Origin of the sequence: Paenibacillus glacialis, assembly GCF_001637205.1 — a bacterium.
Taxonomy (GTDB): domain Bacteria; phylum Bacillota; class Bacilli; order Paenibacillales; family Paenibacillaceae; genus Paenibacillus_AQ; species Paenibacillus_AQ glacialis.
Genome location: NZ_LVJH01000016.1, coordinates 57,672 through 115,342, shown reverse-complemented (window position 1 = coordinate 115,342; position 57,671 = coordinate 57,672). Strand labels below are relative to the sequence as shown.

At 40.4% G+C, this 57,671-nt stretch carries 57 protein-coding genes, 1 tRNA gene and 2 pseudogenes (2 of these 60 cut by a window edge); 17 read left to right on the top strand and 43 right to left on the bottom strand.

All coding sequences use genetic code 11. The annotated features are described in order from the left end of the window. Nucleotides 1–435, bottom strand: partial view of a tyrosine-type recombinase/integrase gene (locus PGLA_RS09785; protein WP_068532073.1) — the 5' portion only. It extends 408 nt beyond the left edge of the window; only the first 435 of its 843 coding nucleotides appear in the window; its start codon is at nucleotides 433–435; its stop codon lies off the left edge, out of view. A gap of 100 nt (nucleotides 436–535) precedes the next feature. Further along, entirely contained in the window at nucleotides 536–982 is a 447-nt protein-coding gene (locus tag PGLA_RS09780; RefSeq protein WP_068532071.1) for an acetyltransferase, read from the bottom strand. A gap of 116 nt (nucleotides 983–1,098) precedes the next feature. Between PGLA_RS09780 and PGLA_RS28865 the strand changes: the two are divergent. Together PGLA_RS28865 and PGLA_RS09775 are read left to right on the top strand one after the other, a co-directional pair. Beyond that, nucleotides 1,099–1,278, top strand: a pseudogene (locus tag PGLA_RS28865) (transposase); the annotation flags it as partial. A 245-nt stretch (nucleotides 1,279–1,523) separates the two neighbouring features. Then, complete coding sequence (locus tag PGLA_RS09775) at nucleotides 1,524–2,714, top strand: tyrosine-type recombinase/integrase (protein WP_084410908.1); 1,191 nt, start codon at nucleotides 1,524–1,526, stop codon at nucleotides 2,712–2,714. A 126-nt stretch (nucleotides 2,715–2,840) separates the two neighbouring features. On the opposite strand, the gene PGLA_RS09770 is transcribed toward PGLA_RS09775, so the two are convergent. Together PGLA_RS09770 and nrdR are read right to left on the bottom strand one after the other, a co-directional pair. Next, nucleotides 2,841–2,916, bottom strand: a tRNA-Ala gene (locus PGLA_RS09770). 63 nt (nucleotides 2,917–2,979) lie between these two features. Continuing rightward, nucleotides 2,980–3,447 carry a transcriptional regulator NrdR gene (gene nrdR, locus PGLA_RS09765; RefSeq protein ID WP_068532067.1) on the bottom strand — a complete coding sequence of 156 codons (468 nt, stop codon included), beginning with the start codon at nucleotides 3,445–3,447 and terminating at the stop codon, nucleotides 2,980–2,982. A 136-nt stretch (nucleotides 3,448–3,583) separates the two neighbouring features. Here nrdR and PGLA_RS09760 point away from each other — a divergent pair, with 136 nt between their 5' ends. Next, nucleotides 3,584–3,799 carry an alpha/beta-type small acid-soluble spore protein gene (locus PGLA_RS09760; protein WP_068532065.1) on the top strand — a complete coding sequence of 72 codons (216 nt, stop codon included), beginning with the start codon at nucleotides 3,584–3,586 and terminating at the stop codon, nucleotides 3,797–3,799. A 64-nt stretch (nucleotides 3,800–3,863) separates the two neighbouring features. On the opposite strand, the gene PGLA_RS09755 is transcribed toward PGLA_RS09760, so the two are convergent. From PGLA_RS09755 to PGLA_RS09710, 10 genes are all read right to left on the bottom strand, one after another. After that, entirely contained in the window at nucleotides 3,864–4,427 is a 564-nt protein-coding gene (locus tag PGLA_RS09755; protein ID WP_068532063.1) for a lytic transglycosylase domain-containing protein, read from the bottom strand. After that, complete coding sequence (gene coaE, locus PGLA_RS09750; protein ID WP_068532062.1) at nucleotides 4,424–5,020, bottom strand: dephospho-CoA kinase; 597 nt, start codon at nucleotides 5,018–5,020, stop codon at nucleotides 4,424–4,426. Before coaE ends, PGLA_RS09755 begins: the two co-directional genes overlap by 4 nt. A gap of 9 nt (nucleotides 5,021–5,029) precedes the next feature. Beyond that, nucleotides 5,030–5,713, bottom strand: coding sequence for a sporulation membrane protein YtaF (gene ytaF, locus PGLA_RS09745; protein ID WP_068532060.1), 684 nt, complete (start codon nucleotides 5,711–5,713; stop codon nucleotides 5,030–5,032). Between the two features lie 134 nt (nucleotides 5,714–5,847). Next, the gene (gene mutM / locus PGLA_RS09740; protein WP_068532058.1) at nucleotides 5,848–6,675 is read right to left on the bottom strand and encodes a DNA-formamidopyrimidine glycosylase; all 828 of its coding nucleotides are present in this window, start codon (nucleotides 6,673–6,675) and stop codon (nucleotides 5,848–5,850) included. Nucleotides 6,676–6,726: 51 nt separating this feature from the next. Then, complete coding sequence (gene polA, locus PGLA_RS09735) at nucleotides 6,727–9,387, bottom strand: DNA polymerase I (RefSeq protein WP_068532056.1); 2,661 nt, start codon at nucleotides 9,385–9,387, stop codon at nucleotides 6,727–6,729. A gap of 168 nt (nucleotides 9,388–9,555) precedes the next feature. Continuing rightward, nucleotides 9,556–10,215, bottom strand: a complete 660-nt coding sequence (gene phoU / locus PGLA_RS09730; protein ID WP_068532054.1) for a phosphate signaling complex protein PhoU — start codon at nucleotides 10,213–10,215, stop codon at nucleotides 9,556–9,558. 38 nt (nucleotides 10,216–10,253) lie between these two features. After that, on the bottom strand, nucleotides 10,254–11,009 hold the full coding sequence (pstB, locus tag PGLA_RS09725) for a phosphate ABC transporter ATP-binding protein PstB (RefSeq protein ID WP_068532051.1): 756 nt from the start codon (nucleotides 11,007–11,009) through the stop codon (nucleotides 10,254–10,256). Between the two features lie 202 nt (nucleotides 11,010–11,211). Next, on the bottom strand, nucleotides 11,212–11,946 hold the full coding sequence (locus PGLA_RS09720) for a response regulator transcription factor (RefSeq protein ID WP_068532049.1): 735 nt from the start codon (nucleotides 11,944–11,946) through the stop codon (nucleotides 11,212–11,214). Nucleotides 11,947–12,072: 126 nt separating this feature from the next. After that, nucleotides 12,073–13,869 carry a two-component system histidine kinase PnpS gene (gene pnpS / locus PGLA_RS09715; protein WP_068532047.1) on the bottom strand — a complete coding sequence of 599 codons (1,797 nt, stop codon included), beginning with the start codon at nucleotides 13,867–13,869 and terminating at the stop codon, nucleotides 12,073–12,075. Between the two features lie 53 nt (nucleotides 13,870–13,922). After that, nucleotides 13,923–14,903, bottom strand: coding sequence for a bile acid:sodium symporter family protein (locus PGLA_RS09710; RefSeq protein WP_068532044.1), 981 nt, complete (start codon nucleotides 14,901–14,903; stop codon nucleotides 13,923–13,925). 108 nt (nucleotides 14,904–15,011) lie between these two features. Here PGLA_RS09710 and yfbR point away from each other — a divergent pair, with 108 nt between their 5' ends. Then, a complete protein-coding gene (yfbR, locus tag PGLA_RS09705; protein WP_068532042.1) occupies nucleotides 15,012–15,608 on the top strand; it encodes a 5'-deoxynucleotidase in 597 nt (198 codons plus the stop codon). 169 nt (nucleotides 15,609–15,777) lie between these two features. Here yfbR and PGLA_RS09700 read toward each other — a convergent pair whose 3' ends face one another. From PGLA_RS09700 to PGLA_RS09645, 12 genes are all read right to left on the bottom strand, one after another. Continuing rightward, nucleotides 15,778–16,644: an SDR family oxidoreductase gene (locus PGLA_RS09700; protein WP_068532040.1), complete on the bottom strand. Its 867-nt coding sequence runs from the start codon at nucleotides 16,642–16,644 to the stop codon at nucleotides 15,778–15,780. Between the two features lie 185 nt (nucleotides 16,645–16,829). After that, nucleotides 16,830–17,255, bottom strand: coding sequence for a hypothetical protein (locus tag PGLA_RS09695; RefSeq protein ID WP_068532038.1), 426 nt, complete (start codon nucleotides 17,253–17,255; stop codon nucleotides 16,830–16,832). A 168-nt stretch (nucleotides 17,256–17,423) separates the two neighbouring features. Then, a complete protein-coding gene (gene mdh / locus PGLA_RS09690; RefSeq protein ID WP_068532036.1) occupies nucleotides 17,424–18,365 on the bottom strand; it encodes a malate dehydrogenase in 942 nt (313 codons plus the stop codon). Between the two features lie 22 nt (nucleotides 18,366–18,387). Further along, nucleotides 18,388–19,683, bottom strand: coding sequence for an NADP-dependent isocitrate dehydrogenase (icd, locus tag PGLA_RS09685; RefSeq protein ID WP_068532034.1), 1,296 nt, complete (start codon nucleotides 19,681–19,683; stop codon nucleotides 18,388–18,390). A 191-nt stretch (nucleotides 19,684–19,874) separates the two neighbouring features. Further along, nucleotides 19,875–20,987, bottom strand: coding sequence for a citrate/2-methylcitrate synthase (locus tag PGLA_RS09680; protein ID WP_068532030.1), 1,113 nt, complete (start codon nucleotides 20,985–20,987; stop codon nucleotides 19,875–19,877). Between the two features lie 283 nt (nucleotides 20,988–21,270). Then, the gene (locus PGLA_RS09675; protein WP_068532028.1) at nucleotides 21,271–21,663 is read right to left on the bottom strand and encodes an FxsA family protein; all 393 of its coding nucleotides are present in this window, start codon (nucleotides 21,661–21,663) and stop codon (nucleotides 21,271–21,273) included. 175 nt (nucleotides 21,664–21,838) lie between these two features. After that, on the bottom strand, nucleotides 21,839–23,272 hold the full coding sequence (gene pyk / locus PGLA_RS09670) for a pyruvate kinase (protein ID WP_068532025.1): 1,434 nt from the start codon (nucleotides 23,270–23,272) through the stop codon (nucleotides 21,839–21,841). Between the two features lie 98 nt (nucleotides 23,273–23,370). Then, entirely contained in the window at nucleotides 23,371–24,375 is a 1,005-nt protein-coding gene (locus PGLA_RS09665) for an acetyl-CoA carboxylase carboxyltransferase subunit alpha (protein WP_068532023.1), read from the bottom strand. Continuing rightward, complete coding sequence (gene accD / locus PGLA_RS09660; protein ID WP_068532021.1) at nucleotides 24,376–25,266, bottom strand: acetyl-CoA carboxylase, carboxyltransferase subunit beta; 891 nt, start codon at nucleotides 25,264–25,266, stop codon at nucleotides 24,376–24,378. Between the two features lie 83 nt (nucleotides 25,267–25,349). Beyond that, nucleotides 25,350–25,538, bottom strand: a complete 189-nt coding sequence (locus PGLA_RS09655) for a glutamate decarboxylase (RefSeq protein WP_068532019.1) — start codon at nucleotides 25,536–25,538, stop codon at nucleotides 25,350–25,352. Nucleotides 25,539–25,657: 119 nt separating this feature from the next. After that, a complete protein-coding gene (locus tag PGLA_RS09650) occupies nucleotides 25,658–26,158 on the bottom strand; it encodes a phosphatidylglycerophosphatase A family protein (RefSeq protein ID WP_068532017.1) in 501 nt (166 codons plus the stop codon). Between the two features lie 169 nt (nucleotides 26,159–26,327). Continuing rightward, complete coding sequence (locus PGLA_RS09645) at nucleotides 26,328–30,005, bottom strand: DNA polymerase III subunit alpha (RefSeq protein ID WP_068532016.1); 3,678 nt, start codon at nucleotides 30,003–30,005, stop codon at nucleotides 26,328–26,330. A 178-nt stretch (nucleotides 30,006–30,183) separates the two neighbouring features. On the opposite strand from PGLA_RS09645, the gene PGLA_RS09640 reads away from it, so the two are divergent. The 3 genes from PGLA_RS09640 (at nucleotide 30,184) to PGLA_RS09630 (ending at nucleotide 31,380) form a co-directional block, all read left to right on the top strand. Further along, nucleotides 30,184–30,510, top strand: a complete 327-nt coding sequence (locus tag PGLA_RS09640; RefSeq protein WP_068532015.1) for a YtrH family sporulation protein — start codon at nucleotides 30,184–30,186, stop codon at nucleotides 30,508–30,510. 2 nt (nucleotides 30,511–30,512) lie between these two features. Then, on the top strand, nucleotides 30,513–31,001 hold the full coding sequence (locus PGLA_RS09635; protein WP_068532013.1) for a sporulation membrane protein YtrI: 489 nt from the start codon (nucleotides 30,513–30,515) through the stop codon (nucleotides 30,999–31,001). 61 nt (nucleotides 31,002–31,062) lie between these two features. Next, nucleotides 31,063–31,380, top strand: coding sequence for a YtpI family protein (locus PGLA_RS09630; protein WP_068532011.1), 318 nt, complete (start codon nucleotides 31,063–31,065; stop codon nucleotides 31,378–31,380). Between the two features lie 29 nt (nucleotides 31,381–31,409). On the opposite strand, the gene PGLA_RS09625 is transcribed toward PGLA_RS09630, so the two are convergent. The 3 genes from PGLA_RS09625 to PGLA_RS09615 form a co-directional block, all read right to left on the bottom strand. After that, on the bottom strand, nucleotides 31,410–32,744 hold the full coding sequence (locus PGLA_RS09625; RefSeq protein ID WP_068532010.1) for a DRTGG domain-containing protein: 1,335 nt from the start codon (nucleotides 32,742–32,744) through the stop codon (nucleotides 31,410–31,412). Nucleotides 32,745–32,950: 206 nt separating this feature from the next. After that, nucleotides 32,951–33,235 carry a hypothetical protein gene (locus tag PGLA_RS09620; protein ID WP_068532008.1) on the bottom strand — a complete coding sequence of 95 codons (285 nt, stop codon included), beginning with the start codon at nucleotides 33,233–33,235 and terminating at the stop codon, nucleotides 32,951–32,953. 288 nt (nucleotides 33,236–33,523) lie between these two features. Then, a complete protein-coding gene (locus PGLA_RS09615) occupies nucleotides 33,524–33,871 on the bottom strand; it encodes a YlbF/YmcA family competence regulator (protein WP_068532006.1) in 348 nt (115 codons plus the stop codon). A 147-nt stretch (nucleotides 33,872–34,018) separates the two neighbouring features. On the opposite strand from PGLA_RS09615, the gene PGLA_RS09610 reads away from it, so the two are divergent. Genes PGLA_RS09610 through PGLA_RS09585 form a run of 6 tightly spaced genes read left to right on the top strand, consistent with a single transcriptional unit; the run spans nucleotide 34,019 to nucleotide 40,676 of the window. Beyond that, the gene (locus PGLA_RS09610; RefSeq protein ID WP_068532004.1) at nucleotides 34,019–35,386 is read left to right on the top strand and encodes a YheC/YheD family endospore coat-associated protein; all 1,368 of its coding nucleotides are present in this window, start codon (nucleotides 34,019–34,021) and stop codon (nucleotides 35,384–35,386) included. A 13-nt stretch (nucleotides 35,387–35,399) separates the two neighbouring features. Then, nucleotides 35,400–36,524, top strand: coding sequence for a YheC/YheD family endospore coat-associated protein (locus PGLA_RS09605; protein ID WP_068532002.1), 1,125 nt, complete (start codon nucleotides 35,400–35,402; stop codon nucleotides 36,522–36,524). Next, the gene (locus PGLA_RS09600) at nucleotides 36,521–37,897 is read left to right on the top strand and encodes a YheC/YheD family endospore coat-associated protein (RefSeq protein WP_068532001.1); all 1,377 of its coding nucleotides are present in this window, start codon (nucleotides 36,521–36,523) and stop codon (nucleotides 37,895–37,897) included. The genes PGLA_RS09605 and PGLA_RS09600 overlap by 4 nt, the downstream gene beginning before the upstream one ends. Continuing rightward, nucleotides 37,894–39,009, top strand: coding sequence for a YheC/YheD family endospore coat-associated protein (locus PGLA_RS09595; protein WP_068531999.1), 1,116 nt, complete (start codon nucleotides 37,894–37,896; stop codon nucleotides 39,007–39,009). Before PGLA_RS09600 ends, PGLA_RS09595 begins: the two co-directional genes overlap by 4 nt. Before the next feature lie 15 nt (nucleotides 39,010–39,024). Further along, nucleotides 39,025–39,549 carry a GNAT family N-acetyltransferase gene (locus PGLA_RS09590; RefSeq protein WP_068531997.1) on the top strand — a complete coding sequence of 175 codons (525 nt, stop codon included), beginning with the start codon at nucleotides 39,025–39,027 and terminating at the stop codon, nucleotides 39,547–39,549. After that, a complete protein-coding gene (locus tag PGLA_RS09585) occupies nucleotides 39,531–40,676 on the top strand; it encodes a YheC/YheD family endospore coat-associated protein (RefSeq protein ID WP_068531996.1) in 1,146 nt (381 codons plus the stop codon). The genes PGLA_RS09590 and PGLA_RS09585 overlap by 19 nt, the downstream gene beginning before the upstream one ends. Nucleotides 40,677–40,733: 57 nt before the next feature. Here PGLA_RS09585 and PGLA_RS09580 read toward each other — a convergent pair whose 3' ends face one another. Beyond that, nucleotides 40,734–41,549 (bottom strand): PPK2 family polyphosphate kinase, encoded by an 816-nt coding sequence (locus tag PGLA_RS09580; RefSeq protein WP_068531994.1) that lies wholly within the window; start codon nucleotides 41,547–41,549, stop codon nucleotides 40,734–40,736. A gap of 177 nt (nucleotides 41,550–41,726) precedes the next feature. Beyond that, entirely contained in the window at nucleotides 41,727–42,359 is a 633-nt protein-coding gene (locus PGLA_RS09575) for a phosphatase PAP2 family protein (protein ID WP_245699786.1), read from the bottom strand. A gap of 156 nt (nucleotides 42,360–42,515) precedes the next feature. On the opposite strand from PGLA_RS09575, the gene PGLA_RS09570 reads away from it, so the two are divergent. Then, nucleotides 42,516–43,907, top strand: a complete 1,392-nt coding sequence (locus tag PGLA_RS09570) for an aldehyde dehydrogenase (RefSeq protein WP_068531990.1) — start codon at nucleotides 42,516–42,518, stop codon at nucleotides 43,905–43,907. A gap of 356 nt (nucleotides 43,908–44,263) precedes the next feature. Then, nucleotides 44,264–44,428 (top strand): annotated as a pseudogene (locus PGLA_RS28860) (site-specific integrase); the annotation flags it as partial. A gap of 5 nt (nucleotides 44,429–44,433) precedes the next feature. Here PGLA_RS28860 and PGLA_RS27385 read toward each other — a convergent pair. From PGLA_RS27385 to PGLA_RS09525, 10 genes are all read right to left on the bottom strand, one after another. After that, nucleotides 44,434–44,892: a hypothetical protein gene (locus PGLA_RS27385; protein WP_161487867.1), complete on the bottom strand. Its 459-nt coding sequence runs from the start codon at nucleotides 44,890–44,892 to the stop codon at nucleotides 44,434–44,436. A 199-nt stretch (nucleotides 44,893–45,091) separates the two neighbouring features. Continuing rightward, on the bottom strand, nucleotides 45,092–45,661 hold the full coding sequence (locus tag PGLA_RS09560; RefSeq protein ID WP_068531986.1) for a manganese catalase family protein: 570 nt from the start codon (nucleotides 45,659–45,661) through the stop codon (nucleotides 45,092–45,094). Between the two features lie 25 nt (nucleotides 45,662–45,686). Then, nucleotides 45,687–45,953 carry a spore coat protein CotJB gene (locus PGLA_RS09555; RefSeq protein WP_068531984.1) on the bottom strand — a complete coding sequence of 89 codons (267 nt, stop codon included), beginning with the start codon at nucleotides 45,951–45,953 and terminating at the stop codon, nucleotides 45,687–45,689. After that, nucleotides 45,953–46,174, bottom strand: coding sequence for a spore coat associated protein CotJA (locus PGLA_RS26700; protein ID WP_084410906.1), 222 nt, complete (start codon nucleotides 46,172–46,174; stop codon nucleotides 45,953–45,955). The genes PGLA_RS09555 and PGLA_RS26700 overlap by 1 nt, the downstream gene beginning before the upstream one ends. A gap of 210 nt (nucleotides 46,175–46,384) precedes the next feature. Further along, nucleotides 46,385–47,416, bottom strand: a complete 1,032-nt coding sequence (gene ytvI / locus PGLA_RS09550) for a sporulation integral membrane protein YtvI (RefSeq protein WP_068531982.1) — start codon at nucleotides 47,414–47,416, stop codon at nucleotides 46,385–46,387. Nucleotides 47,417–47,428: 12 nt separating this feature from the next. Next, nucleotides 47,429–48,784 (bottom strand): hemolysin family protein, encoded by a 1,356-nt coding sequence (locus PGLA_RS09545; RefSeq protein WP_068531978.1) that lies wholly within the window; start codon nucleotides 48,782–48,784, stop codon nucleotides 47,429–47,431. Between the two features lie 16 nt (nucleotides 48,785–48,800). Continuing rightward, nucleotides 48,801–49,940, bottom strand: coding sequence for a radical SAM/CxCxxxxC motif protein YfkAB (yfkAB, locus tag PGLA_RS09540; protein WP_068531975.1), 1,140 nt, complete (start codon nucleotides 49,938–49,940; stop codon nucleotides 48,801–48,803). Between the two features lie 365 nt (nucleotides 49,941–50,305). After that, nucleotides 50,306–51,424 carry an HD-GYP domain-containing protein gene (locus PGLA_RS09535; RefSeq protein WP_068531973.1) on the bottom strand — a complete coding sequence of 373 codons (1,119 nt, stop codon included), beginning with the start codon at nucleotides 51,422–51,424 and terminating at the stop codon, nucleotides 50,306–50,308. A gap of 90 nt (nucleotides 51,425–51,514) precedes the next feature. Next, on the bottom strand, nucleotides 51,515–52,342 hold the full coding sequence (locus PGLA_RS09530; protein WP_068531971.1) for an undecaprenyl-diphosphate phosphatase: 828 nt from the start codon (nucleotides 52,340–52,342) through the stop codon (nucleotides 51,515–51,517). A gap of 59 nt (nucleotides 52,343–52,401) precedes the next feature. Beyond that, the gene (locus PGLA_RS09525) at nucleotides 52,402–53,841 is read right to left on the bottom strand and encodes a bifunctional metallophosphatase/5'-nucleotidase (RefSeq protein ID WP_068531969.1); all 1,440 of its coding nucleotides are present in this window, start codon (nucleotides 53,839–53,841) and stop codon (nucleotides 52,402–52,404) included. A 152-nt stretch (nucleotides 53,842–53,993) separates the two neighbouring features. On the opposite strand from PGLA_RS09525, the gene PGLA_RS09520 reads away from it, so the two are divergent. Both PGLA_RS09520 and PGLA_RS09515 read left to right on the top strand, forming a co-directional pair. Continuing rightward, complete coding sequence (locus PGLA_RS09520) at nucleotides 53,994–54,716, top strand: molybdenum cofactor biosynthesis protein MoaE (protein WP_068531967.1); 723 nt, start codon at nucleotides 53,994–53,996, stop codon at nucleotides 54,714–54,716. Between the two features lie 71 nt (nucleotides 54,717–54,787). Continuing rightward, entirely contained in the window at nucleotides 54,788–55,834 is a 1,047-nt protein-coding gene (locus PGLA_RS09515) for an HD-GYP domain-containing protein (protein WP_068531965.1), read from the top strand. A gap of 100 nt (nucleotides 55,835–55,934) precedes the next feature. Here PGLA_RS09515 and PGLA_RS09510 read toward each other — a convergent pair whose 3' ends face one another. Together PGLA_RS09510 and sufB are read right to left on the bottom strand one after the other, a co-directional pair. Further along, nucleotides 55,935–56,540, bottom strand: coding sequence for a M23 family metallopeptidase (locus tag PGLA_RS09510; protein ID WP_068531964.1), 606 nt, complete (start codon nucleotides 56,538–56,540; stop codon nucleotides 55,935–55,937). A 268-nt stretch (nucleotides 56,541–56,808) separates the two neighbouring features. After that, on the bottom strand, nucleotides 56,809–57,671 hold the 3' portion of the coding sequence (sufB, locus tag PGLA_RS09505; RefSeq protein ID WP_068531962.1) for a Fe-S cluster assembly protein SufB. 535 nt of this gene lie beyond the right edge of the window; the window shows 863 of its 1,398 coding nt (coding positions 536–1,398); its start codon lies beyond the right edge, outside the window; the stop codon is at nucleotides 56,809–56,811.

Below are 57,671 nucleotides of genomic sequence, written 5' to 3'. Positions count from 1 at the left end.
TATTTTCTGTACCTCTCCAACACGGCAGCCAGAACTATATAGAAATTCCAACAAAGCTCGTTCTCGATGTGATAGACAGGAAATCTTAAGATGAATCACATCCTCTTCTATAAGAAACTTCGGAATGCGTTTATCCATCTTTGGTTCTCTCAATTTAAGAGAGGGATTTTTCGTAAGGTAACCTTCTTCATAGGCAAAGCGAAAAAGGGAGCGCACAAATCTGATACGATGTCCTAAGCTGCTTGGCTTTAATCGTCCGGATTGTCTAGCTAAATATTCCTTAAGCTCTAGCAAAGTAATTTCCTCAATCTTAAGATCACCTAATTCGCCAACCAGCATTTTTAATTGCAATGAGTAGGCTTTTAATGTGTACGGACTGAATCCCTGAATCCGTTTATCAACTTCATACAACTTCCATAATTCACTCAGGTACATAGAGAAACCCTCCCAATTATATAAACCTATTAGATCTAGGTTATCTTGAAATGGAAGGGTTTAATCACTATATTGCACTAACGTAAAGTGTCCCGTTAGCTTAACTTTTTAATACTAGATGAAGTAAGGGGAAAGGTCGTCCTGAACTGTCCAATTCCGATCGTCCTATCTGTACAAACCCAAACCGTTTATAGAATGTGTACGCTCCATCGTTTTGCTCATTAACATCAACTTGGAGATTGCTACCTTTTAATTTTTCGGCATGTTTTATCAATCGACTACCTATACCCCTTCCGTGATATTTGGGATCTACGAATAGCATCTCTATCTTTGTTCCGTCAAGCCCAATAAACCCTGTTGGTTCTTTATTTTCGTTCAATTCCAACCAAATCTCTACTTCCTTTAGTGCTCCGTTTTGAAGCATCTGATGATAAAATTCAATATCCTCATCAGTCAAAAATGTGTGTGTATGACACACAGCCTTGTACCAAATATCTATTAACTTATCATGATAGTTTTCTTCATATGGGACAATTTTGTTTAGCATTACTCAGCCTCCGTATTTCTAATTTATTAAAAGATTAATCCCCTTGATAAATCTTCTGTACTATCATACAGAGTCAAACGTGGAAAAGGGAAGCTTTTGTAAAGATAATTAATCCCACTAATGAAAACGGTAATGGCCTTCTGCGGGAGTTCTTTCCCAAAGGTTATGACTTCGCTAAGGTCACAGATAAGCAGCTTGCTGAAGCCATCCGCCTTATTAACGATCGCCCGCGCAAATGTCTAGGCTGGAAGTCTGCTCACGAAGCTTTCATGGAAGAAGTGTCGCACTTGGCTTGACAATCCATCATTTCTATTAATTATCACCCACCACAAATTCAAATTATACATTAAACTTTTAAGTTGTCTACGCACGTGATGAGAATTTCTTGTACATCACAATTTTCAGGTCATTGAAGGAGCCACACCAGATCCCAAGAACAAATTTACAACCATTCAGATCAATGCGATAAGCTCCTTTCATGTATAACTAAACAATATATGGAAACAACTTTCCTATACGTGATTTTAAAGGAGGGTTTATGTTGGCAAGTATAGAAAAACGCAGTAAAGATTCTTATAGATTGATAGTGGAAGTAGGATATGGTTCAGATGGTAAAAGGATAAAACGTACTAAAACAATAAAAGCTTCAGGAATTCGAGAAGCGGAAAAGGAGCTTGCGAAATTTCAAGTAGAAGTCGAAGCAGGTGAATATATTGCACCCGAGAAAATGACATTTAACAACTTCGTAATCGAATGGAGAGAGAAATACGGAAAAAAACATCTTGAAAAGAAGACTCTCGAAACTTATGCCCATTTATTAAAAAATCACATCTGTCCTATTTTTGGAAACAAACATTTAGATCAAATTAAGCCCATGCATATAGTTAGTTTTATGATGGATCTTGAACTTCTCGATGCTCGAAAGGATGGAAAGCTTGGTGGACTTTCATCAACATCAATACGTTTCATTCATCGAGTTATTAAAGACATCCTTGATCGTGCAGTTGAATGGAGGATTATTAAAAACAACCCAGTTACAGCAATAAAGCGGCCTAAGATTGATCCGCCCTCTGTAGAAGTATACAACGAAAATGAAGTCACTAAGTTGTTATATGCCCTTCAGGATGAACCAGACCATTGGAGAATGCTGATTACGCTAGCGCTTACAACTGGTTTACGTCGTGGAGAATTGTTAGCCCTAGAATGGAAGCACATCAATCTTGAGAAACATATGCTAGAAGTTGTGCAGTCACTAAGTTATGTTGACGGAAAGAATATAATCAAAGTACCAAAAACTAAGAATTCATTCCGCCAAGTCTCAATTCCCGATTCACTTATACCCGAATTGAAGAATTATCAAGATCAAGCCAAAATGTCAAAAGAAAATGCCGGAGATCTTTGGGAGGAAACAGAGCGCTTCTTCGTTTTTACCTCTTGGAACGGAAAACCGTATTATCATACTGTACCAGGTACATGGTTTCGAAGATTCCTAAAGCGAAATAATTTAAAAAAAATCCGGTTTCACGACTTGCGTCATACATCTGCAACTTTACTTATTAATCAAGGCGTTCATTCTAAAACGATTTCAAGCCGACTAGGGCATGCAGATATCCGTACTACAATGAATATTTACGGTCACGCTCTACAATCGATAGATCAGGCGGCTGCCAATACATTCAACACTATATTGTCCCCGAAAGCAGAAATTATCTCAAAAGAAAACGGTACGTAATGGCATACAGTTTTTTCGTCCCCAATTCGTCCCCAAGATATATATTTTGATGCTATTGCTTTAATGGTATATCTCTAAAAAATCAGAAAAACCCTTGATTTCTCAAGGGTTTCGGAATTTTTGTTTTGGTGGAGCCTAGGGGGATCGAACCCCTGACCTCATCACTGCCAGCGATGCGCTCTCCCAGCTGAGCTAAGGCCCCATTTGTATACAACAACATTCATTAATTTATCAAAAAATGAATGTCATGTCAATAGATTTATCCTTATTCCCCTGTTGTGCTTTTGGATAAAAGATTCTTCAGTTCCTTCATGAACATGTTAATGTCCTTGAATTGACGATATACAGAAGCAAATCGTACATATGCTACTTCGTCAACCCGATATAACTCCTCCATGACCAATTCACCGATCTGTTGACTATCCACTTCGGTTACAGCTGTGTCACGTAATGCTTTCTCTACTTCCGAGACAATCAGGTCAAATTGTTCTACCGATACAGGACGTTTCTCACAGGCTCTAATTAATCCACGCATGACTTTGTCGCGACTGAATTCTTCACGATTACCACTCTTCTTAATCACAATTAGAGGTGCTTCCTCAACCATTTCAAAAGTTGTAAACCTCCGGCTACATTGTTCACATTCACGCCTGCGTCGTATTGATTTATTCTCATTGGCTGGGCGTGAATCCAACACCTTGGTTCCCGCATAGCTACAATATGGGCATTTCATTCTGTTAGCACTTCCCTTTTCACATGAGTTTTCGTAAAGCAATATTTATTCCATAAAAATTTCCACCCGCAAAAAGTTATGAAGATTGCAAATATAACACATAATACTTTTACAAACAGCGAGGAGGTGAACGACAATGGCAAACAACAGTTCAAATAACTTAGTTGTTACTAAAGCTACAGGTGCCCTAGAACAAATGAAATATGAAATTGCTCAGGAACTTGGAATCAGCATTCCTCAAGATGGATACCAAGGAAACATGACTTCTTATGAAAACGGTTCAATCGGTGGATATATCACTAAACGTTTGGTAACCCTTGCAGAACAACAATTAGCTGGTCAATTCAGCTAATCTGATGAAGGTATGGAGTGTTGGACCGGCGAGAAGCTGGACCAGCACTCCTTTTGTTCATTATTTAGAACTCATCGTAGATATCTGTATATTTGTCATAATAATATAATACACGTTGTACATAATGCCTAGTCTCGTCAATAGGAATTTCTTTAACTGTTTCAAGTTGTCCATCCCAAAGACCTTTATCCATCCAACTTCGTACATTACCAGGCCCTGCATTATAGGCAGCAATCGCAAGCGTCCTATTGCCATCAAATTGCTTAGATAATGAAGCAAAATACCAAGCACCCAGCTGAATATTAGGACCTACTTCGTGTTTGATACGATCCAGAGAAACTTCAGGAATCCTCGCCATTTCCATAGCCCAAGTCGCTGTACGTGGCATAAGTTGCATAATTCCAAGGGCGCCTTTGCTTGATTCCTTACCTGGCTTAAAATTTGACTCTACACGGATAATAGCAGCAATTAGGAATGGATCAAGCTCATATTCCTCAGCTTGCAACTGAATTTCTTCTTTGTAATGAATGGGATAAAACCAAGACATCCAATTACTGTTGAAAAATAGTAACAGTACGAACGTCATAAACAAAAGCATGAGTACCCTTTTTTTGCGAAAAAGCTTCATGGCAACCTCATTTGAAGCCAACATTCGTTCAATTGTTGCTCCGTTACTTCTAAGCTATGACTGTTATCAATAACTCGATCTGCTAAGCTTTTCTTATCCTCAATATCCATCTGTGACTGAAGCCTCGCTTCTGCTTGTCCTGCTGATAAAAGATCTCTCATCATGAGACGTTCCTTCTGTACATTACGTGGCGCGTAGACCACCCATACTTCTTCAAACATGGATTGAAGCCCTGATTCATATAAAAGTGGGATGTCTACCACAACGAGTCGTTCAGGATACGCTGTCTCAAGATCCATCATTTGTTTTCTAATCTCTTTACGGATTGCAGGATGACTTATATTATTCAAAACCTTAAGGGCTTCTCTGTCGTCAAACACAATACTCCCAAGCTTCTTACGATCTAATGTACCATCCTCGTGCAGTATACCTTGTCCAAAAAATTCAGCTACCGCAGCAAGAACAGAGTGACCCGGGAGCATAACATCCCGGGCAATGGTATCCGCGTCAACTAGCATAGCTCCCTTCTTGACTAGAAGGGAGGCTATCGTACTCTTACCTGTTGCAATTCCCCCGGTTAATCCAATGTTCATGATTTCACCTCATAATAGCTTCATTATTCCCATTATTATTAACATTAACGCTGGTAGTGCCGTCATATGTCGTGTCCATGATTTTGTAGCGAAACGAAATCCTGCATTCATACCCATGACCAGAAAACTGCCGCTAAATAAAGCAATAACTAACGATGTGGGCAATGGAGAGAACCCTAGAAGAGCTGCTCCTAGACCTGCTCCAAATGCATCTAATGATAATGCAATACCCAACCACATAGCTTCATAACCCGAAATACTTCCCGATTTATCCACGTCTGCCGATGAGGGGGTACGTAATATTTGAATCACAAGACCCAATTTACGAATTTCAAGAGAGAATACTTGCCGTTCTGCTGGAGGATTCGGTAATTTCTCAATCTTCTCAACTTTAAGCGGTTCAACCACTTGATCTTTTTCTTTTTGTACAAGCATTTGAACCAATGACCATAGTCCCATGACGATGAGAATAATTGCCCCTACAACTGAAGCAATCTTAGGAGATACAAAGTATGCAAGCAGAACACCTACCTGCATAGAAATACCAATAACAACGCCTGACAGAACCGAAATAATCAGAATCGAGAGTAGAGGGATTTTAACCTGCCTTAATCCATATGTAATCCCTACTCCAAAACTATCCAAACTCACTGCAAAAGCCAGCAACGTTAGTGCAACAATGTGACTGAGCACCCTGTTCCCTCCCTATCTCACATGCGAAAAAGTTCGAATTACGAATTCGATACGCCTTTCGCTACAGTCGATACGTCCTCCCATATTATATGGAGGAAGAAACGAGGGGTGCACATTCTTATGAATATTACTTTTTAACGGATTTGGCATGTCGGGCAGAAATGAGTTCCTCTTCCACCTACGACTGTTTTCTCAATGATAGAACCACAATTTACACAAGGCTTATTCTCACGACCGTACACAAGAAGCTGTTGTTGAAACATCCCCATCTCTCCTTGACCGTTCACGTAGGATTTGATGGAGGAGCCACCCGCTTCAATGGATTCTAACAATATATTTATGATCGATGTATGCAATCGTTCAAGCTGGCTTTCATTCAACGAGCCCGCCGTTACCTCCGGGTGAATCCCTGCTTTAAATAGGGATTCATCTACATAAATATTCCCGATTCCAACGACATATGCCTGATTTAGTAAGACTGACTTAATCTTTGTTTTTTTACCTGTTAAGATTTTCTTGAATTGCTCCAGTGTAAAAGACTCATCTAAGGGTTCTAACCCTAGCTTAGACAAAGGTAACGACACCAAATCCTCACCTGTCGCAAAAAGATGCATCGTACCAAATTGTCGAACATCCTTGTAACGAAGTTCAGTCCCATCATTGAAATGAAAAACGACATGCGTATGTTTCTCTACAGGTTCTTCACTTGAATAAAGGCCATATCTCCCTTCCATCCGCAAATGAGATACGATGACAAGTCCATCCAGTAGAATCCGTATAAATTTACCCCTGCGTTCTACACCCAAAATGGTATGTCCTTGAAGCAAAAATGCAAATTCCTCTATATCATCAGGACGCTGAATAATCCGCGCCAAATGGACACTCACATGATCAATGGTTTTATCTTTTACCAATACATTTAAGGTTCTTATTATGGTTTCTACTTCCGGTAGTTCCGGCATGATGTACTCACCTCTATCCCATTATAACGGAATTCTGTAGCCTTTGGGCTACTATTTCGCTTCATACCAATTGCCACCATAACTTACCTCTGCTTTCAGGGGAACATCGAGCGGAAGTGCTTTGCCCATGATTTCTGGCACTAATGATTTCATGATCTCCAGCTCATCTTCTGGAACTTCAAATACCAATTCATCATGAACCTGAAGTAGCATTCTACTCTTTAATTTCTTATCTGAAAGTGCCTGTTCCATGTGTATCATGGCAAGCTTAATGATATCTGCTGCCGTCCCTTGAATAGGCGTATTCATAGCAGTCCGTTCAGCGAATGAACGAAGATTAAAGTTACTGGCATTGATTTCTGGAAGGTACCTTCTTCTTTCCAAAAGCGTCGTGACATATCCATTCTCTTTCGCTTCCTTCACGATATCGACCATATATTGTTGTACACCTTGGAATACTTCGAAATATTGTTCTATAAATTTCGCCGCTTCTTTGCGCGTAATATTAAGATTCTGGGACAACCCATAATCACTGATTCCGTACACGATACCAAAGTTCACGGCTTTGGCAGCTCGACGCATGTTAGAGTCAACGTCTTCAGCCTTCACTCCGAACACATCCATAGCCGTCTTCGTATGAATATCCATATCGTGTGTGAACGCCTCTATCAACCCTTTATCTTGTGATATGTGTGCGAGCACACGTAATTCCACTTGGGAATAATCCGCTGCCAGAATAGACCACCCAGGCTCAGAAGGTACAAATACTTTACGGATTTTCCGTCCCTCTTCTAATCGAATCGGAATATTCTGCAGATTCGGGAATTGACTACTCAAACGACCTGTCGCAGCGACAGTCTGCCGATAGTACGTATGCACTTTACCCGTCTTCGGAGATATTTCCTTCAATAACCCTTCCACATACGTAGATTGCAGCTTCGCAATCGTGCGATATTGCAAAATAAGCTGGACGATATCATGATACGGTGCTAGCTTCTCAAGCACTTCAGCATCGGTAGAGAAACCCGTCTTTGTTTTTTTTACGACAGGAAGACCTAACTTCACGAATAGGATTTCACCTAACTGTTTCGGGGAATTTAGATTGAATTTCGTATCTGCTATGCTATAGATTTCTTCTTCCAAGCGATGAATTTGGGCTTCAAATTCCTTACCTAGCTCTTGTAAATCACTCATATGAACTTCAATACCTTGCTTCTCCATATCCGCAAGGATACGAGAAAGAGGCATCTCAAGGTCATGGAACAGAGACTTCATCTTTGTCTCATCCAATTCTTTCTCTTGTTTCGGAATAATACTGAGAACCGTGGCCGATTTACGTGCTAAGTGATTACTGAGTATTTCAACATCTGGAATCTTATATTTCGCCCCCTTACCAAATACATCTTCTTCAATGGCTATCGAGTCTAAACCATATTTGGACGCCAAGGCGCTTACCGTTTGATTAGATTCTGTTGGATCGAGCAGATATGCTGCAAGTTGTACATCAAATATTACCCCAGCAAATGCAATACCATGCCAGTGTAACGCAAGATCCATCCGATGTAAGTCATATCCTCGCTTTGGAATCGAAGGATCTTGTAACCAGTTCAGAATCGGTGCAGCTTGATCTGTTAGTAGAAGGTCAAATGGCACGTAATCATGCCGATCCTCCGATGAGAATACAACACCAATGATTTCTGCCCGATGTGGGTTATCGCCATACGTCTCTACATGTAGAACTTTGATGTTAGGAAGTCGTTCAATAAGCTCGTCCATGTTCTCCTTATCCGTCACCGTCACTTCGACATTCAGTGCAGGCTGAGCTACTTCACCTTCCTCCAATCCCGCTTCACCAGAGAAAGACAGACGTTCAAGGAGTGATTTGAATTCCAATTTAGCAAGTGCTGGACCCGCAGTTTCTTGAACTAGACCATTAAATATCATTTCATCCAATGATTTATCTAATTGAACTTCACGATATATGGTCGCCAATTTCTTACTCATGATCGCATCATCTGCATGCGTCTCAATCTTTTCTTTCATCTTCCCTTTTAACTCATGTGTATTTGCTAATACCTCTTCTACCGATCCATATTGATGCAGAAGTTTAAGTGCTGTCTTCTCTCCGACCCCTGGAATACCAGGAATATTATCGGATGCATCACCCATCAATCCCTTCAGATCAATAATTTGGTGAGGCTCTAGACCATATCTTTCTTGAATCTGTTCAGGCGCATAGATTTCGATCTCGGTAACACCTTTACGTGTCAATCCGATCTGTACATGCTCAGATGCCAATTGGAACATATCCTTATCTCCAGATACCACCAACACTTGACGTCCAGCTTGATCCGCTTCCTTAGCAATGGTTCCAATAATGTCATCCGCTTCATATCCACTTAACTCATATTGGGCAATTCCTAATCCCTGTAACAACTCTTTTAACAAAGGAAATTGCTCGGATAGTTCACGAGGGGTCTTTTCTCGTCCACCTTTGTATTCTTGATAACCCTCATGTCGGAACGTGATTTTTCCCGCATCAAATGCAACCATCATATGCGTTGGTTTATAATCCTCAATCAATCGTAAAAGCATGTTCGTAAATCCATATACCGCATTTGTGTGCAGTCCTTTTGTATTTGTAAGCGGCGGCATTGCAAAAAATGCGCGATAAATAATACTATTACCATCAATAAGAATTAGCTTATCCATAAAACACCTTCCCTTTATACAACATTGTTATTTCATGATACCATATGACCCCCTAAAATGAGAAAAATGTACGCCATACTTCAACATTATGGCCTCTGTCGTTATACTTTAAGTCTAAAAACACAAAAAACACCGACCTTAGTCGGTGCTTAGATATAAATCACTTCATTATTGGTTCAGATCCGGTCGCTTCCCTGTAACCAGGTAAACAACACTTTCTCCAATATTCGTAGCATGGTCAGCAATTCGTTCAATATATCGTCCTACTAATGTAAGCAACATAACCTGAGATGTTGACTCTGGGTGTGCTGATAGATAAGCATATAGCTCAGTAATGATTTGTCCATATAAATGATCGACCTTATCATCGTCCAATGCCATCTTGTAAGCAAGATCTGTGTTCTCATCAAGGTATGATGTAATAGCCTCAGTAATCATGACTTTAACGATCGCTGCCATATTGGGGATATCCACGAGTGGTTTAATTAATTGTTGTCCCTGTAGGCGCATCGTAACCTTTGCCACATCTAGAGCTAGATCGCCCATTCTCTCCAAATCACTTGAGATTTTAAATGCAACAATAATGCGTCTTAAATCTTTAGCTACAGGCTGCTGTGTAACGATCAGACGAGATCCGATATCCATAATCTGGTCTTCCATAGCGTTGAGTAGTACATCATCTTTCACGATCTGTTGTGCTTTAACTATATCTAAAGTATGCAGTGCCGTTATGGCACCTTCCAATGCTTCAATAACATGCTGGCCCATACGAAGTAATAATGAACGTAACTCCTCCAAGTCTTGATCTAATCCAATTCTCCGAATCATCTGTTCTGTCATCCTCCTATCAATGCTTCTATTTTACTTTAACCAAACCTACCTGATATATAGTCTTCCGTCCGGGAATCTTGAGGATTCGTAAACAAAATGTTTGTATCATCAGATTCCACGACTTCCCCATTCAAGAAAAATACAGTCCGTCCCGATACACGTGCAGCCTGATGCATGTTATGAGTAACCATTACAATCGTGTAGGATTCTTTCAATTCCTGTACCAACTCTTCAATTTTGAGTGTTGAGATCGGATCTAGTGCTGAAGTTGCTTCATCCATTAACAGAATATCCGGTTGTACAGCAAGTGCACGCGCAATACACAAACGCTGCTGCTGTCCACCTGACAAACTTAGAGCAGAACGCTTTAAATAATCTTTAACTTCTTCCCATAGTGCAGCTTGACGTAAACTCTGTTCTACAATGTTATCCAATTCTGCTTTATTACGAACACCATGTAGGCGAGGACCATAAGCAATATTATCATATATTGATTTAGGAAAAGGGTTCGGTTGCTGAAATACCATTCCAACCTGTTTACGAAGAGCCTCAACATGCACATCTTCACCATATATTTCTTTACCGTTAATTTTGACAGACCCAACAATTTGAGTTCCAGAGATCATATCATTCATACGGTTCAAGGTACGTAACAATGTAGATTTACCACAGCCGGATGGCCCAATGAAGGCCGTAATTGCTTTTTCAGGGATATTGAGATCTACATCCTTTAGCGCATGGAAAGCTTCGTAGAATAGATTCAATTGCTTAATATGGATAATATCTTCCATTTAATTATCATATCTCCTTATCTTTACGTGATATTCTCATTAATATTACAGCTATTATGTAAATGCTGTGTCCCATGATTGTAAACTCTGTGTAAAATATATCATTAACTTATATCTCCAATAATATAAATCGAATGATCACACAGCCCTGTCGCACTTTAATCGACCATCTTTCATATAAAAAAAGGAAATGCTCATCCAATCATACTGACTGATGAGCATTTCTCTTCTTACTGACAACTAACTTGTATCCAACACCTCGAATGGAATCGATATGTACGGATTCAGGATCAAGTTCGAGCTTTTTACGGAGTGAGCTGACGTGTACATCCACGGTTCTCTGGCCCCCGATATAATCAAAGCCCCATACCTCATTCATTAAGTCATCTCTTGTAAGAACGACCCCTGGCTTACGGGCTAGATACAATAATACTTCGAATTCTTTGGGACGTAAGTTAATGCTTTGTCCTCCCAATGTCACTTCATATTTCTCAGGGAATATCTCCAACTGACCTAATGAGATCATAGATGTCGAAGTCTGTGTCGTATTCCTTACTTCCTCCGGTTTCCCCGACACCCGTCTCATCACAGCACTAACTCTAGCAAGAAGTTCTGAGACACCAAAAGGCTTCGTAATATAATCATCCGCACCTGATTTAAGCCCTTGAACAACTTCCTCTTCCCCGTTCTTCGCTGTCAGAATGATAACGGGTGTTACTACACCTTGTGTGCGCAGTTTATTAAGAATATCAATCCCATTCATACCTGGTAACATTAGATCTAGTAAAATTAAGTCAAAAGATTCTTTAGATGCTCGCTCATAACCAGCCGTACCATGGTCTTCCATGGTTACATCATAACCTTCTTGCGACAAATTATAAGATAATAGTCTGGCCAATGTCGGCTCATCCTCAATGACCAACAATCGTTGTGACATATGGGACCTCCATTCATGTATCATCTATAATAGATAGATGCTAGTTCAACTTTATCATCATAACACCCTAATGTTAAGGGAGTGTAAACTAAGAAATATTCATTTATACAATGTTACTTAAATATTCTATCCCTCATGTTCCTGTAACAGAGGTAATTCTACAGTAAACGTACTGCCGATATTAAGTTCGCTGTCTACCGATAATTGACCTTTATGCAAATCAACTAAATGTTTCACTATGGATAGTCCTAGACCCGTTCCACCTGAACCACGTGAACGAGCTTTATCCACACGATAGAAACGTTCAAATATCCGCGGTAGATCTTTTTTAGGAATACCCAACCCAGTATCACTCACAGTAAATTGTATACGATCCTCACCATGATCATGTTCTAAGTGACGAACAATAACCTTGACTTGCCCCCCCTCCTGCGTGTAATTAATTGCATTCGATAAGAGATTTAAGAATATCTGCTTCAGCTTATCCTCATCCGCTTCGATAAATAATTCGTCAGGAATATCCGTTTGCAAGCTAATTCCCTTTTTGTCTGCCATCGTTGTTATCGTTTCCATCACCGACGTAAAGAATGATGTTAAATGAACCGGTGAATTATCCATAGGAATACGTTTAGATTCAATCTTAGAAAGATCTAGAATATCGCTAATAAGTCTGTTCAAACGTTCACTCTCGTCATATATAATTTGCAGAAATGATCGTGCAGTCTTTTCATCAGTCACTCCACCACCAAGCAATGTTTCAGCGAACCCTTTAACTGCGGCAATCGGTGTCTTCAACTCATGAGATACATTAGCAACAAATTCACTGCGCATGTTCTCCAATCTGCGAATGGCGGATATATCCTGTAGTAAGAACAATATTCCTTTGTAGGAACCTTCTTCATCTAACATGGGCACGCCATCTATTCGTATCATTTTCTCATCGGGATAATATAAGGTACGTTCTTCATGGATAGCAATACGTAATGATATTCCCTCTTTCAAAACTTTAGATAATTCATATTGTTGTTTCATATCCATATATGATTTACCTAAGACCTGCTCACTTTTAACTTTGAGCATGCCTTCCGCTGCCGGATTAATAACGGCAATATTTCCTTTTACGTCAATCATCAATATTCCACTGGTCATATTGTCCAATACGCTCTGAATTAAATCCTCATTATCACGTATTCTTTTAAGTTGGTTCTGCAAGCTATCTGCCATCGCATTAATAGCTTTTCCCAATTGCCCCACTTCGTCATGGCGCTCTAATTGTACACGCGCGTCATAATCGAGTTGCGTGATTCTCCTCGCAACTTTAATAATTTTCTCGAGCGGCAAGGTTAAGCTCGTAGCCATACGATAACTGACCAGTGCAGCAATCACAAATAAAATAAGTAGCCACACAGCCATAAGTGTCCAACCACGCTCTAGACCTTCATCTATTGATGCTAGACTAACGGATAGTCGAATATATCCATCAAATACATTGTCCACTTTGACTGGAGCAGCAACATATAACATATTTTGTCCAAGGGAACTACTGTATCTTATGATGTGTCCAACACCATCCTTCGCAGCTGCCACAATTTCTTCACGATTGAGATGGTTATCCATCATCAGTGGATCTTTCTCAGAATCGCCAATGACATCTCCGTTGTGATTAATAAAAGTGACCCTCGAGTCAATTAAGTTCCCGATTTCGTGAGCTTCTTTGGTATAGTATTGAATCACTTCTTCATTTTCAGTTGAGCGAAAATCAAGGGTATTACCTAGCAGTTTTATTTCCCGGGCCATATTTTCCTCAAGCACTATGATATGTGAGTTTTTAAATACTTTGGCCATGGCCATTCCAGCACCAATCATCGTTAGACCAATCATGATCATTAATATAAGGGTCAATCTGGTTCGAAAAGACTTCATATCTCACTCATGCTCCTTGGTTCAAATTTGTTATACACTTCACTCGTATGACGTTAGCCTATCATTTTGAACTCTTCTTCCTTATGTAATGGAGCCCACCTCTTCACACAAGTATGAAAAAGTGTTGCTAGCGGTTGCTGAATCATAATTCCAAGGACAACTGGAACTGAGACCTTAGGTGAGAAATAACTCATCGCTAGTACCATGCCTAGCGAAATATTCCGCATACCTGCCGCATACGATAATGTCACCTTTATCTCTCTAGACGTTTTCCACAAAAGATTAGAACCGAAATACCCCATAATGTAACTTATAGCCACTACGATAATAACAGATGGTATAACAACTAACATATCATTTTTTAATTGGACAATGTGTGGAGCAATAGCTGCCGCATTCAAGATAACGACAGAAGTGAATCCGACCTTAGATAACGGTATAGCTATTGGTGCAGTCATCTTCTTAAGCTTACCACCTGACAACTCATATAAAGTAACACCGATCAAGGTCGGAAGAACAACGATTACAAACAAATCTTTCATTAGTTTCATGCTATCAAAACTAATTTGAGCGCTAAAGAAAACTTCGATGAGAAAAGGAACGACAATTGGACTGAGCGCTGAGTCCAACACGACCAAGGCTAGCATTAATGCTACGTTCCCGTGCGATATTCCAACCCACAGCACAGAAGAAACACCAAGGGGAATACTCGTAAATAGGACTAACCCGAGGGTATAATCTGAATGAGATCCAAACAATAACGATCCAAGAACGTATGCAACGAGTGGGGCAACGATGTGACTCAAGAATAAGATTAGCACGATAGGAGCTGGACGTTTCAGTACCTTCTTCAAATGCTCCAACCCACACCCCAGTGCCATCACAAGTGTGACATAACCGAACAAGTAAGGTGTCCAAGAGACGAAGGGTAATAATACCTGACTACATATAAATCCTAAGATCAGCGATCCCGGTATAATGATAAACATATATTTTTCATACCATAACGTAAAGATATTCGCCCATCTCCTCATCAGTAACTCCTCACTCATGCTGTTATTTTATATATTCTATCTCTTGTTAACCATTCATTGGTATTATAATAGCATAACAATATGAATCCAAGAGGAGTAATTGATTCTATGAACTATCATTTCTCAGCTTATATGTATCGTCTACAATATATTCAACGCTGGAGTCTTATGCGAAGTAATATGTCTGAGAACGTTGCAGAACACTCTTACCATGTCGCATTACTCACACATATGCTCTGCATGATCGGTAATCATTATTTCGACCGTGAATTAAATGCTGAACGCGCTGTAACATTAGCTCTATTTCATGATGCTAGTGAAGTATTTATAGGGGATATTGCTACCCCTGTTAAACATGATAATCCTCTTCTCCTTGCAAATTTCCGTGAGATGGAAAGAATTGCAGCAATGCGTCTACTCAGCATGACTCCACCTGAGCTACAACCTACCTATAAGGGATTACTAAACCCCGATCCAATAGATATTCAAGAACAAGAGTTATGTAAGTATGTGAAAGCAGCAGATCGTTTAGACGCTTATCTCAAATGTACTTTAGAAGTCGCTACTGGGAATCGGGAATTTGAGGTTGCAAAGAAGCAGACCTATCAAAAGTTGCAACTATTGGAGATGCCTGAAATGGATTATTTCCTGCAACACATTGCACCAAGTTTTGAAATGTCATTGGATGAGTTGTATCATTCCTAGTCCTAAGCGAATACAATCAAGCATAAGCGGCTATGCCGTCCTTTGGCGCGCATAGCAACGATTAGCGTTGAAATATAAGCGTTAGTATAAGAGTGAAACATATACTTTCTTATATTTAAATAAAGCCCTTCCCTTGATAACATATCGGGTAAGGGCCTTACGTCTAGCTTTAACCGTTCACAACTTCCCCACCATTGACATGGATCACTTGTCCACTCACATATGAGGAATCATTTGAAGCTAGATATACATAAGCTGGTGCTACTTCTTCAGGCTGACCCGGACGTTTCATTGGCTGACTACCACCGAACTCGCTCACTTTCTCAGCATCAAAGGTAGATGGAATCAGTGGTGTCCAGATCGGACCTGGAGCAACGGCATTGACACGAATACCCTTGTCTATAACGTTCATTGAAAGGGAACGAGTAAAACTAACAATCGCACCTTTTGTCGCCGAATAATCAAGGAGTGTAGCATTCCCTTTAAACGCTGTAATGGATGCCGTATTTATAATGCTACTTCCACTCTTCAGATGTGGCATAACCACCTTGGTCATGTAGAACATACTAAATATATTCGTTTGGAACGTCCGCTCCAATTGTTCTTTCGTAATATCCTCGATTCTTTGCTGTGGATGTTGTTCAGCTGCATTATTGACTAGAATATCGATTTGTCCGAACTGATCCATTGTTTGTTTAACGGAAGCTTTACAGACCTCTTCATCTCCAATATCTCCAGCAATTAAAATGCACTTTCGGCCTTCTTGTTCCACTTGTCGTTGTGTTTCCAACGCATCATCATGTTCATTCAAATACAGAACAGACAGATCTGCTCCTTCCTTAGCAAAAGCAACAGCAGTGGCTCGCCCAATCCCACTATCTCCTCCCGTTATTATCGCTACTTTCCCTTGTAATTTCCCGGCCGCCTTGTAGTTTAGCGATTCGAAGATAGGAAGAGGATTCATCTTACTCTCCACTCCTGGCTGTTGATTCTGGTGCTGTGCTGGTAAGGTTTTTTTAGGTTGTTGTCCCGACATGATCATTCTCCCTTCTAAAACTATCTTTATTAGGATGACAACAATCCGTCTCAACTATTCTTCAACCAACAATTGTTCCAAATATTAAATTATCGAACGATCAGGATCTCGAAATTATTATTTTTACACAAAAAAAAGAATACCCCGAAATAAATGACAGGACATTCTCTCTTTTAAAAAATGTATTAAATGACCGTGTTAAATACCATGAAGTATACCATCACAAGTAGACAAACTGCGAGGATCGCACTCATCATCCGCAATTTCCCTGCTTCAGCTGAAATATCTTTCTTTTCCTTGATTTTCGCAACTGCTGACTTCAATGGTCTGCTCATCATTCCACTAATTGCGAATAGGGCAATGATAAGTACACAAGTAACAATCATCCAAGCTACAGAATAATCACCTTGCGACATAAGATAGCCACCCGTAATAAACTGAATTAGCAACCCTACTTGAGCGAAAATATTAAAACTACGAATCGCTACAGCCGTGCCTTCTTGAGCTGGCAACGACAACGTTGACATCTTACTCACGATAAACGGCAATAACAGGTAGAACCCAACTGATAATGCTCCTAAGATATGTACAAAACTCATGATCGTCCACATAGAAAATACCCTCCCAAAATCTGTATTCTGTGATAATTATCACACTAAGTATAACGTACCTATGAATGAAAAGAAAGAAGTCTCACGTCTTTAAAAGACATAGAGACTTCTTCTTTCATAACTTTGACACTTCTACAGTGTCTTGTACCTTATACTATTACATTTCTATTAGACCGTAACCACCGAAATAACATTTCGAACAGAATCGGCCGATTTTTCCAATGCTAATTTCTCATCAGCAGTCAACTCTAGTTCAAATATCTTCTCAATTCCATCCCCACCAAGAATCGTAGGTACGCCCATAAATAGGCCGTCGTAGCCATACTCTCCTTCAAGCAAAGCAATAACTGGAATAATACGTTTCTTATCCTTCAAAATAGCTTCCGTCATTTGTACCAAGGACGCTGCAGGCGCATAATAAGCACTACCGTTACCCAGTAAGTTTACGATTTCGCCGCCACCTACACGTGTACGTTGAACGATCGCTTCAATACGCTCAGAACTGATTAGTGTATCAATCGGAATTCCACCAACGCTTGAATAGCGAACTAGAGGTACCATGTCATCTCCATGTCCACCTAATACAAATCCACGAACGTCTTCAACAGATACATTCAACTCTTGTGCAATGAACGTACAATAGCGCGCTGTATCAAGAACGCCCGATTGACCAATGACACGATTCTTAGGGAATCCAAGAGCGTTATATGCCACATAAGTCATAGCGTCCACAGGATTACTTAAAATGATAACGATAGAGTTCGGAGCATATTTCTTAATATTCTCACAAACTGACTTCACGATCCCTGCATTTGTATTCACAAGGTCATCACGACTCATCCCAGGTTTGCGAGCAATACCTGCCGTAATAATAACAACATCGGAATCAGCTGCATCTTCATAGTTAGACGTACCGATAATTTGGCTATCGAATCCTTGAACAGGACTCGCTTCCATCATATCAAGCGCCTTACCTTTAGTTGGGTTCTCAAGCTGAGGAATATCAATTAATACAACATCCCCAAGTTCCTTTTGCGCTAACATTAGTGCAGTTGTAGCACCGGTAAATCCAGCACCAACCACGGATATTTTATTTCTCTTTAATCCCATAATCAAATGCTCCCCTATATGACTACATATTTTTAATAACTTGATCTGCGAACTCTGAACATTTAACTTCTGTAGCGCCATCCATTTGACGAGCGAAATCATAAGTAACAATCTTATCGTTAATGGAAGTCTCCATACCTTTATAAATAAGATCTGCTGCTTCCTTCCAACCCAAATGCTCAAGCAACATAACGCCCGATAGAACAACTGAACCTGGATTAACAAGATCCTTATCTGCATATTTCGGAGCTGTACCATGCGTAGCTTCAAAAATAGCGTGTCCAGTAAGATAGTTGATATTAGCTCCTGGAGCAATACCAATTCCACCAATCTGCGCTGCAAGAGCATCAGATAGATAATCACCGTTCAGGTTTAGTGTAGCAATCACATCAAAGTCAGTCGGACGTGTTAGAACTTGTTGCAAAGCGATGTCAGCAATAGCATCCTTAATAAGGATCTTACCAGCCGCTAAAGCTTCATTCTGAGCTGCGTTTGCTGCCTCTTCGCCATCTTTTTCCTTAATAATATCGTATTGAGCCCATGTGAATACTTTATCCCCGAACTCCTGTTCAGCTACTTCATATCCCCAGTTCTTAAAGGCACCCTCAGTATATTTCATGATGTTACCTTTATGTACCAGCGTTACACTCTTACGTCCATGCTCGATCGCATATTCAACTGCAGCGCGCACTAGACGTTTGGAGCCATCCTCAGATACTGGCTTGATACCGATCCCTGATGTTTCTGGGAAACGGATATTCTTCACTCCCATTTCATCCTGAAGAAATGTGATCAATTTCTTCACTTCATCGGAACCTTCTTTGTATTCAATACCCGCATAGATATCTTCTGTATTCTCACGGAAGATGACCATATCTACTAGATCAGGACGTTTAACTGGGGAAGGTACACCTTTGAAATAACGAACTGGACGCAAACATACGTACAAGTCTAATTCTTGGCGCAACGCCACGTTCAAGGAGCGAATTCCTCCACCAATTGGTGTTGTCAAAGGTCCTTTGATCGCTACGATATATTCACGGATAGCTTCTAACGTATCGTTCGGAAGCCATTCTCCGTACTCATTGAAAGCTTTCTCACCTGCAAACACTTCATACCAAGCAATTTTCTTAGAACCGCCATAAGCTTTATCTACTGCAGCATCAAGTACACGTTTGGAAGCTTTCCAGATATCGCGTCCTGTTCCATCCCCTTCAATAAACGGAATGATTGGAAAATTCGGAACCTTTAGTACCCCATCTTGAATCTCAATCTTGTCACCCTCGGTTGGAAGTGCGTACTTTTCTAGTTTAAACATGTATTTGTATCCTCCTAAAAAGTTTTTTTGTGTATTACTTCATGATTATTCTTCGAAAAAAACTTACTTCGGAAGCATAATCTTTTTTATTAGCATAACATCCAAGTCAATTCTACGAAAAAATTACTTCGAAAGCATAAGCTTAGTTTTTTGTAGTGTTACTACCATGTCAGTTCATCTATTTTGTAAGCTTAACGCAATTCAATAGAAATATACTTCTGATCATGTAACCCTATATATTCAGCACGTGGACGGATGATTCGGTTCGATTCCCATTGTTCAAGAATGTGTGCTGTCCATCCAGATACACGACTAATCGCAAAGATCGGTGTAAACAATTCACTTTCTATTCCAAGCTGTGTATATACCGAAGCAGAATAGAAATCAACATTTGGTTTTAAACCTTTTTGTCCAGTTACCATCTCTTCAATCTTTACAGACATTTCATACAAATCAGAATTGCCTTTCATTTCACTAAGTTCACGTGACATCGTTTGAAGATATTTGGCTCGCGGATCTCCATTCTTATATACCCGATGTCCGAATCCCATAATGATTTCACGTTTGTTTAACTTGTCTTGAATATAGCTTTCAACTTGATCGATCCCACCAATTTTCTCCAACATTCTCATCACTGCTTCATTAGCTCCGCCATGAAGAGGTCCCTTTAGGGCTCCGATAGCAGAAGTAACTCCGGAATATATATCAGAGAGTGTTGCTACCGTTACACGACCTGCAAACGTAGAAGCATTAAATTCGTGATCAGCATGAAGCACAAGCGCTTGATCCAAAGCCTTAATGGAAGTCTCATCTGGTTGCTCGCCTCTTAACATAAACAGAAAATTTTCTGCAATAGACAGTCCCTTTTGAGGTTGAACTGGTTCTTTTCCTTGGCGAATACGGGAGAGAGCAGCTACAATCGTCGGCAATTGCGCCTGAAGCTTTATTGCCTTCTTCTCATTAATCGTACGATTCATATCATCTGCTTCTTCGTCATATAAAGCAAGGGCGGAAATAGCAGTACGAAGTGCAGCCATCGTATTTGTATCTTTAGGATACAACTTCATCTGTTCTATCAATGTCTGAGGGATTGGTGCAAAAGTATCCAAATCTTGCTTCAGGTCATATAATTCTTGAACATTAGGTAACTTACCGAACCATAATAAATAAGCGACTTCTTCAAAACTAGCATGTAACGCTAAGTCATTAATATCATATCCGCGATATGTCAGCACACCATCCACGATCGAACTAATGGATGAAGTTGCAGCTACGATACCTTCCAATCCTTTGGTTGCCGTCATCGTACATCTCTCCTTTTGTGAAAACGTATTTTTAAGAAGGCTATCCGCATCAATGAAAACATTTACATTCTTAAACACTAAAAATCTAACATCCAGAGTAAACCTTCTAACATCATACTGGATTTTGTCTGATATGTGAACATTTTCAAAGCTACTTATCGCATTAAATTGTTTTATCAGCATCATAAAGAATTTATTTTGGAAGCCTTTTCATTCTTATGAATATAGGAGACAAGCTGCTTAGTATTGGTCTCCCCTTTACTTCTATCTTCAATCTTCTACTTTATCTTCTGTACACCGTCATATTCCCATTCTTCATCTTTTTCTTTAGCCATCTAAGAATGAAAAGACGATAGATTGGGCGTGTCAGCGGAAATATCATTGTAAATCCAACGACATCCGTGAAAAAACCAGGCAATACTAAAAAAAGTCCCCCAATAAAAATACTTAACCCATCAACTAAAGTTCTCCCAGGAATTTGTCTATTCTGCATTTGTGAACGAGCATCTTCCAATACCTTTCGTCCTTCAAATCGCATCATCACGAGACCTACGGCAGAAGTAAATAATGTAAGAAGAAATGTATTCATTCCACCAAATCTACCTATAACAAAATCAAATACGTAAAACTCTATCATTGCAACAATTATAATTAAACCTAAAATCCACTTCCACATACCCGTAACCCTCCCTTAGACCATATCTATACTTATAAAGCATAGTATACTCACATGCAATTTTCCAGTTTAGTCGATTCAGGCCATTCCAATAAGGGTTTTAATTAAAAAAAAATAACGACCTATTTATTTCTTAGGCCGTTACTCTCTATATCATACATTCTGTACAACTAATTTAGAGCAATTTACCTTTATTAATAACGCTCACTTTAATAAGGTTAGTTGAACCTGAACGTCCCAAAGGAACACCTGCTGTGATCACAACAAGATCACCTTCGTTAACAAGCCCAGAATTAATTCCACCTTGTATCGCATAATCAAACATCTCATCCGTTGTAGACGCTAGTTTACCCTTAACAGGCGTTACTCCCCATGTAAGAGTCAGACGACGCATCGTACGATCTTCTGTTGTTACAGCGATAATAGGAGCTTCTGGACGGTATTTAGAAACGACACGTGCCGTGTGACCAGTCTCAGTTGAAGAAATAATTGCTTTTGCATTCAAATCCAATGCAGAAATAGTAACCGCTTGGCTAATCGCTTCTGTGATTGTTGTTTCTTGAATTGTGCTTTGTTTCAAGAATAATTCACGATAATTCAAAGCCGATTCAGCTTTTTCAGCAATACGTGACATGGTAAGAACGGATTCAACTGGATATTTCCCTGCTGCTGTTTCACCAGACAACATAATTGCATCTGTTCCGTCAAAAATAGCATTAGCTACGTCACTTGCTTCAGCGCGAGTTGGACGTGGATTACGTTGCATAGAATCCAACATCTGCGTAGCTGTAATGACAGGTTTACCTGCCCAGTTTGCTTTTTCAATCATCATTTTTTGTACCAATGGTACGTCTTCTGCAGGAATTTCTGTACCCAGATCTCCACGTGCAACCATCAATCCATCAGATACTGCAAGAATTTCATCAAGATTATCAACGCCTTCTTGGTTTTCAATCTTGGAGATGATGTTGATATGGCCAGCATTATGACGCTCTAACAATTCACGAATCTCAAGCACGTCACTCGCTTTACGAACGAATGAAGCGGCAATAAAATCGATGTCTTGTCCGATTCCAAAAATGATATCGTTAGCGTCTTTCTCTGTGATACCTGGAAGAGAAATACGAACACCTGGCACGTTAACGCCTTTTTTACTCTTAATCGTACCTCCATTAACAATAAGGCACTTGATTTCTGTTCCTTGAACTTCCACAACCGTCAAACCAATCAAACCATCATCGATCAAGATGGTAGAACCCGGTTCAACATCACTTGGAAGGTCGGCATATGTGATGGAGATACGATTCTTGTCTCCCAAAATTTCTTCCGTAGTCAATGTAATGTATTCATCTTGTACAAGTTCAATTGGCTCAACTGCGAGCTTACCTGTACGGATTTCTGGACCTTTAGTATCTAATAGGATGGCAACAGTCTTGCCCAATTCCTGTGAGGCTTGGCGAATGACATTAATTCGATTGCCATGTTCATCAAAGTCACCATGTGAAAAGTTTAATCGTGCAACGTTCATTCCCGCCATAATTAACTTTTTAATATTCTCTAATGATTCACTTGCTGGACCAATCGTACAAACAATTTTAGTTTTGCGCATTATGATTTCCTCCGTTTTTAAAAGATCTCTCTTTAACATATCTTTTCAACAACTAAATCTACTACATGAGGAAGGTTTTGTATAGGACCTTTATCATATTAATTATCACCCATAAATTGGGTGTCCACTAAATCAGTATCTAAAGACCGTTCAAAAGTAACCTTCCCTATCTTCCTAAACTTCGAATAACGATCTTCTTTTAATGCATTCATATCCATTGCAGACAACTCTTTCAAGTGACGGCACAGACTATCTTTAATATTACTTGCTGTTAACTCGTAATCTCGTTGGGCTCCACCTTGAGGCTCAGGGATGATCTCTTCAATCACTTCAAATTGAAGTAGATCTTGCGCCGTAATCTTCATAGCTTCAGCCGCTTGATCAGCACGTGATGCATCTTTCCACAGAATGGATGCAGCACCATTCGGAGAAATAACTGAATAAATGGCATGTTCTAACATAAGGACACGGTTACCCACAGCCAAACCCAGCGCTCCGCCACTTCCACCCTCACCGATAACTACACAAACAACAGGTACGCCAAGAATGGACATTTCCCGTAGATTTCGAGCAATCGCTTCAGATTGACCTCTCTCTTCTGCAGTATTCCCAGGATAAGCTCCCTTAGTATCAATAAAAGTTATGATCGGACGTTTAAACTTGTCCGCTTGTTTCATGAGCCTGAGAGATTTTCTAAACCCTTCAGGGTGTGAGCTCCCAAAAAAACGTGCAATATTATCTTTGGTATCCTTGCCACGTTGCTGTCCTATAACAGTCACGGGCACACCATTTAAGGTCGCGATCCCACCAACAACGGCGAGGTCATCACCAAACAATCGATCACCATGAAGTTCAACAAAATCAGTGAAAATAAGCTGAATTAAATCCAGTGATGTTGGGCGCTGTTGATGTCTTGCAAGATGCATTTTCTGAGGCGCTGAAATATTGGAATAAATTTCTTCTTCCAATTTACTATAACGTTCTTCCAGTCTAGAAATTTCATCCGTAAAATCAATACCTTTTTCCTGACCAAACACCTTTAATTCGTCGATCTTTTTGCGCATCTCTATAAGAGGTAATTCAAAAGGCAATTCAGCTGCCATTTAAAATTCCCCCTTTATTGTATGAAATTCTATGAGCTTAGCAAGCATTCCACGCATCTCTTTGCGGTGTGTCACTAAGTCCAATTGTCCATGTGCCATATTATATTCTGCCGTTTGGAAATCATCCGGTAATTTCTGACGAATCGTCTGTTCAATAACAATTCGACCGGCAAATCCAAATACAGCACCAGGTTCAGCAATATTTATATCACCAAGTGTCGCAAAACTTGCGGATACACCGCCCATTGTTGGATCAGTAATGACAGAAATATATAACCCTCCCTGTTCGTTAAACCGTGCAAGAGCCGCACTTGTCTTAGCCATCTGCATTAGGCTAAGAATACTTTCCTGCATTCTTGCACCACCTGAGGTAGAGAAGATGATGAGAGGCAATTGCCTTTCCATAGCGGTCTCAATCGCTCGGGTTATTTTCTCCCCAACGACAGATCCCATACTTCCACTGAAGAAATTAAAACTCATAACCGCTACGACAACCGGATTCCCACAAAGAGTACCTTGTCCGGTAATAACCGCTTCTTTTAAACCTGATTTCATTGCTTGCTCTTCTAGCTTGGTAGCATAACCAGGAAATTGAAGCGGATCTATCGATATCATGTCCCTATCGAACTCTTCAAATCCCTCTTCATCCAAAGTTATTTGGATTCGTTCATTTGCATTCAGACGTATATGATAACCACAAGATGTACAAACCTTCAGGTTCTTCTCCAGTTCCTTGCTGTACTGAATAGTGCCACACTTGGCACATTTGCTCATAAGGCCTTCTGGAACTTCCCGTCTCGGGCGATCGCCCTCTGGATTGTTGTCCCGTCCCATACGATCTGAAGGAATGGTCGCGTATTTTCTCTTCTTTTGAAATAAGTCTTTAAACACAACTACACCTCTTCAGCCGTTAATTTGTTGGACGATCTATCCACAAACTTTTATTATACACCATCTAGCAATTATATTGAATATTACGGATGTAAAATACTATTAAGTACTTCTTGAACTTCTTCTAGTTCCCCAGAAGGAACCTGTATTTCATACTGTTGCTTGGACAAATTGACAGGACGGCTTCGAACCAAAAAACCTTCTTCTGTTAATTTGGTCTGAATCATTTCTGCTACCTTAGCGGTAGGTGCGATATAAATAACCGTCCACACTTTCCAAAAAGCCCCCTACTCTCAAGTTCTGAGCTCATATAATGAACCCATGATACCATAATTATCTTTTTAATCGCAACAAATAGTATTGGATTTAAATGGATATGATCGTTCTATACTCATTCTATATCCAGTGGAATTGAATAGTTCTTTGCTCCCTTGTAACGATGGGCTATTCTTGCTGAAGCAGCTGCGGCTAGGCCTGCAACCAAGTCATCTAGAAACACATGGATAGCGCTTGTATTATTATTCAATGACGCGATAATTCCCATCTTTTCCTTATCTAGATATCCGAAACTTGTTAACCCAATCATCCCATATACACTCGTTATTCCAAGTGCCATCGTCTCATCTACGCCATAGAGAGGTTCATCAGCTTCCATGATGGATTGCAAAGGCTGTGGTAGTAACTTCTGTTCCGCTAATTCATCAAGAGCAATACCTGTATACAACGCATACTGAACTTCTCTCTTATTCAAGACAGCTTTCACACTATCCACGCATTCTTCCATCATTAATTGAGGATGGTAGGGCAATTGTAATTCATAGACGATTTCCGCAATATCTTCAATACGAACGCCACGGCGTTCAAGTATAGAATTCACAATTTCAAATGACATCATTAGTCCCCCCGCATACCTATTACCTAAGTGCTAGCAAGGGCATATGGCCTTGTTCGCTAAGGTTGAATTCTTAGGTGTTCCTAAGTGTATGCAGGAGCCATTCGAAAAGTTCGTGATTTACAATTAAACACAATAGAATTTCATAGATTCGGGATTCTTAGGCTGTTTATTTAATTCGTACGCTACCCAGACCTAACATTTGTTCCATCTCTTCAAACAGCTCTGGAGAAGGTTTAATTCGGTAAAGATCACTTAGAGCAAGCAATTTCTGACTTTGCTCATAGAAAAGTACCGTCGCTACCGATCCTGGATGCTTCTGAAACAATTCTTTTAACCCGATTAGCAACTGAGCATTCTCGGCCTGCGTGCTAATCTTTACGAACACACGCTGCTCGACTACGCTCTTCGAGCGCTCTCTCTCAACGGAAGTATCCTTAGGAACTTCTGATGAGATCTCTGATGGTGAAGCATTCGGTTTATTCATGAGATTATCCGGTTTCGCTACGCTTGCCGTTGTTCCAAGAGTACTAGCCTGCGATAAAGTTCGTACTCTTGGTTTCTCACTCCCTATTCGAGCATTATTCTTACGCTTAACCAACTGTTCCAACCCTATAGAATCTAACGGCACAATTTCCTCCGCCAGTAGCTTAAACCCTTCATCCTGTTGCTGTACTTTAGCTCTCAAGGCAAGTAATGCACCTTTCTCAATGTATTTAGAGCTACGTTTCCATACCTCAGGAAATAAGACCACTTCACAGCGCTCTATTTGGTCCTCACACTCCATGAAGGCCATAGCCTTCCCCTGCTTAGTCATAATTGTTTTGATTGAAACAACCATACCTACAACAACTGAGAGGGTGTCATCAGGTAGTTCACTGAGATCCATTAGACGATCAACGCCTGTCGTCTGATTAAGTAGATTCTCATAATCATCAAGTGGATGCCCAGACAGATACAATCCGAGTAATTCTCGCTCCAATTCTAATTGCTGACCTACGGTATACGGCGATATATCTGGATAAGCAATGTCCCAATTCGCACTCTCTACGAAATCAAACATTTGAATTTGTAAATCATCACGATCCTTACGCCACTTCAATGCAGCTTCAACCGTTTCATCTAACATCGCTAGCAATTGAGCTCGATGTCCAGGTAACGAATCGAAGGCACCCGCTTGAATAAGTGATTCAATCACTCTTTTGTTACACACCCTAAGATCGATACGTCTGCAGAAATCAAGAAGACTCTCAAATGGCTTGTCTTTCCTAATAAACATAATATTCTCTACAGCTTGGGTTCCTACATTCTTCACCGCACCTAATCCGAATCGGATATGGCCAGAATCTGCCTGCCCTTCACCAATCTTATCCTGTGCCAATGTCGGTACGGGTACTGGAGTAAAGAGCACACCACTTTCATTAACATCCGGAGATAATACGCCTATAATCATCCGACGGCACTCTAACACGTACTCAGCTACTTTCCGATGATTCCCCATGACAGCTGTCAACATAGAAGCCATAAATTGTACAGGATAATGTGCCTTTAAATACGCTGTTTGGAAAGCAAGTACGCCATAAGCTGTGGCATGTGCTCGTGGGAACCCATAATCTGCGAATCTCACGATCATATCGTAGACTTTATTAGCTTCTTCTTCTGTATATTCTTGATTCAAACTTCCTTCCACGAAATGACTTCTTTCGCGGTCCAACACTTCCCGCTTTTTCTTAGAAACTGCACGCCGTAACAGATCCGACTCTCCTAATGAAAATCCAGCCATTGTAGATGCAATCTTCATTATTTGTTCTTGATATACAATAATACCATACGTATCTTTCAGGATCGGTTCCAGATCTTCATGGGGATATTCCACCTGCAATAATCCGTGCTTCGCTTGAATGAATTTAGGGATAAACTCCATCGGACCTGGACGATAAAGTGCAAGAACAGAAATAACATCCTCGAACGCTGAAGGCTTCAAATCCTTCAATACACGTCTCACACCTGCTGACTCCATTTGGAACACACCGGTTGTATCTCCATGCCCAAGCATTTCGTATGTCTTTGCATCATTATCCGCAATGAGATCGAAATCAGGTATATTCCCTGTCATTTCCCCAATCCAATTCATTGTCCGCTCTATGATGGAGAGCGTTCTAAGTCCAAGAAAGTCCATCTTTAACAGACCGATACTCTCCAAATGCTCCATTGAATACTGTGTGAGTGCCGTCTTATCACTACCCTCTTGCAAAGGAACAACATCCGTCAAAGGATCGCGGGAGATGACGACACCGGCGGCATGCGTGGATGAATGCCGCGGCATTCCTTCAACCTTCATTGCCATGTCCAACATCTCACGTATTTTACCGCCAGCATCATACAATTTCTTGAGATCTTCGCTTACTTCCATAGCTCGATCAATGTGAATACCTAGTTGGTTGGGAATAAGTTTAGCCGTCTTATCCACATCCCCGAAGGGTATATTTAACGCTCTTCCTACATCCCTAACTGCAGCTCGAGCAGCCATCGTTCCAAATGTTATGATCTGTGCAACATGTTCACGACCATACTTATCTACCACATATTCAATGACTTCATCTCGCCGTTCATCACTGAAGTCGATATCTATATCTGGCATGGTTATCCGTTCAGGATTTAAGAATCGCTCAAAGAGCAAATGATACTTCATAGGGTCCACATTCGTAATCTGTAATACGTACGCCACAATACTTCCTGCAGATGATCCACGTCCAGGTCCTACTGCAATGCCTTGTCTGTGAGAGTAAGCAATAAAGTCCCACACGATAAGAAAGTAGTCAGCAAATCCCATACTCCCAATAACCCCAAGTTCGTAGGAAAGCCGTTCTTCTAACTCGCGCCTTGCTTCCGCATCATGCCACCTATCTGTCTTCTCATACCTGGCAACCAAGCCTTCCGAACATAATGCATGTAAATATTGCTCAGAAGTCACCCCAACAGGAAGAGGGCTGTACTCGGGCAGTATTGAACGATCGAATTCAAGCTCTAGCTGACACTTATCTGCGATAACAACTGTATTGAGAATTGCCTCTTGAACATGAGGAAATAAGCGAGCCATTTCCTCCCCACTTTTGAAGTATAACTGGTCTGTTGGGATACGCAGCCGTTGCTCATCATCCACCGTTTTTCCTGTTCCGATACAGATAAGCACATCTTGTACCTCAGCATCCTCACGCTGAAGATAATGAACATCGTTTGTCACTACTAAAGGAATACCCGTCTCTTCACTAAGTTGCATAAGCTGAGGATTAACCCGTTTCTGTTCAGATATTCCGTGATCCTGTAGTTCCAAATAGAAATCATCACCAAATATATCCTTAAACCGTAGCGCGGCCTTTCGTGCCTCTTCATACCTGCCATGTATTATATGTTGCGGGACCTCTCCACCTAAACATGCACTCAGGCAAATAATTCCTTCGTTATGTGTTCGAAGTGATTCTAAATCTATTCTTGGTTTATAGTGAAATCCTTCTAAATGTCCAATGGAGCATAGCTTCATCAGATTTCGGTAGCCTACCTCGTTCTTCGCTAGCAGAATTAAATGATAGATCGGCTGATCCTTACGGCTACCTCTCTCTTTACGTGACCCTGAAGTGAAATAAGCTTCACAGCCAATAATCGGTTTAATACCTTTATTTTTACAAGCCTTATAGAACGGAACTGCACCGTACATAACCCCATGGTCAGTTAAAGCCAACGACTTCATTCCTAAATCCGCAGCCTGTTGCACGAGATCCGTTATACGTGCGGCTCCGTCCAGGAGGCTAAATTCACTATGAACATGTAGATGCACAAATGAAGTCATGTCCGCCCACCCTTTCACCGCAAGTTCTTTTTTTAAAAGTTCTTTCTCTTATTTTATCATATTACCTTAGGCAACGCCCATAGAATGGATTATAGCAAGGATGATCCGCTCTAATATATGAATAAAAGGACAGGACAAGCGTTATTCCAAACCATTGTTCAAGAAAGGGGATAAATTCATGAGTACTTTCTTATCAAAAGCCATTTTGGATTTCTGTATTGCCTTCGGTATTGTTCTCGGAGGTGCGATGGTTGGAGGTATAGGAGCAGTTATTTCCTTGCAGCCACCCACACAAACTATGCTTGAAATAGCAGACAGAATTAAGATTTGGGCGCTCGCAGCAGCTGTAGGTGGAACCATCGACCCTATGCGCGTCATCGAAAGCAACTTCTTTGGTGGCCATTTATCGCCTGCGATCAAACAAATTCTATTTCTCTTGTTTGCCTTTCTAGGCGCTCATACGGGTAGTGAATTAGTCAAATGGATATGTACTGGTAGGAAATAATCATGCGAATCCCTTCCATCAGTCGTATTCTCGCATTCTCAAAAACAACTTCCATCCTTGTACTAGGTATGGTTCTAGGAAGCATATTATATAATGCTATATTTCATGCTAGCTACAACCAACTCTGGCAGGAGAACCAAGATTTACAAATTCAGAAGAAACAATTCGAAGATGATATTAAAACGCTGAAGAAATATAGTAATCAGCAAACCGTCATCAAGGAGATTAAAATACGTGCAGAACAACAAGACCCTCCACTAGATTCCATCATTGTAAAGGAAATTCTCGTTCAGGTGGGTGATGATATCGAAGTACTTCGAGGCCGAAGTGTGTATGAAATTGATACAGATAGTAAAATTGCTAGAACACTCCTAGACCGTAAGATGTATACGGTACGAGAGAAAAATTATGCCATTCATATCAAAACGATGCTTGTTGCCGAAAGTGTATTGCAAATTTGGATATCTATTACGAATCCTTCTGTGCGTTAACAACCCATTCATGATACAATACAAGCAAATTTGTCATTTGTTTAAGGAGTGAAAAGTGGTCATGATTACTGTTATTAAATACATTTTGTTTATACTATTGGTAGTAACTTGTATTACATCTGCCTACTACAGCATACGTTCACACCGTTCTTCCGATCCAACGGATAGAGGACTTTATGGTGCTAATACAAATATATTAATGGGCATCATGCTCATGATGATGTCCATTGTCTTCATGTTCATCTTCCGTGGATCTACACTATCTATCGTTGTGGAAGCGTTATTCTTAGTCTTAGGTGCATTCAATATATTTGCCGGACTACGAAACCGCAAATATTACGCCTATCAAAGAAGTCAGATCTTAATTCATAAAGATTAGTAACTTAACTTATGAATAACCCCTGTTACCTACCCATGTTCAATAGACTGTAACGTCATAACGGCTTTAGATACTAAGGTGTCTTCATGGATCATTTCAATTTCTATTTTACAAGTTCTACGACTCATTTCTAACAGCTTCGGCATAATCACAATCTGGTCTTCAATCTGGACAGGTCGTAAGAAATAAGTAGACATATTGTCCAACACATAATCATTCCCCGAAATATCTTTCGTAGATTTAAACGCAGCTTGGGTCATCACTGTAGTTAATACCCCTTCAGAAATTGTACCTAAATCGGTCGCCATTTGAGGGGTAATAAAACCATGAAAAAACAACCGACCTTCATGATCCCGCTCCTCAGCAATTCCATTCCATATTAAATGATCGAACGTTTCCCCTAGCTGGGGTTGATGCTGTGCATCTCTCATGGCTTGCAGTACTTCTTTGCGATTCACTGTTGCGATCAGTTTACGATTGCGATCCACGATAGGTAGGAAATCAATCCCCTCCCACATCATGTGTTGAGCTGCGGATGCAAGAGATGTCTGTAAGCTCGTCGTAATCGGATTACGAATAAGCACTTTCTCTATACTCTGATCGTCAGGTAGACCCACCATATCTTTTATATTAACGATACCTATCACCCGATTCCATTCATCCGTGACAGCATATCTTGGTTCTCCAGATTGCTCTGCAAGTTCTCTACATTCCTGTGCAGTACTCGTTATTTTGAGAGAGTTAAACTTCGGTTTCGTTGCTACAATATCCTCAACAATCATAATCTTCTTCTTAATTAATCGATCAAAAATCGCCCGATTGATCATCGAAGCAACTGTAAATGTATCATGACGTGAAGAAAAGATAGGTAGGTTACGTTGATCTGCTAAATTCTTAACATCAAGGCTAATACCAAACCCACCGGTAATAAGTACACCTGCACCATGTTCTAAAGCCAAAGAATGAGCATCATCCCGATTACCCACGATGAGCAAACTACCTGCATCAATATATCTCGCCATGGCATCAATTTTCATCGCACCAATCACATACTTGTGGAGATTCTTGTGAAGCCCCTCAGCTCCTCCTAAGACGTGACCCTCCACGATATCTACGACGTCAGAGAACGTTAGCTGGTCAGAAATGTTCCGTGGTTTCTTCTCTATTCGAATTGTTCCAATTCGTTCCTTGGTGATGACAATCCTTAAATTCTCAGCTTCCTTCACTGCACGATAGGCCGTTCCCTCACTAACCCCCATTTCCTTAGCTAGCTTACGCACAGATATCTTCGTTCCCACTTTTAATCCCTCTATATATTGGAGCAAATGCTCGTGTTTCGTGACTGTGTCATCTCTATTCTCCAACTGTTACACCTCCGCACTCAAATCTGTACTACACTGTACCTATTATATCACGGATTTTTCTTAATATACTACTTTTTAACTACTCTGTTACCACGCTCTGAGAGGGTTAAATAGACGTTTCTTTCATCAAAAAAAAGCTCTTAGATTCATTTGAAGAATCTCAAAGCTTTTTAGATAAATACTATTGTAATCCTAACAAGACAATCCTACATACCATTGCTTCTTTCCGACTCTTCCGACAATGTCAATTGCCACTGTTGAAGCTTAAGCAGTCTCACACGCTCAAGTGCCTTCTTCTTCTCTTCATCTACACCCAGAATAACATGCCAATGGGCGGCAATGACTAGCAAAGAGAATGCAACCCATACAACACTGAACAACGACACCCAGCCATTCCCATTATTAAAAGAAATACTAGGTATCGCATAAATTAACATCCCTAATGCAATTAACATAAACATAAAATGCTTGAATTTTGTTCTCTTTCTCATCTCATAAGCAACTCCTTCAATTCGAATCTATATTTCTATTCTATGAAGATTGCAGATGAAATATGAGAACAAAATACGAGAGTTGCAAAAAGAAACGGATACACCATCCCTTAAGGAAGGATATCCGTCTCTTCGGAAATATAAGAAGTAGAGTATCAATATAGATTGAACTAAAGACGAACCCTCATATTCATGATTCTCCTTAGAAAGGATTGAACTTGGCAGAGCAAACTTTAGTTCATTCTATCCAGTGAAACTTATACTTTCTTATATTTTTAAAAATACTAATTAGATATTTGAACCACCATATAAATGCTGAAGGCTCTCTGAGATTATTTTATTTACATCTTCAATGATGATACTTAGTCTACGCTCTGCATCGAACAAACGACGGATATTTAGATTTAGGCTGAGAACTTCAAACAGCTTCTCCATTTTCTCCATTTCTTCAGGTGAAGGCATATCTCCTGTCATCATTTGTTGCTGAAGATCCATTTGACGCTGACGGAAGTCTTCCAACATTTTCTTTCCCTCAGGGTCCTTGTCAATTAAACTCATAGCCGCGTTGATCTCTAGTACCTCTTCACTTTCTTTGAGAGCTTTCGCTAATTCGTGTGTTTTGTCATAAATGTTCATTGTTGTTTCCTCCTTTAAAATTACTCTCCAATTCTGAAAAATGGTCAATCACCAAGGGATATATGTCCTCATATGATGAATTACATGCAATATGCACAGTCCAAATATGACTCAAGACATCAAGTTGTTGTTGGAAGGAGATCCACGATGTCCAAAAAAAAGATATCGGTCCAACTATTCAAACCGGGCATTGTGCAGGCGAATGCAATTATGTTGGGTGAGAAACTCGTTAAACGGTGGAAAATACCCACGGATCGCCCTCTACAATTGACGTTTGGTTCCTTCAAACAGGATATCAACGTAATACCGGTACCCAAGTATAGCGGTCTGCGAATCAGTGCAGCGTTATCAAAGCAAATGGGGCTGCCCTCTCGCCCGGAATTAAAAATCCATTATCACGCTGGAAGCAAGACGCTGCGATTAGGTCCTCTAATTGGCATCATGATCAGCCGTGATCATCCTAACGTGCCTGACAATCCGTTTGGTTCCATCTCAATGTTCTGTCGTGAACTTGTCAATGCCTGCCAAAAGCAAGGGGCGCATGTTTACTTTTTCACCCCAAAACATATCACATCAAGTACCAGTACGATTCAAGGCTGGATCTATGATGGAGGCTGGCGCCTGACTCAAATGCCGATCGCAGATGTCATAAATAATCGTTTGACATCGCGAAAAATGGAGAATAATCCAAGCGTACAGCATTTTATGAAGGAAGTAAAATCCTTGCATGGGACTCACATTTTCAATGAAAAGTTTCTCGACAAAACTGAAGTGTTCGATGCATTAAAAAAAGAGGCACATCTCCAGCGTTACATGCCGGAGTCTCACTTATTGAATGGTTATGCGATTCTAAAGAAGATGTGTACCACGCATTCTGTTGTATTCCTAAAACCCATTCGAGGCAGCCTTGGTAAAGGGATTATCCGTATCTCTAAGCAATCAGATGGTACCTTCCATACATTATCCACCACGATGGGCGGAACACAAAAGAAAATATATGCCACTCTTCCCAAGTTATTCACTAATATTTCAGGAAAAATGAAAAGTACACGTTATCAAATCCAACAAGGATTAACGCTTATCGATCATGGGAAACACCCTGTAGATTTTCGTGCATTAGTACAAAAAAATGCCTCCGGACACTGGAGTGTAACATCCATTGTGGCTCGTATAGCCGGGGGGAATCACTTCGTATCCAATCTGGCTCGTGGTGGTAGCCTTAGTAATGTGAAGGATGCTGTCTTCAAGAGTAACATGCCATTATCCTCTAAAAATAATGCTCACGCCAATCTCAAATTGGCCTCTATGCAAATCGCTAAAGGTCTTGATAATGCTATCCCATCCCATTTCGGTGAGCTTGGGATCGACCTCGCTATGGATAATGCAGGACGGATTTGGATGCTCGAAGTAAACTCAAAACCATCCAAGAATGACAACACACCACTCAATGAGCAAAAAATAAGACCATCCGTCAGTCAAATTGTTCATTATTGTTGCTTTTTGTCTGGCTTTTAAGGGGCGGTTCAGCATGACTCCTCATCCAATCGGCTCACTCGGTATTCTATGTAGTACCAGACCAGGAACTCCTCCGTTCTCGGAGCATCATTATTGCCGAACATTGAGTCAAGCGGGTTCCAAATACGGGATTTCTGTCGTGGTTCTATGTCCTCAGGGAACTCAACATGCTCCTCATGTTGTTAATGGTTACGTCTTCGAAACGGATGGCTGGAAGGAAAGACTCGTTCCAATGCCTGATATTATCTACGATCGCTGTTTCTACCTGAAAGGAAGAGAACGTAAAGCCGCATCTAAGCTACTTACTTCTTCTAAGGAACAGAAACCCTGGATGATATGGGCAAGGGGATTACCAGGGAAATGGAAAGTATACAACAAGTTAAAACATGAGCTTTCCCTGAAAACCTATCTTCCACCAACTGCTCCCTATTTAGGTATTGAATCTCTAATCAAGAGCTTACTCACTTATCAAAAGCAGGTATTTCTTAAACCCCAAGCAGGTTCGCAAGGGAAATCAACTCTTCACGTACAGATGCCAGCCGCCTCTGAGCGATTAACAATTAAAGGTCGGGATTACCACAACAACCCATTCAGCCAAATTTTCGACACACGTTCTGAAGGTTTAGCCTGGATTCATCAATTTATTCACCATCGTCCATTTATCATCCAGCCCTATTTACATTTATATGACAAGAAAGAACATCCCTTTGATATACGTGTACTCATGCAAAAAAACGGTGAGGGACGCTGGATGCTCACAGGAATGGCAGTACGAAAAGGTTATATAGGAGGAACTACCTCCAATTTGCACGGCGGAGGAACAGCAACTTCGGTTCTACCATTCTTGATTCGGGAATTCGGAGCTACTCAAGCTGAACATATTATGGCTGTTCTTCATAACCTGTCGAAGGATATTCCACCGATACTGGAGAGCCACTTCGGTCGGCTGGGTGAGCTAGGAATCGATTATGGTATCGATACGCAAGGGGATATTTGGCTACTCGAGGTGAATTCCAAACCGGGTCGCAGCTCCTTCAATCATATCGAGGACCCGACAAGCGCAGTTCTTGCAGCAGAGAATCCACTCCGCTACGCTCGTTATTTATTGCTTCGACAACCTAGGAGGGTAAATTCATGAGTTTGACTTTTTGCAATGTTCATTTTTCGCAACAACCCGAGAAAGTCGCCTATATTTCAAATACACTAATGAAAAACCTCAAACTGTCAGGAAAAAAAAATATACACCTACGCTTTGGGAATGATGTCGTTCCTGCAAGCATCAAATCAATCAACAAAACGGGGAGCCATCTCTATTTAAGTTCAGGAATCCGAAATACCATCAACGTCCCCAAATCAGGAGGTGTATATCTCCGTAATCTTCAGGAGAATGAATTTCAAATTGGACCTCTGATTGGTATCTTATCTGATGGACCAACAAACTCTCCCACACAACCTTTCAGTTCGAGAACAGGCTTTATTAAACAACTCCTTAAAGAAGGTAGTAAGAAAGCTTACATTTTTGCATTTTCACCCAAGGATGTCAATTGGCAACAAGAAACCGTCCGGGGACATTTCCTAACTGAAAGTGGTACCTTCACCCGTAAAACGGTTCCTCTACCGGATGTAGTATACAACAGACTCCCGAGTCGTAAAGAAGAAACTTCTACATCTATAAATCAATTAAGAGAACGTTTCGGCCGCAGAAAGATCCCTTTCTTCAACTGGAGTTTTTTCAACAAATCAGATATCTATAAACTTATTGAGAATGATAACAGTGTCAATCGTTACGTTCCTGAATCCCATATGAATCCAACCACAGAGGTACTAAATGACATGCTTGAACGACATCAATTTGTATATTACAAACCTTCAGGTGGAAGTCTGGGAAAAGGGATCTATCGTATGACTTATTTACCTAAACGTGGCTATTTCGCGCGTTATCGCAAGAGCAAAGAGAATGTCCTTCTTCGCTTTAATAATTTCAAAAGTCTCATGCGTATGCTAAATACAAAACACGGTCGAACACTAAATGGATATGTCATTCAACAAGGAATCCGGTTGATTGAAATTGACAATTGTCCGATTGATTTCCGCTTCCACATGCATAAGAACGGTAGTAATCAATGGGTTGTCGTCGGCATTGGCGCCAAAAAGGCGGGACGTGGGAGTGTCACTACACACTTAAAGAATGGGGGCTCTCTCATGACCCCAGAACAGGCACTTAGTCGTAGCTTTGGTACACGTTCCGACGAAGTGCTCAAGCAAGCCAAACATGTTGCTATTTCTCTTGCCGAAGCCATCGAATTCCATCACCCCCATTTGCTCGGTGAGATCGGATTCGATCTAGGCATTGACCAAGACGAGAAGATTTGGATGTTCGAAGCTAATGCCAAACCTGGAAGAACGATATTCAACCATCCATCCCTCAAGAATGAAGGAAAAGCCTCGATAGAACATATTCTTGAACATTGCTTATATCTAAGCAAGTTCCGTAGGAGGACCAACCAGTGAACGGCCGGGGTTCTGAGGAAATCAAACCGGTTGTTGCTATATTGACAATGGACTCCACAAATGGTTTCCGAGGCAACCGTGATAATTTTGTGGATATTGTCCGAACAGGTAAAAACATGGGCTTTCCTGTTTATGTGGTCACTCTCCGTGATTTGAAATTTAATTCCCCTACGGTCAAAGGATATACACTAAATAGCAATAATGACTGGGAAGCATATCAATTCCCACTACCACAGGTCATCTACAATCGAATTCCTCTTCGCGAAGACGAAGAAAAACCTTGGGTTCATCGTAAAATATCGACGTGTTTACAGCATCCAGACATCCAGTTCTATAACCCTTATTTTTTTAATAAATGGCATCTTTTCGAATGGCTCAAGGTTTCCAAATCCACGGATTATTTGGTACCTCAAACGAAGCGTATGGATGGAGTTATCTCACTCGCAAGTCTTCTTGATAAACATCCCTACCTTTATTTGAAACCAGAAAGCGGAAAAGCGGGCAAAGGCATCATGATGTTGAAATACAAAAAAAATAAAATCATACCCTATAGACTAAAGATTCAAAATAATAGATCAAGTATCACTTATAAATCCACTAGTCTGAGAAGACTTTGGGTTCGTCTCAAGAAGGAAACCGGTCATTCCCCCTATATTATTCAACAGGGGATTGCGCTCGCAACGGTGGATCATCGTCCCTTCGATCTACGAATTCTAGTTCAAAAAAACGCAAAAGGGCATTGGGGAGTCACGGGTGTAGGTGCTCGAATGGCTGGCTTAAAAAGCATAACAACACATGTACCACGTGGAGGAACGATTGAAAGTCCCTCTAAACTACTCTCAACACTCTTTGGAACTGATATGTCCTCAAGCATGATGAGTCGAATAAGAACCACTGCCTTAATTATTGCACGTCAGATTGAGAAAGGCTCTGGTTTCACGTTAGGTGAAATGTCCATGGATCTCGGAATTGACGCTTTAGGTAAACTGTGGTTTTTTGAAGCTAATTCACGGCCAATGAAGTTTGATGAAGCACCTATTCGAAAAAAATCGTTAGAGCGGATATTTGAATATAGCCAATTCCTAGCTCGTAAGAACAAGCAGTATAATTAAGGAGGTGAGTATAGGATGCAAATTTCATCCTTTGATACCCTTTCCAAGCCCGAATGGCAGAAACAGCACGATCAAAGTATTCTTTTCGTAAAGAAATATAGCGGGAAACGAATTACAACGGAGGGCTTTCGTCACTTTGTTGAATTAACTTATACAGATTTATTACGCTCAGATGTATCATTTCTAATAGCAACGGTCCGAGGGGATCGTGGACCTGCGCTGGCTGGAGTAAGTTTCATTTCTGGGCATGGTGAAGATGCCTGTTTAATCGTTGTGCATCCTTTCTACCGCGGAAGACATGTTGGGACTTCCCTCATGTCTTCCCAACTCACCAAATTAGGCGAAATAAGCTGTAATGTTGCGTTGGACAATATACAAAGTCTTCAAATGTGCTTCAATGCTGGACTTACAGCTGGCTCACTCCATATCGGACCAACCGGCAAACCATGTCTTAAATTACATGGAGAAATCCGAAATAACTATACGCCAACGACTTCCATTCTAGAAGAAGGTGAATCGATATGCCACGTCCCGTCTTAGGGATCTTGACTCTCTATCTCAATGAGCAAAAACAACTCGAAGAACGAAACGTTTACCAGAACATGATCACCGAAGGGAACAAACTAGGACTTGACATCTTTGTCTTTACTCCTATGGATGTTAACGCTTCGAAGAAGAACATCAATGCTATGGAATATGATCCAACACAGCGTAAGTGGAGTCGAAGAGTTCGTGATTTCCCGAATATGATCTTTGACCGCTGTCGCATACAAAAAGGTTACCGATTTAAACAGCTTCTAACATTTCGGAAAAACTATGGACATCACCTTTTTCTTAATCGCCCACTCCGTAATAAATGGATCATTCACGAGGTTCTCTCCAAAAAAGAAAACTTCCGAATACACTTACCTGAGACGAAATTAGTTACCCGTATTTCCGATGTTGAACATATGCTAAAAAAAAGGTCCGTCGTATACCTCAAGCCCATTAATGGAACTGGGGGACGTGGAATTCTTCGGATCGAAAGATTAAAGAATCCGAATCATTATTATATTCAAGGGCGCAATCAACAACGCAAAATCATCACACCACAGAAAATACATGCAGCACGTCTTGGATCTATTCTGCAAACTTGGGATATGAAAGACAGTTATATTGCCCAAGAAGGGATTCCCGTTCAATTACCCAATGGACGTGTACATGACTATCGCATGTTGGTGCAGAAAAATCGGGAGGGACAGTGGGAGCTGACCGGTATGGTGGGCAGAGTAGGTGCCTCTCGAAGTATCACATCTAATCTCCACGGGGGCGGTCAAGCCATAACTATGGATACGTTGTTAACTCAATGGATAAAAGACCGAGAAATACAAGAGCAAGTGAAGAAGAAATCAGAAATTCTTGGACTAGAAACGGCTAAATATCTAGAACAAACCTATGGTGCCTTATGTGAACTTGCCCTTGACTTAGCTATCAATAAGAAGGGTGACGTCTTCCTTCTGGAAGTTAACCCTAAACCCGCTAGAGAAGTGTTCGCAAGAAGTGGGCAAAAAGACATCTATCGTCAATCTATAATCAAACCTTTAGAATATGCCTTGTGGTTATATAGACAAAAAGAGGTTCTTATCAAAGCAGAAGTATCAGAAGTACACGAAGAGGAATTATCCTAACAAAGAGGGACTCGACAGAAATCGAGTCCCTCTTCTACTATTTACAATTAATCAAATTCAATCTTCTTTCGCAATCTGTTCCAGAAACCTAATCAATTCTGGATTCGGATCTGGTTCCTTCAACTTCAAGCTTCTCAAAGATTCTACAGCAATACTTAATACAACAAAATCACGATACCACCGATGATCCGAAGGTACAATATACCAAGGAGAGGCACTACTACATTTCTCTAAAACTTCCTCATAGTGTTTGCGATGTTGTTTCCAAGATTTACGCTCCTCAATATCATTAGGATCCAGCTTCCAGTTCTTACTTGGATCTTCGATGCGACTCTTTAATTTCTTCATTTGAAATTCCTTCGATATGTGCAAGAAAATTTTAACGACCAAAGTATGATTTTCGTTCAAAAGCTCCTCAAAATGATTGATGTGTTTAAATCTTCTCTTTGCTACTTTGTCTGTTATCAAATCGTGTACCCTTGTGATGAGGACATCCTCATAATAAGACCGATTAAACGTAGTTATGTGGCCAAGTGCAGGTGTTCTTGTATGGGCTCGCCATAGGAAATCATGCAGACTCTCTTCTTCTGTCGGTGTTTTGAAACTATAAGAGGATACCCCTTGTGGATTAAGTCCCGAAAAGACGTGCTTGATAACGCCATCCTTTCCACTACAGTCCATCCCTTGAAATACAAACAAAACCGCCTGTTTCTTACCGGCAACGAGCATTTCCTGTAACTCTTGAAACTCTTCTTTTAACTTCAAAGTTTCCTCTATGATTTCCTCTTTACTCAGAATCCCCCCCGTATCACTAGGATCAATGGCGGTAAGATCCACCTTCTTCTTTACAGGTAGTGCAAATGATTTGGGCATCTTTTACATCCTCCATAAATAACAAATTTGGACTCTTTGAGTGTGAACCCATTAATAGCTTCGTTATATTGAATTCGTGCAGTATGCTAAGACTATCATGTATTCTAATCATAGATTATTTACCTATTATTAACAAATGATATAAATCTCTCCTCCAAATTTAAAAAAGCCTACTCATCAGTGAGTAGACCTTGTACGTTCCGAACGTTCTAAATATCGTTGATAGACCCAAATCGAACCTGTCAGCCAACAGGCACTCATCAGATATCCCCCTAGGATATCACTTGGATAATGAACACCTAAATAAATACGACTTACACCAATGAATGTAATAAATAGGGAACTCAGAATGATGATTGTGACACGTCCAATTGTCGTTGGAACATGTTTCCACACTAAAAAGGCAATAACGCCATACAGTGTAAATGCAGCCATAGAGTGTCCACTTGGGAAACTGTAACCATGAGCTTCCGCAATGCGGTTAATGTCTGGTCGAGCACGTTGAAATATTAACTTCAGTAACGTATTCAACAGTGCAGAACCAATGACTACACACACTAGAAAAATGAGTTCTCTACGGTGACCCAGAAATGTGTAAAGTACAATCATAACCACGAACGTAATAATGGCTATGGGAATCCCATTACCAATCATCGTGAAAAATTTCATGATTGTAGTCAATCGAGGCGCCTCGATACCCTGGATCACAGAAATAATAGTATGATCAAAATTCTGAATTTTAGCGTTCCCAACAAGTACAGCAATGAGACCAAACCCGATAGCACATATGACGCAGACCATTAAAGTCATTGAAAATTCAAGCTTCCTATTATTCATAAGTAATGTCTACCCTTCATGTTTTTATTATCTTAACATACATATAACTTCTAAGAAGCTGCATTATGGACTTACACCAAAGTAAATAGTACTATTCAAACATAGGTTTAAACAGGAGGCGTCCCGTCTATGGAACATTTAACAACCCATCGTATGGAGGAAATATTACAAGAACACCATCATTACTTTTTCAGCGGTCGAACATATGACCTTCAATTTCGGATACAACAATTAACTAAGTTAAAAGAGGCCATAAAGCGCAATGAACAACAGATTATGTCAGCTCTATATCAAGATTTAGGTAAGAGTGAATTTGAAGCCTACGCTACGGAAATTGGTCTAACGTTAGATAACATCGGATATATGATGAAACATTTGAAACAATGGATAAAGCCACGAAAGGTAAAAACACCCATTCACCAATATCCGTCCAAAAGCTTTATTCTAAAGGAGCCCTATGGAACCGTATTAATTGTAGGTCCCTTTAACTATCCTTTCCAATTAGTCATTGAGCCACTCGTCGGCGCCATCGCTGCTGGCAATTGCGCTATACTCAAACCTTCTGAGAATACACCTAACGTATCGGCTATCCTTACTACCATCATAAAAGAAACATTCGACGAATCCTACATTCGAGTAATAGAAGGGGAACGGGAGACAACATCGACTTTGATTCATGCACCCTTTGATTATATCTTTTTTACGGGAAGCGTACCTGTAGGGAAAATAGTAATGGAGGCTGCCGCTATGAATCTCGTTCCTGTCACGCTTGAATTGGGAGGGAAAAGTCCCGTTATTGTAGATCCAACAGCCAATATAAAGTTAGCAGCCAAACGTATTATTTGGGGAAAATTATTAAATACAGGACAGACGTGTATAGCCCCTGATTATGTCATCGCTCATGCAGATATCAAACAAGAGCTAATTGAGTCCATGAAAGATGTCATTATAAGTTTTTACGGAACAGATGCCAAAGAAAGCCAAGACTATGGACGAATCGTCAATGAACGCCAATATGATCGCCTCACTGCTATTTTAGAAAAAGATAACGCTAATGTTCTATACGGTGGTAACTCAGTCAAAGAGGATCTATATATAGAACCTACTCTATTAGCTGTCAAATCACCATCTGATGCTTGTATGCAAGATGAGATTTTCGGACCAATTCTACCTATCATGGAATACCATGAGCTTGAAGAAGCTATTCAGATCATTTATAGTCGTCCTAAACCATTAGCCGTCTATTTATTTACTGAGAACAAGGATACTGAGAATGAAGTTTTGAGACGTGTTTCCTTTGGAGGCGGATGTATTAATGATACCATCTCACATGCTGCCAGTGTCCATCTCCCCTTCGGCGGAGTAGGAAATTCAGGTATAGGCGCATATCATGGAAGAAGTAGCTTTGAACTCTTCTCCCACAACAAAAGTATTATCAAGAAGAGTACAAAGTTAAGTATTAACGTCGTCTTCCCTCCTTATAGGGACAAAATTAAACTCCTCAAAAAATTATTGAAATAGTGAATAATGCTAAAGATAAAAGGGCTTTATCCTTAGGAAACCTAGGGATAAAGCCCTTTTATCTTTTCATGTACCGTACCACGCCATGTGGAACATAGTGTTCAGCAACAAGACATTTCTAAGAGATACCTCTAAACTTTCAATTTTAATGTCAGCAGAAAATAAAGTATTAGACTGTCGCTGTTTTATTGAACTAACGTACCCCGTTAATCATTAAGTACCAACCAAATTTCATGATACATACCCTGTTCATGTGTTTGTTCGATTTTGGGTTTATAATAAAAGTATCTTAAAAAACGAATATTCAAAACATTGATTTTACTGACACCATAGACCAATCAGAAAAGAGGGCAAAAAATGAATCAAAATGGTTATTCCCTTCAAGAAAAGGAGATAAGGTAATCACGACTACACAAGACTATCGCCAGCTACAAAAGGCAGCAGATATGAGCGAGGTCGAATCCATCGGAACACATACCATGAGAAAAACATTTGGTTACTGGTTCTATAAGCTGATGAAGACAACTCATTCCCAGTCGGCTCCGAATGCAGCGAAAAAGAACCTTTTAGGAAAAGTTCCAGCATCTATTAACATCGTGATGCCTAGCCCATAATAGATAGGGAGCCCCGGAAAGGCCGGAATAATCCCCCCCGGCCCCGAGGGCGGAGTAGCAAAATGAATGGCATTATCGTTCTGAATTGTGAGTTTGTTCCCACAAATGAGTGGGTTCCGTTCTGTCACTAACCTGGATCCATCATATATGTGCACTTTACTAATGCAACTACTAATGTCTGAATTTGATAGAATAAAGACACGTAAAAGTTTCGGGCGATAGGTGCCTGTTAATACCGGTGAGGGCATCGGAACGTGAAACCAGTGGTTGGTGCCCGTTTTAGTCTGCACCTGTGTGCCAAAACCATAACGAGTAAATTGGTCGAGCTGTTCTGGTGATTCGGGGACGACCGCATTGCCATGAGTCCACAAAGCAGTGAATACCATAGTATTCCTCCTAGTTGTAATAATTTTCTTTTTCTATTCAGCAATATTCCGTAATTATAAAATTATTACAAAAACCGTTACTTTACCGGTCGAAAATCCCGCTTATTTTGGCTACTCTTCCACTAACCTGCCTCGTTAGCGTAATGGGGCGTTACCAGTCTAATTCTTTATTTTCTTTTGACATTTAAAACACCTTCTGCTCCTGCCGGTCATCCTTGATCATCTCGACCGCTTCTTTGAAGCGTAAAGCGTGTACGATCTCACGCTCACGTAGGAACTTCAGACTGTCCTGCAGATCGACATCATCGGTCATATCAATCAGCCACTGGTATGTAGCCCGTGCTTTCTCCTCGGCAGCAATGTCCTCATACAGATCCGCTAACGGGTCACCTTTCGCTTGAATGTAGGCAGCGGTGAATGGAACTCCGCTTGCGTTCTCATAGAAAAGAGCACTATCATGGGCCGCGTAATGCGGACCTAGGCCCGCAGCTTTCAATTGTTCAACTGAAGCATCTTTGGTTAGTTTGTAGATCATTGTCGCGATCATCTCGAGATGAGCGAATTCTTCTGTTCCAATGTCCGTCAGAAGACCAATGACCTTATCAGGTATTGTATACCGCTGATTTAAGTATCGGAGCGCAGCCGCCAATTCCCCATCAGCACCGCCATACTGTTCAGACAAATATCTGGCCATTTGGGGATCGCACTTACTAACCCTTACAGGATATTGCAATTTTTTCTCATACACCCACATGAACAAACCTCACCTCCGTTAGATTCTAGACTTGCCAAGGCCAAGGGGACTGTGACCATTGCCATGGAAATCTTGAAAAAGCATGACCAAAATTCATCAGAGGTCCATATACTTCTTGGAACTGATGCGCAAGCCGCATTCTTTCTTGGCTAAGTTGGTTGTACTGCTGAATACTTTTCAGATCCTCCGGATGTGTGTCGAGAAATAAGTTGAGTTCTATAAGCGCAAAATCTACGGTTTGGAGCTGTTCAAGCCATTCATAAAACTGTTCATCACACGCTGTAAACTCCATCAAGAAGCCCCCCCTTGCGATTGTCTAGCCGTATAAGGGCTATAAAGTGCGGGCCAGAGCGTTCCACGTCTCAAAGCTTCAGAAAGGCTATACTGGGGCCAACCCAATGGCTGGAAGTTAATAAATTGATTTGGCGGTACCGAGAATGTCCTGCAGAGCAACGGTGGACATGGGTCGAACGGACCAATAAATGGTGTATAACTTCGTATCTGTGAGTTCAACAAAAGTCTCCTCCTTAATGATCATATTACGTAGCGCGACGTGCGTCTTTGTAATTAGCATATGACGTTAGCCCAGAAAATGAACTGAAATAAGACAAAAAAACTCCTTGGCTTGGCCGAAGATTCAGCTTTACCCGTAAGGAGTTTAAATAGGACGGGATGATTAAGTCATATCGTACTTAGCTTAATCATCTCGTTTGGTGAATGGATTTAAAACTTGATTTTAATATGGAACAGACCCGCTTTACGCATAGCAATATAAATGATAATGACCAGCGGTCCGATAAAGAAGCCGATAACCCCAACTAATTTGAAACCAACATACATGCTGATTAGAGCAGGAAGCGCACCGATACCAACTGCATCACCAATAATTTTGGGTTCGAGGACACGACGCCAGACCGTAATCACAATAAAGAGGATCACTAATCCAAGAGCTGTATAGGTATTCCCAATAATCATCAGGTATATGGCCCAAGGGATTAGAACCGAACCTACCCCCAGTATGGGTAACAGGTCAACAACGGTGACTAATAGTGCGACAGCTAACGGATAGGATACGCCTAAGATTAGAAGTCCTAGAAGCGTAACTACATATGTCGATATACTTAGAATAAGTTGGGCACTTAGAAATCCGAAGATTGACCTTTTGAGACTATGGATCACATCATTCACTTGGCTCTGTGACTTTTCTTCAAAGAAAGATAGTACACTACAACGCATCGTATCGAGACTGAAACTAAACAAATACACAGCCACGCAAAACACAATGAAGAATATAAACATATCCGGTATCCCTTTAGCAAAAGACAGAAATGAAGAAGAAACCGTATTTACCAAAGATTGAACGTACGAAGTCAGATTAGATAGAAACTGCTGTAAACTAGTTGCCACATCTGGCTGAAGACGGTCAAATAAACCTTCTGCCTGAATAATCGCCTGTTGAATAAAATCATTAGCGCTTGAGAAGTAACTAGGTGCATTCTTCCAATACTCGACGAGTTGAGTAAACACTTGAAGTCCCAAGATATATACTAGTAATAAAATCAATAGTAGAAACAACGTGCATGTGATGGTAGATGCCGCGATTCGATTTAGCTTCAACCGTTGCATTAGGACAATATTAGCCGGTTCAATGGAGATCGCTACTAATGCTGCGAGAAGAAATGGTGAACCGATCGTAAAGAGACCATAGATGAAGAGAAGACTTAACGCAATAAATAATAATTGCTTCCCAGACATTCTTCACATCCTTTAAAGATCATCCTGCATTTGTTCCAAGGTTATACCCTTCTTCTTGTCAACTCGCAGAATCATGACCCTTGTAATACGCAATCGTGTCGATTCCTCTACCTGAAATATGAAATTACCGATCTGTACACTTTTCCCTTTGGCAGGACTGCCCTCAAGTTCTTTGAACAACCATCCCCCGATGGAATCCACTTCATCGTCTTCAATCACAACGCCAGTCAGATCATTCACATCCTCAATAAGCATCCTCCCTTTCACTGAAATAATGTCGCCATCAATTTCCACATTCTCACGTTCATCATCCTCGAATTCGTCATATAAATCTCCAACGATTTCTTCTAGGATTTCTTCCGCTGTGAGCATTCCCGCCGTTCCACCATACTCATCCACAACAAGTGTGAGCTGAGCATGTTTCTTCTGCATCAGGCGGAGGACATGGCTGATTTCCATGGATTCAGGAACATTTAATATCGGTCGAAGCATGGATGTAAGATCCTCTTGTTGTTCCTTGTCCGCAAGTAGAAGATCCGTAATATGAATAAAACCAAGAATCTGATCTTTATCTTCTAATGCAACAGGATAACGAGAATGCTTGGTCTCACTAATTATCTTTATGTTGTCTTCAAGAGGTAAATTCACATATAAGCAAACCATATCCGTTCGAGGTAACATAACCTCACGAGCCAACAAATCTGAGAACTCAAAAATGTTGTCCATAAGCTTCATTTCTTCTTTATCAATCACGCCACTTCGGGCACTCTGATTCATTAGTAACCGGATTTCTTCCTCAGAGTGAGCCCCTTCCGACTCGGTGGCAGGTTGAATACCGATGATCCTTAGCAACGTATTAGCAGAAGCATTCAACACCCAAATAAATGGGAAAAATACTTTATAAAAGAAGATCAAAGGCGCAGAAAGTGCAAGAGCTGTTGCTTCTGTTCTTTGGATCGCTATTGACTTGGGAGCTAATTCTCCTAATACAATATGTAAGAAGGTAATCAGGCTGAATCCAACCACAACACCCACCGTTGTAATGAGCGTTGGATCGGTAACACCTAACTTAAACATGATAGGTTCCACTAGAAGTTTCGAAATAGCTGGCTCTCCAAGCCACCCAAGAGCCAAAGAAGTCAGGGTGATTCCAAACTGTGTTGCTGATAAATAGGAATCCAACTTATTGTTAACTTTCAGAGCAAATCCAGCCAACTTATTCCCTTCACTGACTAATTGTGTAATACGTGTTTGACGTATTTTCACAAGTGAAAACTCAGCCGCAACGAATACTCCATTTAACAATACAAGCAGCAATACTAGAGTTATATTGAATGTAAGTTCCCCGATTGCAAACTCTGTATGCAATACGAACGCCTCTTTTCTATAAACTGTTTGCGGTTCTTAATTTAAAATCAATGCCTTTATAATACATATCTGCTACGAGCAAGTTTGGACCACAGCAACCAACAGCATCACAATGACAATTCACTTTTTGGTTCAAGGGATGACCGTAAGTCCATTGATTAAATATATCCTCAAGTGATTCATTTTTAATATTTCCAAACGGAGGAATATCTGCAAAATCAGTCACATACACGTCCCCAGAAAATAAATTTACATTCACACGGTTACGACCATCTGGATCATTACGAACTGTGATATTCTTTGACTCCTTTAATCGGCGAAGCAGCTTTAAATCTTCCTCCCGATCACTACAAGCATAGAATGGAAGTGTGCCGAACAACATCCATACAGACTCATCACGTGAATCAAGCAGACTATATATGGCATTACGCATATCTTCTAAGGATAATACCGGAAGACTTGAAGCAAAGTTTGACGGATACATGGGATGAACTTCATGGCGTTGACAACCCATCTCTACAATCAATTCATGGATCTTATCCAGCTTCTTATGTGTTCGATAATTAATCATGGATTCGGCAGAAATGTACATGCCTGCATCGGTAAGTTTACGCGTATTCTCAATCATCGTGTCATATAGACGGTACGCCGCCTCCTTACTTACGGGATGTCCACTGTTAGCAAATCCAACCTCATGAAAATCATCTCCGTTCAAGTAATTGAACGACATATGCATAACGTCAAGATATGGAAGTAACTTCTCATAGCGATCCATACCCATCGTCAAATTGGAGTTTATCTGAGATTTAATGCCACGTTCTTTCGCATATTTCAGCAGAGGAACAATCACTTCGTCTACGGTTTGTTTCCGAAATAGAGGTTCTCCTCCTGTCATACTTATCGTTTCCAAGTGTTCTACTTGGTCCAATCTCCTGAGCATCAGATCTAGAGAAAGAGATTCCGACTCTTTCATGACCAACATATCCCCCACAGCACAATGTTCACATCGCATATTACAAAGATGAGTAACCGTCATTTCTACACTAGTCAGGACATGCTGACCATACTTCCGAAGAGAATTCATAGGTTCCCATTGATCATAACTTGGTGATATCGTTTTCGTGTTCGTAGATCTTGTATTGTCTTCTGTAATCATATTCGCCACCCTGTTCCCTTTATTAACCAAAGATATAATAAGCACAAACGTTTTACTATATATCATATCACGAAGAGGGTTTTAAATCATTTTTCTTGGTAACGTAAAACTTGTTAGTCATTCAAATATATTATTATCCCAAGGCACAAAATAATCATACATATATAGATTGAACTAAAGACGAACCCCTATATTCATGAACTTATGTTAGAAATGATTGAAGTTGTGAGCGCAAACTTTAGTTCAATCTATATAACAAAAAAACCATGTTACAACGACAACTTCTGCGATAGTGGCACCTCTTTGTGCACCACAGTCGAAATAGCTTTCACAATGTCATTGTTTCATGAATTTTTGTTTGTTTCTTATTGAATCGTTGCTTCGGGAAACGTGTCTAGACCTTCCACTTGTGTAATGACGATGGACAGAGATAGCGTCAAATCCATATCATAGGGCGCCTTCAGTGCTTCTCCATATTCGTTAGTAAGAATACGAACTACAGGCCGTTGAGGTATACTTGGATGTATTCTGCTTACCACACCAGTCTCACCTGAACTGAGCTTCACACTCATACCTGGTGGATAAATTGCGACCTTATCACGAAACACCTGTAGCTTCATCTGATCAAACAGAATACCAGAACCCCCATATAAGAGGTCCATGGCTTGATGTGGAAGCATAGCTTGCTTATACACACGATGGGAAGTCATAGCATCATATGAATCTGCCATCCCTAACCACTGTGCAAACTCATGGATTTCAGAACCTTTAAGTCCTCGTGGATAACCTGTACCGTTCAATCTTTCGTGGTGCTGCAATGCACAGTGCGCTGCAAGTAAAGGAATGCCAGGCTCGTCTTTAAGTATTTTAAAACCTAATTCCGTATGAGACTTGATTTGTTCGAATTCCTTCTCATCCAATCTTTCAGGTTTCATCAATATCTTAATTGGAATCTGAGTCTTCCCAATATCATGTAGAAGAGATCCTATGCCAAGAACCTTAAGTTGTTCGTAAGATAACCCACTTGCAGCACCTAGAATTAATGTATATATACATACATTTAACGAATGCCTGTATAAATAATGATCTGTTAGGTTCATATCCATAAGCATTATCATTGTGACTTCTTGGCTATTAAGATCATCTAGAATGGATTGCATCACGTTAGAGAAATCTTTGCCCAAATGACGATACCCACCAATACTATTTCCGGTAGCAGTGGACTCCGATATTTTTTTAAAACTAGATTGAATGGTATATAGAGCTTTGCGACGTGTTTCTTCGTGCAGAACCTCAGGGATGACAATGTCCTCTGTTAATAAGTCTTGAATATATACATAATCGATGCTAATCCCTTTTAATCTACGAATCAGATTATTGGTTAATTCCACACCTTCTGCTAACAATGTAACTCCATCAGCACTATATATTTTCTTGCCTAACTTCATGCCTTCTTTAAGCATCTGTACAGGTACTAGTCGCAAAGTGTATCCTCCTACATGGATGAATAATGTCATGACACATCAAAGCAGTTACATTGATCTCCCACTCGAGAAAAATACGCTTGGATGCGATTAATTCAGTATGAATATCCAAAATACAGCTGCAAGTACAAATCGGTAAATAGCAAAGTGAGTAAGTCTAATTCGCTGTATAAGCTTCATAAAAGCCAATACTACCAAGTATGCAACAACAAAAGCTACGAAAAATCCTATAGCAAAGTATCCTATAGTGTCACTATTGAAATATCGGTAGGAATCGAGTAATTCATAACCCGATGCAGCACACATAATCGGAATTGCGATCAAAAAGGAGAAGTCAGCTGATGCTTTATAGCTAACTCCACTCAGCATTCCCCCAGATATGGTAGAACCAGAACGTGAAAATCCTGGCCATAGAACAGATATAATCTGATATAGTCCGATCAAGAAAGCTTGCTTGTATGTTAAGTCATCTAAATCATGTGCTGTTACTTTTGATTTCGTTTTATTGAACCATTCTGCAAAGATCATAAATATACCACCGGCAACTAATGCCCATACAACGGTATTCGCACTAAACAAACTCTTAATAAAATCTCTCGCAAAAAAAGCGACAATAAGTGCAGGTGCAATACCCAATATCACGTGTATAAGATCAAGCCCTTTTGATGGTGAACCCACAAGGGTTGTTTTATCCTTACGTTTTAGTCCAAGTAGGCCCAAGATTCGGCGCCAGTATACAATAGCAATAGCAAGAATAGCTCCTAACTGAATAACTATTTCAAAAGTTTTCATAATATCCGTTTGATCATCAAACCCCATTGCTTTGGAAGTTAAGATCATATGACCCGTTGAAGATACTGGAATAAACTCCGTAATTCCTTCCACTATCCCAAGAATAATTGCTGTAATCGTATCCATTATATCCTCCTAAATGTTTCTGTTCCAAATGATCCATTATATGTTGAAATCCTGATAACTTAGACTACTGAGTACCATCTTATCTCATGACAATCCTCGAGACTACCCGGACGTTGAAGTTCAATACTTAATAAGTCCCTCAGAAATTCTGGTAGAATAAACCTTCTATCAGAACCCTCAGCAATTCTTTCGTAACCTATTCCAAAAGTGAACATATCAATTGTACCTACACTATACTCATGATCATCACACAATGGGACACCATTGATATTTACGCTAACTATCCTATCATAAGGGATTCGGGTACTATCGTACAAGACCTCTGCCCCATCTAGCGCTATACTTCCTAATACCTTCCCCCGAAATCCATAACCAAAAATCTTCTTTTCCTTATATTCAGACAACAAACTTTGTTCCAACGTATATCGAATATCACTGCCTTTTAACTTAAGAATGCAAGGATTAATGGGTGACGGACATAATTGATGTAACATACCCACTGTAATATTCCCCTCCGGAAGAGACCCTAACAGCTGCCCTGTATTAACCATAGCAACTTCAGTCTTTGTAAATTGGCGTAATGACTGTGCCATAATATTACCAAAAGGGGATTCCTGACCCTCTTCATTTAACAATAAAACATGGTCCGTTACGGTTATTGTACGCTGTAAAACCTCATTAGCTTGCTTGCGGTGAATCTCTAAAGCAGCATTTATCTTGTCATCCTTTCTCATCGGATCAACAGGTAAGCACCCTCCCCATACCACTTTATATCTCCCTTCACAGTCTCGCTCCATGACTACTTTACCTACGAATTGTCCGAACTTACCCGCACCACAAATACTAGTACTACCGATATATATGGGCTCTTCAAGTAAATGATGTGTGTGTCCACCCAGAATTAGATCTATTCCCTCTAAGTTCATCGCGAGTTCACGATCTGTTGGCAGTCCTAAGTGAGATAGAAGAATAAGAATATCAACTTGTGGTCTTAGGTTAGCAATCTGTTCTCGTATTGCGATTTCAGGATCAATTGCCTCCCACCCAAGAAGTCTGTAGAATTCATCAAATGGTGCGGTTACGCCAATGATCCCTATGTTGATATTTCCTTTGGTTATGATCGTATGTTCCTGCATCCAACTTGGACAAAGACCACTAGCTAATTCACGGATATTACAGCAGACCACGGGACACAACAACCCACTATAGGCTCTCTCTAACATATCAGGTGTAAAAGTAAGTCCCTCATTGTTGCCAATCGTAATCGCGTCATAGTCCGTTAAATTAATAATGTCCGTATTTGCTAGCCCAACACTACCTTCTGTCTCTACTGACATGCGATCCATATGATCACCTATATCCAACAGAAGAAGGGGACTGTCTGAGGCAATATTTTTTTCCGCGCTTATCAGTCCGGCGATGGAACTTACCATTTCAAAATGACTATGAATATCATTGGTATGCAGAATGGTTAGTCTTTCTTTCTTAAGCTGTGCCATGATGATTGCCCTCCCTCTCTTCGCTTCCAAATTCAATCGAATGGATTTCACGCATGATCACCCGATGCTTCCTCATAATGCTTAATCATAACATTTCCTTAATGATTGTGGTATATTGAAGGAAAAAACCGACATAACCGAGGTGCAAAAAATTGAATATTAAGATTAGACTTTTTGCTGGACTAGCTGAACTACTAAACACTTCTGTACTGGATTTCTCCTTAGATCAGCTGCCCATTAGCGCCGATCAATTAAAAATTTCACTTTCTTCTGCTTACCCCGATGCTGCATCCCAAATTTCAGTATCTTTCTTTGCTATCAATGAAGAATATGCCACAGGCGAAATGATGATTACAGCTGACGATGAAGTCGCACTGATTCCTCCGGTATCCGGAGGGGATGGACAGAAGTCACTCATAGAAAGTAGTTCCGATGGGATGTATGTCATCACGGATACCCCCCTTTCTATAGAAGATGTATATTCCAAAGTATTGAACAACAATCATGGAGCTACACTCTCTTTCGTCGGAACCACAAGGGAAATGACCGGAGACAAGCGAACCGTTCATTTAGAATACGAAGCCTATATCCCTATGGCATTATCTTATTTAGAACGAATCGGAACGGAATTGAACACGCGTTGGCCAGGTACGCTTTGTGCAATTTCTCATAGAATCGGAAGGGTTGATATACAAGAAGTCAGTGTGATTATTGCGGTTTCTTCCGCACATAGAGATATTTGCTACGAGGCGAGTCGTTATGCCATTGAGAATTTAAAGCAATCTGTTCCTATCTGGAAAAAAGAGATCTGGGATGACGGGAAAACATGGAAGGGAGTTGACCAGCAAGAATCTTGGGACCCTCTTTCACGCTAATCTATATATCCAATTTCTTCTTATTATGATATATTTATTTATTATAAATAGCTAAGTGAGGTGTCTTCCTCTTGAGAGTTCATGTAACCGATTTAAAACCTGGAGATATTTTACAAGCGGATACTTTTAGTGATAAAGGCTTACATGTATTAAAGAAACAAACCGAGCTAGGAACAATTGAGATTGCCAAATTATTTCAGCATGGTGTTGATTATGTAGATGTTGAGTCTCTTTATACGAAGGAATCTTTATATGATTCACCAAAGAATCAGGAGTCGCTCGCTAAGATTAAGCCTCATCTAGCAAACGCTATTGACGGATTCGAGAATATATTCTTAGAATCTATCAGTACCGGGAAAGTTAATAGTAGTGTGGTCGACGACATCCTTCATCCCTTGGTTGATCAATTGTCAGACCAATCAGACGTTGTATCTTTATTGTTAGCGAATGATTTCAATGATGACTATACGTATCAGCACTCCATGCAAGTTGGGATGTTATCCTACTATATTGCAAGTTGGTTAGGTTACTCTAAGAAGGATGCCTATTCCGCAGGCAAAGCAGGATATTTACATGATATCGGCAAATGTAGAATTCCTCGCGAACTACTTAATAAACCTGCCAAATTAACCCATGAGGAATTTGAAGAAGTAAAGCTACATACGACTTATGGTTATGAAATCATTCGTAATTCTTCAATGGACGAAGCATCCGCATTAGTTGCACTACAACATCACGAACGTGATGATGGTAGTGGATATCCTCTTAGATTACATGTACATAATATCCATCCATTCTCACAAATTGTAGCTGTCGCAGATGTGTTTAGTGCAATGACTACTCACCGTGTATACCAATCCAAGCAAGAATTATTAACTGTTCTTCGTGAAATATACAGCCTGAGCTTCGGTAAATTGAATGCTAAACCTACACAAGTATTCATTAGAAATATGATTCCAAATTTCCTTGGAAAGAAAGTACTCTTATCAGATGGTCAATCGGGAACGATAGTTATGACAAACCCTATAGATTCATTTCGTCCTCTTATCCAGATCGACTCTATCTTTCTAGACCTTTCCACTGAACGGAATTTATCTATTGAAAAATTATTCATGTGATATACATAGTAAAAGCAGGGCCTTATTCATTAGGGAGCCTGCTTTTACTATATATATCGTTAGTTCAGATGCTGCCTTCCATCTCAACATCTGAATTCATTTATACATTCTGTTTCGGTTGTCCAGATGCTACTCGTAGCTCATCAGCCAATCTTCCAATCTCCTTTTTGTCTGCAGGCGTCTTGGCTACTTCCCATGCTGGCTTGAGATACTTATCAATGATTGCATTTGCGTCTTTTTTGTCCACTGTAAATAGTTCCTCTTTAGCATAATAGTCTTGCAAGTACTTCGTTGGTTCAACCACACCACTTTCCGTCAACGTGTAACCAAATGATGGAGAACATACCTTACGGATCTCATAATGAAGATGAGCACCTATACTTATCCCAGTACTTCCTTGAAGTCCTACTTTCTCCCCTCGCAGTACCCTATCGCCAACCTGAACCATAGCCATAGTTAAATGAGCATAACAGTGTAGATAACCCTTGTCATCCTTAATTGCCACCACAATACCGTAGCCTCCAAATCCCGATCCATTAACTCCTTCTTTAGCATGAATGACTTCTCCAGCAACAAATGCGTACAACGGGCCCTTAGAAGGTCTAGTTACAAGATCAACGCCTCTATGGAACTTTGGCACTTTGAATACTGGATGAATACGCATGCCGAATGGACTTATTAGTCTATATGATTCAAATGGGTTCATCACTAACCACTCCTTCTATCTCAATTATTCTCTCGATTCATTCATATATTCTATTCTTCCAATCTATCCTTCGCTTGTGCGCTTGCTTGGAAGACTAACCTAACAGAACTACAACAAAAGGCGACTCATGACATTCAAGTCACTCACCGCCTAACCATATATATTACAAAAAAAACGTGTCCGAGGACTTCAACACAATAGTGTAGAAGTCACCACGAACACGTTTTTATATGTTACATAAAAGAAGTAAACCTTTGTCATACAAGAATTAACCGATACTACCTTCCATTTCGAACTTAATGAGACGGTTCATTTCTACTGCATACTCCATTGGAAGTTCTTTCGTGAACGGTTCAATGAAGCCCATAACGATCATTTGAGTTGCTTCCGCATCTGTAAGACCACGGCTCATTAGGTAGAAGAGTTGGTCTTCTGACACCTTAGATACAGTAGCTTCATGCTCCAGCGTAATGTTGTCATTCATGATCTCATTGTATGGAATTGTATCCGAAGTGGATTCGTTATCTAGGATCAACGTATCACACTTGATATTAGACTTAGCTCCTTCGGCTTGACGACCAAAGGAAGCCAGACCACGATAGGTTACTTTACCACCATGTTTACTGATGGACTTAGATACAATCGTAGATGTTGTGTCTGGCGCTAAATGAATCATTTTAGCTCCCGCATCCTGATGTTGACCTTTACCTGCAATGGCAATGGACAATACCATTCCTTTTGCTCCACGGCCCTTAAGAACAACAGAAGGATATTTCATCGTCAGTTTGGAACCGATGTTACCATCTACCCATTCCATCGTTGCATTCTCTTCAGCTACTGCACGTTTCGTAACCAGGTTGTAGATATTCGGTGCCCAGTTCTGAATCGTTGTATAACGCACGCGTGCGTTCTTCTTACAGATGATCTCAACAACGGCACTGTGTAGAGAGTTCGTGCTGTATATTGGAGCTGTACAGCCTTCTACGTAGTGAACGTGGCTATCTTCATCCGCAATGATCAGTGTACGTTCAAATTGTCCCATATTCTCGGAGTTAATGCGGAAGTATGCTTGTAGTGGCATTTCACATTTAACACCCTTAGGAACATAGATAAAGCTACCACCGGACCATA

Coding starts and splice junctions, on each gene's coding strand:
- PGLA_RS09610 (WP_068532004.1), top strand. CDS start 34,019: ATGTCCAAAAAAAAGATATCGGTCCAACTATTCAAACCGGGCATTGTG.
- PGLA_RS09630 (WP_068532011.1), top strand. CDS start 31,063: ATGATTACTGTTATTAAATACATTTTGTTTATACTATTGGTAGTAACT.
- PGLA_RS09580 (WP_068531994.1), bottom strand. CDS start 41,549: ATGCCCAAATCATTTGCACTACCTGTAAAGAAGAAGGTGGATCTTACC.
- PGLA_RS09755 (WP_068532063.1), bottom strand. CDS start 4,427: ATGAAGCTTTTTCGCAAAAAAAGGGTACTCATGCTTTTGTTTATGACG.
- PGLA_RS09590 (WP_068531997.1), top strand. CDS start 39,025: ATGCAAATTTCATCCTTTGATACCCTTTCCAAGCCCGAATGGCAGAAA.
- PGLA_RS09615 (WP_068532006.1), bottom strand. CDS start 33,871: ATGAACATTTATGACAAAACACACGAATTAGCGAAAGCTCTCAAAGAA.
- PGLA_RS09555 (WP_068531984.1), bottom strand. CDS start 45,953: ATGGAGTTTACAGCGTGTGATGAACAGTTTTATGAATGGCTTGAACAG.
- PGLA_RS09665 (WP_068532023.1), bottom strand. CDS start 24,375: ATGGCAGCTGAATTGCCTTTTGAATTACCTCTTATAGAGATGCGCAAA.
- PGLA_RS09700 (WP_068532040.1), bottom strand. CDS start 16,644: ATGTCGGGACAACAACCTAAAAAAACCTTACCAGCACAGCACCAGAAT.
- PGLA_RS09600 (WP_068532001.1), top strand. CDS start 36,521: ATGAGTTTGACTTTTTGCAATGTTCATTTTTCGCAACAACCCGAGAAA.
- PGLA_RS09780 (WP_068532071.1), bottom strand. CDS start 982: ATGCTAAACAAAATTGTCCCATATGAAGAAAACTATCATGATAAGTTA.
- PGLA_RS09760 (WP_068532065.1), top strand. CDS start 3,584: ATGGCAAACAACAGTTCAAATAACTTAGTTGTTACTAAAGCTACAGGT.
- phoU (WP_068532054.1), bottom strand. CDS start 10,215: ATGATTCGGAGAATTGGATTAGATCAAGACTTGGAGGAGTTACGTTCA.
- PGLA_RS09510 (WP_068531964.1), bottom strand. CDS start 56,540: ATGAACCCATTTGAATCATATAGACTAATAAGTCCATTCGGCATGCGT.
- PGLA_RS09675 (WP_068532028.1), bottom strand. CDS start 21,663: ATGTGGAAGTGGATTTTAGGTTTAATTATAATTGTTGCAATGATAGAG.
- PGLA_RS09530 (WP_068531971.1), bottom strand. CDS start 52,342: ATGGATACGATTACAGCAATTATTCTTGGGATAGTGGAAGGAATTACG.
- mdh (WP_068532036.1), bottom strand. CDS start 18,365: ATGGGATTAAAGAGAAATAAAATATCCGTGGTTGGTGCTGGATTTACC.
- PGLA_RS09635 (WP_068532013.1), top strand. CDS start 30,513: ATGCGAATCCCTTCCATCAGTCGTATTCTCGCATTCTCAAAAACAACT.
- PGLA_RS09525 (WP_068531969.1), bottom strand. CDS start 53,841: ATGGCACAGCTTAAGAAAGAAAGACTAACCATTCTGCATACCAATGAT.
- PGLA_RS09560 (WP_068531986.1), bottom strand. CDS start 45,661: ATGTGGGTGTATGAGAAAAAATTGCAATATCCTGTAAGGGTTAGTAAG.
- PGLA_RS09710 (WP_068532044.1), bottom strand. CDS start 14,903: ATGAGGAGATGGGCGAATATCTTTACGTTATGGTATGAAAAATATATG.
- nrdR (WP_068532067.1), bottom strand. CDS start 3,447: ATGAAATGCCCATATTGTAGCTATGCGGGAACCAAGGTGTTGGATTCA.
- PGLA_RS09575 (WP_245699786.1), bottom strand. CDS start 42,359: ATGACTTTAATGGTCTGCGTCATATGTGCTATCGGGTTTGGTCTCATT.
- pstB (WP_068532051.1), bottom strand. CDS start 11,009: ATGGAAGATATTATCCATATTAAGCAATTGAATCTATTCTACGAAGCT.
- PGLA_RS09645 (WP_068532016.1), bottom strand. CDS start 30,005: ATGACTTCATTTGTGCATCTACATGTTCATAGTGAATTTAGCCTCCTG.
- mutM (WP_068532058.1), bottom strand. CDS start 6,675: ATGCCGGAACTACCGGAAGTAGAAACCATAATAAGAACCTTAAATGTA.
- PGLA_RS09620 (WP_068532008.1), bottom strand. CDS start 33,235: ATGAGAAAGAGAACAAAATTCAAGCATTTTATGTTTATGTTAATTGCA.
- PGLA_RS09570 (WP_068531990.1), top strand. CDS start 42,516: ATGGAACATTTAACAACCCATCGTATGGAGGAAATATTACAAGAACAC.
- PGLA_RS09680 (WP_068532030.1), bottom strand. CDS start 20,987: ATGACGGCAACCAAAGGATTGGAAGGTATCGTAGCTGCAACTTCATCC.
- icd (WP_068532034.1), bottom strand. CDS start 19,683: ATGTTTAAACTAGAAAAGTACGCACTTCCAACCGAGGGTGACAAGATT.
- PGLA_RS09720 (WP_068532049.1), bottom strand. CDS start 11,946: ATGTCACAACGATTGTTGGTCATTGAGGATGAGCCGACATTGGCCAGA.
- PGLA_RS09605 (WP_068532002.1), top strand. CDS start 35,400: ATGACTCCTCATCCAATCGGCTCACTCGGTATTCTATGTAGTACCAGA.
- PGLA_RS09640 (WP_068532015.1), top strand. CDS start 30,184: ATGAGTACTTTCTTATCAAAAGCCATTTTGGATTTCTGTATTGCCTTC.
- yfbR (WP_068532042.1), top strand. CDS start 15,012: ATGAACTATCATTTCTCAGCTTATATGTATCGTCTACAATATATTCAA.
- ytvI (WP_068531982.1), bottom strand. CDS start 47,416: ATGTCTGGGAAGCAATTATTATTTATTGCGTTAAGTCTTCTCTTCATC.
- PGLA_RS09695 (WP_068532038.1), bottom strand. CDS start 17,255: ATGTGGACGATCATGAGTTTTGTACATATCTTAGGAGCATTATCAGTT.
- polA (WP_068532056.1), bottom strand. CDS start 9,387: ATGGATAAGCTAATTCTTATTGATGGTAATAGTATTATTTATCGCGCA.
- yfkAB (WP_068531975.1), bottom strand. CDS start 49,940: ATGATTACAGAAGACAATACAAGATCTACGAACACGAAAACGATATCA.
- PGLA_RS09650 (WP_068532017.1), bottom strand. CDS start 26,158: ATGTCATTTGAAATTGTGAATTCTATACTTGAACGCCGTGGCGTTCGT.
- pyk (WP_068532025.1), bottom strand. CDS start 23,272: ATGCGCAAAACTAAAATTGTTTGTACGATTGGTCCAGCAAGTGAATCA.
- PGLA_RS09585 (WP_068531996.1), top strand. CDS start 39,531: ATGCCACGTCCCGTCTTAGGGATCTTGACTCTCTATCTCAATGAGCAA.
- pnpS (WP_068532047.1), bottom strand. CDS start 13,869: ATGAAGTCTTTTCGAACCAGATTGACCCTTATATTAATGATCATGATT.
- coaE (WP_068532062.1), bottom strand. CDS start 5,020: ATGAACATTGGATTAACCGGGGGAATTGCAACAGGTAAGAGTACGATA.